The 57,671-nt window shown below is 42.7% G+C and carries 56 protein-coding genes and 2 pseudogenes; 46 read left to right on the top strand and 12 right to left on the bottom strand.

What is annotated here, in order from left to right:
• Positions 1–129 precede the first annotated feature (129 nt).
• Positions 130–2,043: a metal-transporting ATPase PfeT gene (gene pfeT / locus ACY3LV_RS16980; protein ID WP_148963751.1), complete on the top strand. Its 1,914-nt coding sequence runs from the start codon at positions 130–132 to the stop codon at positions 2,041–2,043.
• 36 nt (positions 2,044–2,079) lie between these two features.
• Here the strand turns inward: pfeT and ACY3LV_RS16975 are convergent, their stop codons facing one another.
• Positions 2,080–2,283, bottom strand: coding sequence for a hypothetical protein (locus ACY3LV_RS16975; RefSeq protein ID WP_148963750.1), 204 nt, complete (start codon positions 2,281–2,283; stop codon positions 2,080–2,082).
• 163 nt (positions 2,284–2,446) lie between these two features.
• Between ACY3LV_RS16975 and papB the strand changes: the two genes are divergently transcribed.
• Positions 2,447–3,541: a di/tri-peptidase gene (gene papB, locus ACY3LV_RS16970; protein WP_464864201.1), complete on the top strand. Its 1,095-nt coding sequence runs from the start codon at positions 2,447–2,449 to the stop codon at positions 3,539–3,541.
• Positions 3,542–3,591: 50 nt separating this feature from the next.
• Here papB and ACY3LV_RS16965 read toward each other — a convergent pair whose 3' ends face one another.
• Positions 3,592–3,717: a hypothetical protein gene (locus ACY3LV_RS16965; protein ID WP_277986990.1), complete on the bottom strand. Its 126-nt coding sequence runs from the start codon at positions 3,715–3,717 to the stop codon at positions 3,592–3,594.
• A 105-nt stretch (positions 3,718–3,822) separates the two neighbouring features.
• On the opposite strand from ACY3LV_RS16965, the gene ACY3LV_RS16960 reads away from it, so the two are divergent.
• The 7 genes from ACY3LV_RS16960 to splB all read left to right on the top strand — a co-directional run bounded on the left by ACY3LV_RS16960 (position 3,823) and on the right by splB (position 11,559).
• The gene (locus ACY3LV_RS16960; RefSeq protein ID WP_464864200.1) at positions 3,823–4,788 is read left to right on the top strand and encodes a LacI family DNA-binding transcriptional regulator; all 966 of its coding nucleotides are present in this window, start codon (positions 3,823–3,825) and stop codon (positions 4,786–4,788) included.
• Positions 4,789–4,850: 62 nt separating this feature from the next.
• The gene (gene glcT / locus ACY3LV_RS16955; RefSeq protein WP_087991008.1) at positions 4,851–5,717 is read left to right on the top strand and encodes a glucose PTS transporter transcription antiterminator GlcT; all 867 of its coding nucleotides are present in this window, start codon (positions 4,851–4,853) and stop codon (positions 5,715–5,717) included.
• Positions 5,718–5,946: 229 nt separating this feature from the next.
• Positions 5,947–8,046 carry a PTS glucose transporter subunit IIABC gene (ptsG, locus tag ACY3LV_RS16950; protein ID WP_464864199.1) on the top strand — a complete coding sequence of 700 codons (2,100 nt, stop codon included), beginning with the start codon at positions 5,947–5,949 and terminating at the stop codon, positions 8,044–8,046.
• Between the two features lie 96 nt (positions 8,047–8,142).
• On the top strand, positions 8,143–8,409 hold the full coding sequence (locus ACY3LV_RS16945; RefSeq protein WP_003218637.1) for a phosphocarrier protein HPr: 267 nt from the start codon (positions 8,143–8,145) through the stop codon (positions 8,407–8,409).
• A complete protein-coding gene (gene ptsP / locus ACY3LV_RS16940; protein ID WP_087991010.1) occupies positions 8,409–10,121 on the top strand; it encodes a phosphoenolpyruvate--protein phosphotransferase in 1,713 nt (570 codons plus the stop codon). The genes ACY3LV_RS16945 and ptsP overlap by 1 nt, the downstream gene beginning before the upstream one ends.
• A 92-nt stretch (positions 10,122–10,213) precedes the next feature.
• A complete protein-coding gene (gene splA / locus ACY3LV_RS16935) occupies positions 10,214–10,453 on the top strand; it encodes a splAB operon transcriptional regulator SplA (RefSeq protein ID WP_087991011.1) in 240 nt (79 codons plus the stop codon).
• A 77-nt stretch (positions 10,454–10,530) separates the two neighbouring features.
• Positions 10,531–11,559, top strand: coding sequence for a spore photoproduct lyase (gene splB, locus ACY3LV_RS16930; protein ID WP_087991012.1), 1,029 nt, complete (start codon positions 10,531–10,533; stop codon positions 11,557–11,559).
• A gap of 47 nt (positions 11,560–11,606) precedes the next feature.
• Here the strand turns inward: splB and ACY3LV_RS16925 are convergent.
• Positions 11,607–12,220: pseudogene (locus ACY3LV_RS16925) on the bottom strand (GNAT family N-acetyltransferase).
• Between the two features lie 158 nt (positions 12,221–12,378).
• Here ACY3LV_RS16925 and mcpC point away from each other — a divergent pair.
• Together mcpC and ACY3LV_RS16915 are read left to right on the top strand one after the other, a co-directional pair.
• Positions 12,379–14,346 carry a methyl-accepting chemotaxis protein McpC gene (mcpC, locus tag ACY3LV_RS16920; protein WP_464864198.1) on the top strand — a complete coding sequence of 656 codons (1,968 nt, stop codon included), beginning with the start codon at positions 12,379–12,381 and terminating at the stop codon, positions 14,344–14,346.
• Between the two features lie 140 nt (positions 14,347–14,486).
• Positions 14,487–15,353, top strand: a complete 867-nt coding sequence (locus ACY3LV_RS16915) for an NAD(P)-dependent oxidoreductase (RefSeq protein ID WP_148963743.1) — start codon at positions 14,487–14,489, stop codon at positions 15,351–15,353.
• A 39-nt stretch (positions 15,354–15,392) separates the two neighbouring features.
• Here the strand turns inward: ACY3LV_RS16915 and ACY3LV_RS16910 are convergent, their stop codons facing one another.
• On the bottom strand, positions 15,393–16,166 hold the full coding sequence (locus tag ACY3LV_RS16910; protein WP_333560519.1) for a CAP domain-containing protein: 774 nt from the start codon (positions 16,164–16,166) through the stop codon (positions 15,393–15,395).
• 336 nt (positions 16,167–16,502) lie between these two features.
• On the opposite strand from ACY3LV_RS16910, the gene ACY3LV_RS16905 reads away from it, so the two are divergent.
• Positions 16,503–18,623 (top strand): penicillin-binding protein 2, encoded by a 2,121-nt coding sequence (locus ACY3LV_RS16905; RefSeq protein ID WP_333560518.1) that lies wholly within the window; start codon positions 16,503–16,505, stop codon positions 18,621–18,623.
• Between the two features lie 161 nt (positions 18,624–18,784).
• Complete coding sequence (kinA, locus tag ACY3LV_RS16900) at positions 18,785–20,605, top strand: sporulation histidine kinase KinA (RefSeq protein WP_202328613.1); 1,821 nt, start codon at positions 18,785–18,787, stop codon at positions 20,603–20,605.
• A 9-nt stretch (positions 20,606–20,614) separates the two neighbouring features.
• Here kinA and ACY3LV_RS16895 read toward each other — a convergent pair whose 3' ends face one another.
• On the bottom strand, positions 20,615–21,796 hold the full coding sequence (locus ACY3LV_RS16895; protein ID WP_087991016.1) for an aminotransferase A: 1,182 nt from the start codon (positions 21,794–21,796) through the stop codon (positions 20,615–20,617).
• Positions 21,797–21,996: 200 nt separating this feature from the next.
• Positions 21,997–22,158, bottom strand: coding sequence for a hypothetical protein (locus ACY3LV_RS16890; protein WP_289347050.1), 162 nt, complete (start codon positions 22,156–22,158; stop codon positions 21,997–21,999).
• Positions 22,159–22,364: 206 nt separating this feature from the next.
• Here ACY3LV_RS16890 and cheV point away from each other — a divergent pair, with 206 nt between their 5' ends.
• Positions 22,365–23,276 (top strand): chemotaxis protein CheV, encoded by a 912-nt coding sequence (cheV, locus tag ACY3LV_RS16885; RefSeq protein ID WP_087991018.1) that lies wholly within the window; start codon positions 22,365–22,367, stop codon positions 23,274–23,276.
• Between the two features lie 42 nt (positions 23,277–23,318).
• Here the strand turns inward: cheV and ACY3LV_RS16880 are convergent, their stop codons facing one another.
• The 4 genes from ACY3LV_RS16880 to ACY3LV_RS16865 form a co-directional block, all read right to left on the bottom strand.
• The gene (locus ACY3LV_RS16880) at positions 23,319–23,783 is read right to left on the bottom strand and encodes a YkyB family protein (protein ID WP_087991019.1); all 465 of its coding nucleotides are present in this window, start codon (positions 23,781–23,783) and stop codon (positions 23,319–23,321) included.
• A 125-nt stretch (positions 23,784–23,908) separates the two neighbouring features.
• The gene (locus ACY3LV_RS16875; protein ID WP_333560517.1) at positions 23,909–25,201 is read right to left on the bottom strand and encodes an MFS transporter; all 1,293 of its coding nucleotides are present in this window, start codon (positions 25,199–25,201) and stop codon (positions 23,909–23,911) included.
• Positions 25,202–25,276: 75 nt separating this feature from the next.
• Positions 25,277–25,771: a L,D-transpeptidase family protein gene (locus ACY3LV_RS16870; protein ID WP_333560692.1), complete on the bottom strand. Its 495-nt coding sequence runs from the start codon at positions 25,769–25,771 to the stop codon at positions 25,277–25,279.
• Positions 25,772–25,827: 56 nt separating this feature from the next.
• Positions 25,828–26,688, bottom strand: a complete 861-nt coding sequence (locus ACY3LV_RS16865; RefSeq protein ID WP_464864197.1) for a metallophosphoesterase — start codon at positions 26,686–26,688, stop codon at positions 25,828–25,830.
• A 144-nt stretch (positions 26,689–26,832) separates the two neighbouring features.
• On the opposite strand from ACY3LV_RS16865, the gene fadH reads away from it, so the two are divergent.
• The 13 genes and pseudogenes from fadH to ACY3LV_RS16800 all read left to right on the top strand — a co-directional run bounded on the left by fadH (position 26,833) and on the right by ACY3LV_RS16800 (position 36,740).
• Positions 26,833–27,597, top strand: a complete 765-nt coding sequence (fadH, locus tag ACY3LV_RS16860) for a 2,4-dienoyl-CoA reductase (protein ID WP_333560515.1) — start codon at positions 26,833–26,835, stop codon at positions 27,595–27,597.
• Positions 27,598–27,660: 63 nt separating this feature from the next.
• A complete protein-coding gene (locus ACY3LV_RS16855) occupies positions 27,661–28,884 on the top strand; it encodes an EAL-associated domain-containing protein (protein ID WP_333560514.1) in 1,224 nt (407 codons plus the stop codon).
• A 788-nt stretch (positions 28,885–29,672) separates the two neighbouring features.
• On the top strand, positions 29,673–29,912 hold the full coding sequence (locus ACY3LV_RS16850) for a YkuJ family protein (RefSeq protein ID WP_003218671.1): 240 nt from the start codon (positions 29,673–29,675) through the stop codon (positions 29,910–29,912).
• A 110-nt stretch (positions 29,913–30,022) separates the two neighbouring features.
• Positions 30,023–30,541, top strand: a complete 519-nt coding sequence (locus tag ACY3LV_RS16845) for a ribonuclease H-like YkuK family protein (RefSeq protein WP_087991024.1) — start codon at positions 30,023–30,025, stop codon at positions 30,539–30,541.
• A 133-nt stretch (positions 30,542–30,674) separates the two neighbouring features.
• A complete protein-coding gene (abbA, locus tag ACY3LV_RS16840; RefSeq protein WP_010886502.1) occupies positions 30,675–30,872 on the top strand; it encodes an AbrB antirepressor AbbA in 198 nt (65 codons plus the stop codon).
• A gap of 138 nt (positions 30,873–31,010) precedes the next feature.
• A complete protein-coding gene (cbpB, locus tag ACY3LV_RS16835; protein ID WP_010328502.1) occupies positions 31,011–31,454 on the top strand; it encodes a cyclic-di-AMP-binding protein CbpB in 444 nt (147 codons plus the stop codon).
• A 146-nt stretch (positions 31,455–31,600) separates the two neighbouring features.
• Complete coding sequence (ccpC, locus tag ACY3LV_RS16830) at positions 31,601–32,482, top strand: transcriptional regulator CcpC (RefSeq protein ID WP_087991026.1); 882 nt, start codon at positions 31,601–31,603, stop codon at positions 32,480–32,482.
• 111 nt (positions 32,483–32,593) lie between these two features.
• Positions 32,594–33,070: a flavodoxin gene (locus tag ACY3LV_RS16825; RefSeq protein ID WP_148963733.1), complete on the top strand. Its 477-nt coding sequence runs from the start codon at positions 32,594–32,596 to the stop codon at positions 33,068–33,070.
• Positions 33,060–33,952: pseudogene (locus ACY3LV_RS16820) on the top strand (WD40/YVTN/BNR-like repeat-containing protein). The gene ACY3LV_RS16825 and the pseudogene ACY3LV_RS16820 overlap by 11 nt, the downstream one beginning before the upstream one ends.
• 15 nt (positions 33,953–33,967) lie before the next feature.
• On the top strand, positions 33,968–34,423 hold the full coding sequence (locus ACY3LV_RS16815) for a flavodoxin (protein WP_333560512.1): 456 nt from the start codon (positions 33,968–33,970) through the stop codon (positions 34,421–34,423).
• A 104-nt stretch (positions 34,424–34,527) separates the two neighbouring features.
• On the top strand, positions 34,528–35,238 hold the full coding sequence (gene dapD / locus ACY3LV_RS16810; protein ID WP_087991030.1) for a 2,3,4,5-tetrahydropyridine-2,6-dicarboxylate N-acetyltransferase: 711 nt from the start codon (positions 34,528–34,530) through the stop codon (positions 35,236–35,238).
• 70 nt (positions 35,239–35,308) lie between these two features.
• Positions 35,309–36,433, top strand: coding sequence for an N-acetyldiaminopimelate deacetylase (locus ACY3LV_RS16805; RefSeq protein WP_333560511.1), 1,125 nt, complete (start codon positions 35,309–35,311; stop codon positions 36,431–36,433).
• A gap of 61 nt (positions 36,434–36,494) precedes the next feature.
• Positions 36,495–36,740 carry a YkuS family protein gene (locus tag ACY3LV_RS16800; protein WP_148963729.1) on the top strand — a complete coding sequence of 82 codons (246 nt, stop codon included), beginning with the start codon at positions 36,495–36,497 and terminating at the stop codon, positions 36,738–36,740.
• Between the two features lie 237 nt (positions 36,741–36,977).
• On the opposite strand, the gene ACY3LV_RS16795 is transcribed toward ACY3LV_RS16800, so the two are convergent.
• Positions 36,978–37,781 carry a mechanosensitive ion channel family protein gene (locus tag ACY3LV_RS16795; RefSeq protein WP_148963728.1) on the bottom strand — a complete coding sequence of 268 codons (804 nt, stop codon included), beginning with the start codon at positions 37,779–37,781 and terminating at the stop codon, positions 36,978–36,980.
• A 243-nt stretch (positions 37,782–38,024) separates the two neighbouring features.
• On the opposite strand from ACY3LV_RS16795, the gene ahpA reads away from it, so the two are divergent.
• The 3 genes from ahpA (at position 38,025) to rok (ending at position 40,128) form a co-directional block, all read left to right on the top strand.
• Entirely contained in the window at positions 38,025–38,567 is a 543-nt protein-coding gene (gene ahpA, locus ACY3LV_RS16790) for a biofilm-specific peroxidase AhpA (protein ID WP_003245371.1), read from the top strand.
• A 68-nt stretch (positions 38,568–38,635) separates the two neighbouring features.
• Complete coding sequence (locus ACY3LV_RS16785; RefSeq protein WP_148963727.1) at positions 38,636–39,094, top strand: TlpA disulfide reductase family protein; 459 nt, start codon at positions 38,636–38,638, stop codon at positions 39,092–39,094.
• A 449-nt stretch (positions 39,095–39,543) separates the two neighbouring features.
• Positions 39,544–40,128 (top strand): transcriptional regulator Rok, encoded by a 585-nt coding sequence (gene rok, locus ACY3LV_RS16780; protein ID WP_333560510.1) that lies wholly within the window; start codon positions 39,544–39,546, stop codon positions 40,126–40,128.
• A gap of 42 nt (positions 40,129–40,170) precedes the next feature.
• On the opposite strand, the gene ACY3LV_RS16775 is transcribed toward rok, so the two are convergent.
• Positions 40,171–41,136 (bottom strand): sporulation protein, encoded by a 966-nt coding sequence (locus tag ACY3LV_RS16775; protein WP_333560509.1) that lies wholly within the window; start codon positions 41,134–41,136, stop codon positions 40,171–40,173.
• Between the two features lie 135 nt (positions 41,137–41,271).
• On the opposite strand from ACY3LV_RS16775, the gene ACY3LV_RS16770 reads away from it, so the two are divergent.
• From ACY3LV_RS16770 to sipT, 16 genes are all read left to right on the top strand, one after another.
• Positions 41,272–41,871 (top strand): molybdenum cofactor guanylyltransferase, encoded by a 600-nt coding sequence (locus ACY3LV_RS16770; protein WP_148963724.1) that lies wholly within the window; start codon positions 41,272–41,274, stop codon positions 41,869–41,871.
• A 50-nt stretch (positions 41,872–41,921) separates the two neighbouring features.
• Entirely contained in the window at positions 41,922–42,941 is a 1,020-nt protein-coding gene (locus tag ACY3LV_RS16765; protein ID WP_464864196.1) for a MoeB/ThiF family adenylyltransferase, read from the top strand.
• A gap of 17 nt (positions 42,942–42,958) precedes the next feature.
• A complete protein-coding gene (locus tag ACY3LV_RS16760) occupies positions 42,959–44,251 on the top strand; it encodes a molybdopterin molybdotransferase MoeA (RefSeq protein ID WP_464864195.1) in 1,293 nt (430 codons plus the stop codon).
• Entirely contained in the window at positions 44,212–44,733 is a 522-nt protein-coding gene (gene mobB, locus ACY3LV_RS16755; protein WP_333517712.1) for a molybdopterin-guanine dinucleotide biosynthesis protein B, read from the top strand. The genes ACY3LV_RS16760 and mobB overlap by 40 nt, the downstream gene beginning before the upstream one ends.
• A complete protein-coding gene (locus tag ACY3LV_RS16750; protein ID WP_289347062.1) occupies positions 44,733–45,206 on the top strand; it encodes a molybdenum cofactor biosynthesis protein MoaE in 474 nt (157 codons plus the stop codon). The genes mobB and ACY3LV_RS16750 overlap by 1 nt, the downstream gene beginning before the upstream one ends.
• Positions 45,199–45,432, top strand: a complete 234-nt coding sequence (gene moaD, locus ACY3LV_RS16745) for a molybdopterin converting factor subunit 1 (RefSeq protein ID WP_333560506.1) — start codon at positions 45,199–45,201, stop codon at positions 45,430–45,432. Before ACY3LV_RS16750 ends, moaD begins: the two co-directional genes overlap by 8 nt.
• A gap of 221 nt (positions 45,433–45,653) precedes the next feature.
• Positions 45,654–47,411, top strand: a complete 1,758-nt coding sequence (locus ACY3LV_RS16740; RefSeq protein ID WP_333560505.1) for an ABC transporter ATP-binding protein — start codon at positions 45,654–45,656, stop codon at positions 47,409–47,411.
• 9 nt (positions 47,412–47,420) lie between these two features.
• On the top strand, positions 47,421–49,235 hold the full coding sequence (locus tag ACY3LV_RS16735) for an ABC transporter ATP-binding protein (RefSeq protein ID WP_464864194.1): 1,815 nt from the start codon (positions 47,421–47,423) through the stop codon (positions 49,233–49,235).
• A gap of 115 nt (positions 49,236–49,350) precedes the next feature.
• Positions 49,351–50,046 carry a YknW family membrane protein gene (yknW, locus tag ACY3LV_RS16730; protein ID WP_333560503.1) on the top strand — a complete coding sequence of 232 codons (696 nt, stop codon included), beginning with the start codon at positions 49,351–49,353 and terminating at the stop codon, positions 50,044–50,046.
• A gap of 4 nt (positions 50,047–50,050) precedes the next feature.
• Positions 50,051–51,184, top strand: a complete 1,134-nt coding sequence (locus ACY3LV_RS16725) for an efflux RND transporter periplasmic adaptor subunit (protein WP_087992225.1) — start codon at positions 50,051–50,053, stop codon at positions 51,182–51,184.
• On the top strand, positions 51,185–51,877 hold the full coding sequence (gene yknY, locus ACY3LV_RS16720) for an ABC transporter ATP-binding protein YknY (RefSeq protein WP_087992224.1): 693 nt from the start codon (positions 51,185–51,187) through the stop codon (positions 51,875–51,877). It begins immediately after the preceding gene.
• Positions 51,874–53,067: a sporulation-delaying-protein transporter subunit SkiZ gene (gene skiZ, locus ACY3LV_RS16715; RefSeq protein WP_333560502.1), complete on the top strand. Its 1,194-nt coding sequence runs from the start codon at positions 51,874–51,876 to the stop codon at positions 53,065–53,067. Before yknY ends, skiZ begins: the two co-directional genes overlap by 4 nt.
• Positions 53,068–53,345: 278 nt before the next feature.
• Entirely contained in the window at positions 53,346–54,101 is a 756-nt protein-coding gene (locus ACY3LV_RS16710) for a DeoR/GlpR family DNA-binding transcription regulator (RefSeq protein ID WP_087992222.1), read from the top strand.
• Entirely contained in the window at positions 54,098–55,009 is a 912-nt protein-coding gene (gene pfkB, locus ACY3LV_RS16705) for a 1-phosphofructokinase (protein WP_087992221.1), read from the top strand. Before ACY3LV_RS16710 ends, pfkB begins: the two co-directional genes overlap by 4 nt.
• Positions 55,010–55,023: 14 nt before the next feature.
• The gene (locus ACY3LV_RS16700) at positions 55,024–56,931 is read left to right on the top strand and encodes a fructose-specific PTS transporter subunit EIIC (protein WP_333560501.1); all 1,908 of its coding nucleotides are present in this window, start codon (positions 55,024–55,026) and stop codon (positions 56,929–56,931) included.
• Between the two features lie 143 nt (positions 56,932–57,074).
• Positions 57,075–57,656, top strand: coding sequence for a signal peptidase I sipT (sipT, locus tag ACY3LV_RS16695; RefSeq protein WP_087992219.1), 582 nt, complete (start codon positions 57,075–57,077; stop codon positions 57,654–57,656).
• Positions 57,657–57,671 lie beyond the last annotated feature (15 nt).

Genomic DNA, 57,671 nt, shown 5'->3' with positions numbered 1-57,671 from the left:
TCGTGCGTGCTATAATAAAGGAAGACATCGAGAAATAATTGACGATAAAGCTGCCTTATGGGCGGCAATTTTGTTTTTATAAAGGAAATGAAGATGATTTACGTTCTCAATTAGAGAGGGGAATTTAATATGAATGAACAGGTTATCGCTCAACACGATCCGCACGAGCCATTAAAAACAGAACAGAGAGAAAAAAACTGGGCGCAGCATGCCGAGCTTATTGCAGCACTCGTGTCAGGCGCTCTTATTTTGGCCGGATGGCTTTTATCCGGACATCAAGTATTATCAGTAACGCTTTACTTGCTGGCTTTTGTGATCGGCGGGTTTGCTAAAGCAAAGGAAGGAATCGAAGAAACGTTCGAATCCAAAACATTGAATGTAGAACTTTTAATGATTTTCGCTGCCATTGGTTCCGCCTTGATCGGATACTGGGCAGAGGGTGCTATTTTAATATTTATTTTTTCCTTAAGCGGAGCTTTAGAAACATACACGATGAACAAAAGCAGCAGAGATTTAACTTCTTTGATGCAGCTTGAGCCAGAAGAAGCGACACTGATGGTCAATGGCGAAACCAAAAGAGTTGCGGTTTCCGACTTGCAGGCCGGTGATATGATTGTGATCAAACCTGGAGAACGAGTAGCGGCAGACGGTGTCATTGAATCGGGCTCAACAAGCCTTGATGAGTCAGCATTAACAGGTGAGTCAATGCCTGTGGAAAAAAACACCGGTGACGCTGTATTTACGGGGACTGTGAATCGCAACGGCTCCTTGACCGTCCGTGTCACAAAAGCAAATGAAGATTCGTTATTCAGAAAAATCATCAAACTGGTTGAATCTGCGCAAAGCAGTGTTTCACCCGCGCAGGCTTTCATCGAACGATTTGAAAATGCCTATGTAAAAGGTGTGCTGATTGCGGTGGGGCTCTTGTTATTCGTGCCGCACTTTGCGCTGGGGTGGAGCTGGAGTGAAACCTTCTACCGCGCAATGGTGTTTATGGTTGTCGCCTCACCTTGTGCGCTTGTCGCCTCTATTATGCCGGCGGCGCTTTCCTTGATTTCAAATGGCGCCCGCAACGGTATGCTTGTAAAAGGAAGCGTCTTTCTTGAGCAGCTGGGCTCTGTGCAAATGATCGCCTTTGACAAAACGGGCACTGTAACAAAAGGCCAGCCTGCCGTTGAAACTCTTAGAATCGCAGAAGGATTCAGCGAAACGGAGGTTCTAGAGGCCGTCTATGCCATCGAAACACAATCAAGCCATCCGCTCGCTCAAGCCATAACAGCGTACGCTGAAAGCCGCGGCGTGAATCAGACCGGCTACATATCTATAGAAGAAACATCAGGGTTTGGTGTTATGGCAGAAGTGTCGGGCGCGAAATGGAAGATCGGTAAAGCGGGTTTTATCGGCGAGGAAAAGGCAGCACAATTTATAAATCAAACAGCATCAGAAGTCATTCAAAGCGGCCAAACGGTTGTATTTGTGAAAAAGGATGATCAAATAGCGGGCTGTATCGCACTGAAAGATCAAATCAGGACTGAAGCAAAAGAGGTCATGGAAGAATTGAACCGACTAGGGATTAAAACGGCCATGCTGACAGGAGATCATGAGGACACGGCTCAAGCAATAGCGAAGGAAGCCGGAATGACAACTGTTGCGGCAGAGTGCCTGCCTGACCAAAAAGTGAATGAGATCAAACGATTAAAAGAAGAATTCGGAACGATTGCAATGGTCGGTGACGGAATCAATGATGCGCCGGCCCTTAAAGCGGCGGATATCGGCATTGCAATGGGCGGCGGGACAGATGTCGCTCTTGAGACCGCTGATATGGTCCTCATGCAAAATGATTTGAAAAAGCTTGTAAACATGTGCCGCTTGTCACGGAAAATGAACAGGATTGTCAAACAAAATATCGTGTTCTCTCTAGCTGTGATCTGCCTGCTGATTTGTGCAAACTTTTTACAGGTGATGGAATTGCCATTTGGCGTGATTGGTCATGAGGGAAGTACAATCTTGGTGATATTGAACGGGTTAAGGCTTTTAAAATAAAAACAGCAGTCCAATCGGGCTGCTGTTTTTTACGGATTAAATTTTACCTTCTTTTTTGTCTTGATCAGATCTTTTCGTAACCATGATAAGCGCAAGGATGCAGCAAAGGAAACCCGCTGCACAGCCTATGATCGAGCTGTAATAATAAAAGCCGGCCATCTTCATACCGATAAAAGGAGCCGAAATCCCCAAAACCGTTAAGAGCATGATTGCTTTTCGTCTGAAAAAATTCATCAGCAAAACGGAACAACTCCCTGCGATTGAACTCTACTGTCAGTATACAGGATGAGGGGAAGGAAATAAAATGGATCGGAAAATGAAGGCCCCGCGAAAGGCAAACACCTGTAAAACCTGTTACAATGGAAGACAGAACGATGCATTGAAATGGCAAGGAGGACAAGAAGTGAATAGAATACAACGCGTCTCTTCATGGCTGAAGGAACAGGGGCATACTGCCGCATTTATTCATACGAAAGAAAATGTTTTTTACTTAACCGGTTTTTACACAGAACCGCATGAAAGATTGATGGGTTTATTTATTTTTCAAGAAGAGGAGCCTTTCTTTGTGTGTCCCGGTATGGAAGCAGACCAGGCCCGCAACGCAGGCTGGAATCATGAAATCATTGGCTATGCGGATCACGAAAATCCGTGGGAACTGATAGAGAAAGCCTTGAAAAAGCGAAATGTCAGCATACATACACTCGCAGTAGAAAAGGATTCGATCTCACTATCACGCGCAGATCAGCTGAAGCATTCTGCCGGCGGGGCTCAGTTTGTATCAGCAGAAGAAACACTTAACCAATTTCGCCTGATTAAAGACGACAAGGAAATTCGTTTGCTGAAAGAGGCGGCGAAGCTTGCTGATTACGGTGTTGAAGTTGGCGCAGCCGCTTTGCGTGAAGGCATTAGTGAAGTGGAAGTGCTCGCTCAAATCGAGTATGAGCTGAAGAAAAAAGGAATCCAGGGCATGTCATTCTCCACAATGGTTTTATTCGGAACAAAATCAGGCCAGCCCCACGGAAACCCGGGTTCAGCCACATTGAAGAAAGGTGATTTTGTTTTATTTGATCTCGGTGTTATTCTTGACGGCTACTGCTCTGATATTACAAGAACGTTTGCATACAAGACCATCAATCCGAAGCAAGAGGAGATTTATGAGACGGTGCTTCAAGCGGAAAAAGCCGCGATGGAGGCAAGTAAACCCGGTGTCAGAATCGGCGATCTTGATTTAACTGCCCGAGGAATCATTGAAAAAGCGGGATACGGAGATTATTTTCCTCACCGGCTGGGGCACGGACTTGGGATTTCTGTCCATGAGTACCCATCAATGAGCCAAGCCAACGATACATTGCTGCAGGAAGGCATGGTCTACACGATCGAACCGGGGATTTATGTGCCTGAGATCGGCGGCGTGCGCATTGAGGATGACGTTCATGTAACAAAGGACGGAGCGGTTGCTCTGACCCAATATCCAAAGGAATTAATCATACTGCCGTAACAGGAAATAAAAAAGGACTTTGTTCTCGACATCGTCCTTTTTTGTCTGCATTAAATAAAAAAATCATCAAATGTTCGAAATGGTTTAATTTCATGTTTTTGGTCGAGAGGTTTTACAGCAAGGCAGCTGCCGCCAAGAACAGTCAGACATAACCCGATTAAAATGAAGAAACCCATGTAATCTTCTCCTTTCAGCTGAAAACATAAAATATGTCTGGTATGTTCATATCATATTGTATGAAACGCATTCCAGATCAAGGGGATTTAGAAAGAAGGGAATCTATGGCTAATATTAAAGACATTGCAGAAAAAGCCGGTGTCTCCGTTACAACGGTTTCCCGAGTCATAAACAATCATCCTTACGTCAGTGAAGACAAAAGAAATCGGGTGCTTGAGGCAATGGAAGCATTGGCGTACGCGAGAAATATTCACGCTGTGCATTTATCGAAAGGATTTTCAAACATGATTGGCGTTGTCTTGCCGACGATTAAACTCCCTTATTTTGCAGAGCTGATTGCAGGGATAGCCGACGCAGCCGCGGAATCCGGAATTCACCTCTCTTTATTCCAAACAAACTATGATGTGGAGAAAGAAATATTCACGCTGTCCCAGTTAAAGCAACGGCAGGTTGACGGGTTGATTTTTTGTTCGAAATCGCTTGCTGATGAGAAGCTTATCGAATGGGAGGGCCCGATATTGCTTTGCCAGAATTCAGATATCGGCCGTTTTCCAACCATCAGCATTCCTCACCACCAAGCATTCAGGTGCGGCTTGGACTATTTAATTACCAAAGGGCATAAAAAAATAGCAATCTGTTTGGCAAGGAAAAAGGGCATGAACAGCCATTTTCGAATCAAAGCCTATAAAGAAGCATTGGAAGAGATCGGAGAGGCCTTTCATGAAGACTGGGTGATTGAGAAAGCGATTACAATCAATGATGGAAAGGCGCTTTTTCATAAGTGGAAAAAGTGGAAGGAAAAACCGACGGCTATTTTTGTTGCCAATGATCAAGTGTCAGCAGGGCTTTTACTTGAAGCAAAGGCCCAGCGGATATCGGTACCGGATGAACTTGCCATCTTAAGCGTTGATAACCATGAAATCAGTCAATCGCTTGGTGTCACAACGATCGATATTCAAACAAAAGAAATGGGAAAGCAGGCGTTTGCCATGCTGGAAAAAAGAATTCAGGGACAGCCGATTGAGAGGAAAGTTCTCGATTACCGCCTCATCGAAAGATCGACTGTTTAGTGAAAGCATCGAAAAAAGGTTTGACGTGCATTCCGTTCGTTATGTACGATATGAGGTATTGAATGACAAAGGAGCTGAGGATCGTGAATGGGTCCTTTACAGTGAAAAAGGTACTGAATAATAACGTATTAATTGCTTCTCATCATAAATACAGCGAAGTCGTTTTAATCGGAAAAGGTATTGGTTTCGGAAAAAAACAAGATGATGTCATTGAAGATAAAGGCTACGAAAAAATGTTCATTTTAAAGGACGAGAAGGAACAAAAACAGTTTAAAAAGCTCCTTGACTATGTTGATGAAAAGCTCGTTGATATTTCAAACGATGTCATCTATCACATCAGCAACAGGACGAACCACTCATTAAATGAACATATTCACATTGCGCTGACAGATCATATCGCATTTGCGATCAAAAGACAGCAGCAGGGCTTTGATATGAAAAATCCATTTTTAATGGAGACTCAGTCACTATATCCTGATGAATACCAAATAGCCAAAGAAGTCATAGAAATGATCAATGAAAAAGCGGGAATCTGTCTTCCTGAGGGGGAGATCGGTTTTATCGCCCTGCATATCCATTCGGCCCTGACAAACCGTCCGCTGTCCGAAGTCAATCAGCACTCGCAGCTGATGGCGCAGCTTGTCGAGGTGATTGAAGACTCATTTCAAATGAAAGTAAACAAGGAAAGTGTTCACTATTTGCGGCTGATCCGGCATATCAGATTTACTATAGAAAGAATTAAAAAAGAAGAACCGACTAAAGAACCAGAAAAATTAATGTTGTTATTGAAAAATGAATATCCACTATGCTACAATACAGCTTGGAAATTGATTAAAATCTTGCAGCAAACATTGAAGAAACCAGTTCATGAGGCGGAAGCGGTTTATCTGACGCTTCATCTGTACCGATTAACCAATAAAATTTCATAAATTCAGTTTATCCTTATAACGTGTTACTGATCCGATCAGGCATGAGTGATTGAGGGGAAAAAACGGGAAGTCTATTCTCGTTCTTTTGTGCACCCGATTTTGCTCATGCCCTTTTTGTTGTGTAAAAGGGCAAATGTAAACGGTTAAACTGGGAGACTTACGCCTGTGAATTCGTTGTCATGATTTTTAGCTGTAAGGTCAGACTAGTAAAAAGAGGAGGTCAATTCTTATGTTTAAAGCATTATTCGGCGTTCTTCAAAAAATCGGGCGTGCGCTTATGCTTCCAGTTGCGATCCTTCCGGCTGCGGGTATCTTACTTGCGATCGGAAATGCGATGCAAAATAAGGACATGATTGAAGTCCTGCATTTCTTGAGCAATGACAATGTTCAGCTCGTAGCAGGTGTTATGGAAAGCGCTGGACAAATTGTTTTTGATAATCTTCCGCTTCTATTCGCAGTAGGTGTAGCCATCGGGCTTGCCAACGGTGATGGAGTTGCAGGGATTGCTGCAATTATCGGTTATCTGGTGATGAACGTATCCATGAGTGCGGTTCTTGTTGCAAACGGAACCATTCCTTCCGATTCAATCGAAAGAGCCAAGTTCTTCACGGAAAACCATCCTGCATACGTAAACATGCTTGGTATACCTACCTTGGCGACAGGCGTGTTCGGCGGTATTATCGTCGGTGTGTTAGCGGCATTATTGTTCAACAGATTTTACACAATTGAACTTCCGCAATATCTTGGTTTCTTTGCGGGTAAACGTTTCGTTCCAATTGTTACGTCAATTTCTGCACTGATTCTGGGTCTTATTATGTTAGTGATCTGGCCTCCGATCCAGCATGGATTGAATTCCTTTTCAACAGGATTAGTGGAAGCGAATCCAACCCTTGCTGCATTTATCTTCGGGGTGATCGAACGCTCACTTATTCCATTCGGTTTGCATCACATTTTCTATTCGCCGTTCTGGTATGAATTCTTCAGCTATAAGAGTGCTGCAGGAGAAATCATCCGCGGGGATCAGCGTATCTTTATGGCGCAGATTAAAGACGGCGTACAGTTAACAGCAGGTACGTTCATGACAGGTAAATATCCATTTATGATGTTCGGTCTGCCTGCTGCGGCGCTTGCGATATATCATGAAGCAAAACCGAAAAACAAAAAACTTGTTGCAGGTATTATGGGTTCAGCGGCCTTGACATCCTTCTTAACAGGAATCACAGAGCCATTGGAATTCTCATTCCTATTCGTTGCCCCTATCTTGTTTGCAATTCACTGTGTGTTCGCGGGACTTTCATTCATGGTCATGCAGCTGTTGAATGTTAAGATTGGTATGACATTCTCCGGCGGTTTAATTGACTACTTCCTATTCGGTATTTTGCCGAACCGGACGGCATGGTGGCTTGTCATTCCTGTCGGCTTAGCGATTGCGGTCATTTACTACTTCGGGTTCCGATTTGCCATCCGCAAATTTAATCTTAAAACACCTGGACGCGAGGATGCTGCGGCTGAAACTGCATCAACTGGGAAAACAGGTGAAGCTGGAGATCTTCCTTATGAGATCCTGCAGGCAATGGGTGACCAGGAAAACATCAAACACCTTGATGCTTGTATCACTCGTCTGCGTGTGACTGTAAACGATCAGAAAAAGGTTGATAAAGACCGTCTGAAACAGCTTGGCGCTTCCGGCGTGCTGGAAGTCGGCAACAACATTCAGGCTATTTTCGGCCCTCGTTCTGACAGTTTAAAAACACAAATGCAAGACATCATTGCGGGACGTAAGCCAAGACCTGAACCGACAACATCTGCTCAAGAAGAAGTAAGTCAGCAGGTTGAGGAAGTCATTGCAGAACCGCTGCAAAATGAAATCGGCGAGGAAGTTTTCGTATCTCCGATTGCCGGAGAAATTCACCCGATTACTGATGTTCCTGACCAAGTCTTCTCAGGAAAAATGATGGGTGACGGTTTTGCGGTTCTCCCTTCAGAAGGTATAGTCGTATCACCGGTTCGAGGAAAAATTCTAAATGTGTTCCCGACGAAACATGCGATCGGCCTGCAATCCGACGGCGGAAGAGAAATTTTGATCCACTTTGGTATTGATACTGTCAGCCTGAAGGGCGAAGGATTTACGTCTTTCGTATCAGAAGGAGACCGCGTGGAGCCTGGACAGAAACTTCTTGAAGTTGATCTGGAAGCAGTCAAACCAAATGTACCGTCTCTTATGACACCGATTGTGTTTACGAACCTTGCTGAAGGAGAAACAGTCAGCATTAAGGCAAGCGGCTCAGTCAACAGAGAACAAGAAGAAATTGTGAAGATTGAAAAATAAGGTGTTAGTACGCTGTGCTTGTCAGATGACAAGTACGGCTGTATGATATAATATTGTGAAGTAATATAGCTTTAAGTTAAAAGGAGAATGATAAAAATGGCACAAAAAACATTTAAAGTAACTGCAGATTCTGGAATCCACGCTCGTCCTGCGACAGTTCTTGTACAAACTGCAAGCAAATACGACGCTGACGTGAATTTAGAATATAACGGCAAAACAGTAAACCTTAAATCTATCATGGGTGTTATGTCTCTAGGGATCGCTAAAGGCGCTGAGATCACAATCTCTGCTACTGGCGCTGACGAAAATGATGCTCTTAACGCTTTAGAAGAAACAATGAAAAGCGAAGGACTCGGCGAGTAATGCAAGAATTAAAAGGGATTGGCGCTTCAGCCGGCATCGCGATTGCAAAAGCGTACCGGCTTGAAGAGCCAGATTTAACGGTTGAAAAGAAAAACATCTCTGATTCTGAAGCGGAAGTAAGCCGTTTTGATGAAGCGATTGCACGTTCAAAAGAAGAGCTCGAAAAAATCAAAGAGCACGCTCTGAAAGAACTTGGTCAGGATAAAGCTGACATTTTTTCTGCTCACCTTTTAGTTCTCAGTGACCCTGAGCTTCTAAACCCTGTGAAAGAGAAAATCAGCACTGATTCAGTGAACGCTGAATTCGCTTTAAAAGAAACGTCTTCTATGTTCGTTACTATGTTTGAATCAATGGACAACGAATATATGAAAGAGCGTGCGGCTGATATCCGCGACGTAACAAAACGCGTAACCGGCCACCTGCTTGGCGTCGAAATTCCAAACCCGAGCATGATCTCAGAAGAGGTTATTATTATAGCTGAAGACTTAACACCGTCTGACACAGCTCAATTAAACCGTGAGTTCGTAAAAGGATTCACAACTGATATCGGCGGACGCACATCTCACTCTGCCATCATGGCGCGTTCTCTTGAGATTCCTGCAGTTGTTGGTACGAAAGCGGCTACAGGCACGATCCAAAACGGCGTAACTGTTATCGTTGACGGTATTAATGGCGATGTCATTATCGACCCATCTGCGGAAACTGTAAAAGAGTATGAGGAAAAACATAATGCTTATTTGGCTCAAAAAGCTGAATGGGCGAAGCTTGTCAATGAACCGACTGTCTCAAAAGACGGACATCATGTAGAGCTTGCAGCGAACATCGGTACTCCTGATGATGTGAAAGGCGTTCTTGAAAATGGCGGGGAAGCAGTGGGCCTTTACCGTACAGAATTCCTTTACATGGGAAGAGATCAGCTGCCTACAGAAGATGAGCAGTTTGATGCATATAAAACGGTTCTTGAGCGTATGGAAGGAAAATCAGTTGTCGTGCGGACACTTGATATTGGCGGAGACAAAGAGCTTCCTTACCTGCATCTTCCTAAAGAAATGAACCCGTTCTTGGGATACAGAGCGATTCGTCTTTGCCTTGAAGAGCAAGAAATCTTCAGAACACAGCTTCGCGCGCTGCTTCGTGCAAGTACATACGGAAACCTGAAAATCATGTTCCCTATGATTGCGACAGTTAACGAATTTAAAGAAGCAAAAGCGATCCTTCTTGAAGAGAAAGAAAAGCTTGTCAAAGCGGGACAGACTGTATCTGACGATATTGAAGTCGGTATGATGGTTGAAATTCCGTCAACTGCAGTCATCGCTGATCAGTTTGCTAAAGAAGTTGATTTCTTCAGTATTGGAACAAACGATTTGATTCAATACACAATGGCTGCTGACCGTATGAATGAGCGTGTATCTTATCTGTATCAGCCATACAACCCTGCAATCCTTCGCTTGATTACACTCGTAATTGAAGCGGCACACAAAGAAGGAAAATGGGTTGGCATGTGCGGAGAAATGGCTGGAGACGAAATTGCGATCCCGATCCTTCTCGGCTTAGGCTTAGATGAGTTCTCAATGAGCGCAACTTCTATCCTTCCGGCAAGAACACAAATCAGCAAATTGTCTAAACAAGAAGCTGAGTCATTCAAAGAGAAAATTTTATCTATGAGCACGACAGAAGAAGTTGTTGCGTTCGTAAAAGAAACATTCAAGTAATGTATACAAAAACCAGACGGCCTTCGGCCTGTCTGGTTTTTTTCATAAGCAAGGGTATAGAAGGGCACAATAACATGGCGAGGAGGGATAGTATGTCAAACCAATTTAACGCAGGAGATACAGTGTACGTGATCTACAGAAATCCGCACGCCGCCAATGTTGCCCATATTAAGGAAGCTGAAATTATGCACCATCCATACCATGAAGGTGAGCTTTCCCTGTTTATTTTTGAAACTTATCATCCGTTTGCAGAGGATGATGCTGTGTTTGCAAGCTATGAAGAAGCGAAATCACTTTACAAAGAACTATTTGATATCGATCCATACGAGTAACAAGGAAATCATTACAACTCATATCCTTTCCGTCTTATGAGAAAAGTAACGGTAGTAAAGGAAAAGGATGTGGCATTATGCAGAACCCATTTGTTCCGCAGCTTGTGTATATTGAACCGAGAGCGCTGGAATATCCGCTGGCTCAAGAATTACAGGATAAATTTGAGAACATGGGCATTGAAATCAGAGAAACGACATCCCACAATCAGGTGCGTAATATTCCAGGGAAAAATCATCTTCAGCAATATCGCAACGCGAAATCAACTTTAGTCATCGGTGTCAGAAAAACATTAAAGTTTGACTCTTCCAAACCCTCGGCTGAATACGCCATTCCGTTTGCCACAGGCTGTATGGGGCATTGCCATTACTGCTACCTGCAAACAACCATGGGGTCAAAGCCGTATATCAGAACCTATGTAAACGTTGAAGAGATATTAGACCAGGCTGATAAGTATATGAAGGAGCGCGCGCCAGAGTTCACAAGGTTTGAAGCCTCATGTACGTCAGACATAGTAGGAATTGATCATCTGACACACTCGCTGAAGCACGCCATTGAACATTTTGGACAAAGTGAGCTCGGAAAACTGAGATTTGTAACGAAATTTCATCATGTCGATCACCTATTAGACGCAAAGCATAACGGGAAAACGAGATTCAGATTCAGTATTAATGCCGACTATGTGATTAAAAACTTTGAGCCGGGAACCTCACCTCTTGATAAACGGATAGAAGCCGCAGTAAAAGTTGCAAAAGCAGGATATCCGCTAGGCTTTATTGTTGCACCGATTTATATTCATGAAGGCTGGGAAGAAGGATACAGACATTTGTTTGAAAAACTTGATGCTGCTTTGCCGCAGGATGTCAGACATGATATTACGTTTGAATTAATTCAGCACCGTTTTACAAAGCCGGCCAAACGAGTGATTGAGAAGAATTATCCAAAGACAAAGCTCGAATTAGATGAAGAAAAGCGGCGTTATAAATGGGGTCGTTACGGAATCGGGAAATATATTTATCAGAAAGATGAAGAGCATGATCTTCGGGAAAAGCTTGAATCCTATATTGATACTTATTTCCCTAATGCGAAAATCGAATATTTCACTTAAACGGGCTGTGATGATGAACAGCTCGCTTTTTTATAAAAAGGATTTTTTCATTTCATTAAAACGCCGAAATTCAATGATTCTTTATCCTCTAAATAATTGCAGACTAGACGAATCGGTGAACGCCGGGGGAGAAGGGACAGCATAGGGCCTTTTTTTCCTGCATTCATCACATCTTCAACGTATCGTACAGCGCTGATCTCGTGTGCGTATTTATGATAAAAAGGAATACGCCCGCCGCCTAGAAGGCGCTCGAGCCGTTTGTCAACAGTCAGCTCATACATCGTGTTCATCAGCCATTTTCCGATTCCAAGCTTCCGATACTGAGGAGAAACTGAAATATCCACTACATATAAAGGATTTCCATGAGGATCATGATTTTTAATTGATCCGCTGTCTGTCGCGCGCCCATGTATGGTCAGAAGATTCAGGCTCAAAATGTACGATAAGGGCGGTCATAGAACCGACAATTCAGCCATTGACCAGCGCGCATAAAGCGCCCTCCGGAAAGGCTTTGATGTGGTGTCAAGCTGTTCCTCTGACCACAACAATTCTTCAGAAAACGGAGGAGGAAAACAATCTTTTTGAAGAGAAATCAGCCCTTTTATGTCAGTCTCCGAATAGTTTCTGATGGAAGAGCCTCAAATTTTCTGCCGTTGTGCACGTACTGTGTTTTCGTATGATCATCACCCTCCTTATGTTGTTTTCATCATATTGAGGGCTGAATTTTCAGTAAATACATTTCAATGTTCATATAATTTATTTTTTGATTATTCATCTTTCAAACAAAAGGGCCGATATAGAAATTAGGAGGGGATTGGTTTGTTTAAAAAACTTCATATAAAGATTGCTGTTTTTGTTTCGATCATGTTAATTGTCACAGTTGTTCTTTTAGTGCTGTCTTCTTATCTGACGCTGAAACCGATGATTACAGAGGATGGGAAAAATACAACTCAAAACGTGACGCAGTCACTTGAACAAAATATTGAATTGCAATTAAAGAGTTATGCCATATCGTTATCGAGATTGGCTAATGGGGAATTAACTCGTACATTTGTAACAAAACCAAGTAAAGAAGCTTCTCGGCTGTTTAACGATGATATTAAACAAATCAAAGATAACGATGATTATGTTGCGATGGCTTACATAGGCACCGCAAAAAAAGAAATGTTTACATATCCGAAAGCTGATTTTGCTGATGATTATGATCCGACATCGAGACCATGGTATAAGCTTGCAGCTGAAACCCCGGACCAAGTCGTTTGGACGGAACCTTATCAAGATGTCGTGACAGGAGATATGATTGTCACAGCATCGAAAGCGGTTCTTGACGGGCAAAAAGTGATGGGGGTTGCCAGCTACGATTTGAAACTCTCTGCCATCCAGAGCATGGTCAATAAACAAAAGGTGCCCTACAAGGGATTTGCCTTTTTAGCTGATGCGAGCGGCAATCTTTTAGCACATCCGTCAAACCAAGGAAAAAACATATCAAAGGATCAAACACTGAAAACCATTGCATCTGAGAAAAAAGGGATACAGGATGAAAATGGGAAAATGATTGTGTACCAAACGATTGGTGAAACGGGCTGGAAAGTCGGAACGCAATTTGATACCGATAAATTAATGTGGATTTCCGATAAAATGAATCAGGCGAATCTTTGGATATCATTGATAGCGCTTGTCGCTACGATCATTCTCAGCTACTTCCTGGCCAAAACGATAACCGGTCCGATACAGCAGCTGATCGCAAAAACGAAGGCAGTTTCCGAAGGCGATTTAACCGTTCATGCTGAATCAAAATCCAAGGATGAAGTCGGGATTTTAACAAGAGATTTTAATCAGATGGTTGGAAATATGAAGGATATGGTTGAACAAGTGAGACTATCTTCAGGGAAAGTATCTGATACCTCTGAGCAGTTAACAGTTGTCTCTGCGGAAACAAATGAAACAAGCGGTCAAATTGCAAAAGCGATTGAAGAAGTAGCCGCAGGGGCATCAGAACAGGCTTCTGAAGTAGAGACTATTAACGAAAAATCAGAAAGTCTGTCAACTAAAATCAGACAAATTGCTGCGGAGGCAGGCGGAATGAAAGAACGCTCAAAATCGTCTGAGAATGCAAGCTATAAAGGACTTGACGCGCTCGGCCAGCTGCTGATGAAGTCAAACGAAGCCAACACGGAAACGAAAAAGGTTGAAACGATGCTGCTTGATTTAGAAAATCAAACAAAGAATATCGAAGAAGTCGTTACAGCTATTTCAAATATTTCTGATCAAACGAACTTGCTTGCTTTAAATGCCAGCATTGAGGCAGCCAGAGCCGGAGAAAGCGGACGCGGCTTTGCCGTCGTAGCTGAAGAAGTGAGAAAGCTTGCCGAGCAATCAGCGCTTTCTACAAAGCATATCAGCGAGACTGTGAAGCTTATCCAGGTTGAGACGAAAGAGGCCTCTCACGCAATGGTTGAGGCAAGCAGAATGAATGATGAACAAAACAGTGCCATTCATGAGACTGGAGAGGTATTAAACACGATTACCGTGGAAATGCAGTCACTGGTTCAAGGCATTGATCACATTTACGAAGAAATTCAAAGAATGAGTGAAGAGCAGCTCGCGATTTCTGAAGCGATTCAAAGTATTTCAGCCATATCACAGGAATCGGCAGCTGCAGCAGAGGAAGTCAATGCATCAACTGATGAACAGCTGATCACCCTTGATAAAGTCAAACACTCAACGGAAACATTAAAGCATGCAAGCCAAGAGCTAATGAGCACAATTACGAAATTCACATTGTAATCCAATTAAATCCCCAAAAACTTGGGGATTTTTTTATTTTAAGAGTTACTATAAGATAAATAGATATGGTAGTCTAGAAAATGAAGGAAATATGATAAATTTTAACTAAAATCAAAACGAAACATCTGGGAGGAATGACCTTGAAAAAAACAATTGGTTTTATCGGTCTTGGAGTGATGGGAAAAAGCATGGCATCACATATTCTGAATGACGGCCATCCTGTATTGGTGTACACCCGGACAAAAGAAAAAGCAGACAGCATACTGCAAAAAGGCGCAGTATGGAAAGAAACAGTCAAAGATCTTTCAAAAGAAGCGGATGTTATCATCACAATGGTCGGCTACCCTAGTGATGTTGAAGAAGTGTATTTTGGAAGCAACGGAATTATTGAAAATGCAAAAGAAGGCGCGTATCTCATTGATATGACCACATCTAAACCTTCGCTTGCGAAGAAGATTGCTGAAGCAGCCAAAGAAAAAGCATTGTTCGCTTTAGATGCCCCTGTTTCCGGCGGAGATATCGGTGCACAAAACGGAACACTCGCGATTATGGTTGGCGGAGAAAAAGATGCATTTGAAGTCTGCATGCCGATTTTCTCTTTAATGGGAGAAAATATTCAATATCAAGGACCGGCTGGAAGCGGACAGCATACCAAAATGTGTAATCAGATTGCAATCGCAGCCGGCATGATCGGTGTGGCGGAAGCGATGGCATATGCTCAAAAATCAGGCCTGCAGCCGGAAAATGTCCTGAAAAGCATCACAACGGGCGCAGCCGGAAGCTGGTCATTGTCAAATCTTGCTCCCCGTATGCTGCAAGACAACTTTGAACCGGGTTTTTATGTGAAGCATTTTATTAAAGATATGGGAATTGCGTTGGAGGAAGCGGAATTAATGGGAGAAGAAATGCCAGGCTTGTCCCTTGCGAAATCCTTATATGACAAGCTCGCTGCACAAGGCGAAGAAAACAGCGGGACTCAAAGTATATATAAGCTTTGGGTGAAATGAAAAAAGATTGCCTGTACGGTACAGGCAATCTTTTTTGTATTATTTTCCGATAAATTGCTGTGTCCAGATGCTTCCGGACTCAACGTAACCGACACCAATATGAGTAAAGTTAGCGTTTAGAATGTTTTTTCTGTGTCCTTCACTGTTCATCCAAGCTTTTACTACATCTTCTGGTGTTTTTTGACCCTTAGCGATGTTTTCACCTGCTGTTTTATAGCTGATACCGAAAGATTTCATCATATCAAACGGTGAGCCGTAAGTCGGGCTTTGGTGATCAAAATAGTTCTTGTCTTTCATATCTTGAGATTTTGCGCGTGCAGATTTGCTTAACGTTTCATCAATTTGAAGCGGCTTTAAGCCTTGTTTTTGTCTTTCTGCATTTGTAAGCTCAACAACTTTTTTCTCATACGCGCTTACAGATGAAGGCGCAGATGTTGTTTTGTTTGTTTTTTCAGCAGCAGCAGGTGCTTTAGCAGCAGTGTTTTTTTCAGCAGCTGCCTTTTCTGTAGTTTTTTGCGCAGGTTTTGCAGTCTCTGTCTTTTGAACATCCTGAATGTTCATGTTAGATTGCTTCGCATGTTTTTGAAGAAGCTGCTTAAGCTCTTTTTCATTTGCAGCGTTTAATGTTTTGATATTTGTTTTAATATGAAGTTTTTTGACTATATCGTTAAGGGACATGTTTTGCACTGTGTTCCCCATTTTCACCTTTACCACATGCTGGCAGGAGAGTTCTTTCGCTGATGCTTGCTGTACGCCCCCGAATGTGAATAATCCAACCGCAGCGGCAGCAGATAAAATAAATGCTTTCTTCATTAGTTCATAACCTCCTAGAGTTGTTTGTTGCTACAAAAAAATCATAACATAGCTTTTTTGTCATAAAGTATCCATCACTTCCCTTTGACAAAGAGAGATTGTCATTTTTGTAACCAATGTGTGCTGAATCCTTGAAAAGAAGGGAATCAGCTGCAAATCATGTTTTATCACACTGTTACATGTCTTCCTTTTTTTTGAATCGTTAGTTAAATTTAAATATGCTTTTATATTGACAGCTTTTTTTATCCCTTTTTGCTGTAACAACTATTACAAAGGTGTTACAATTAATCTCAGTATATGTAAATATATTGAATGATTTGAGAGGGGTAACCAGAAGTGACTGAAATAGGACGTGAACCAAAGAAAAAGAGCAAAGGAAACAGAGCCATCAGAATGAACCTTTTTTTCCTTGCTGTCTTTCTTCTATTCACTGCATTAATCTTTAAGCTTGGCGTTGTTCAAATTGTTGAAGGCGAACAGCATGAAGAAGACGCTGAGATAGCAAATGCAAAAACAGCGTATTATCCCGCACCTCGAGGGAAGATGTATGACAGAAATCAGAAAGTTGCTGTCGATAACCAGAGCGTGCCTGAAATTGTGTATGTTTCAACATCGAGCACAAAAACAGAGGATAAAATCAAAACAGCGAAGAAGCTTGCTGCTTTCATTCATATTGATACCGAATTTTTGAAGGATAGAGATTTGCGTGATTACTGGATCGCATCCCATCCGAAAAAAGCTGCCGCTCTGCTTAAGGAATCTGAAAGCAATCTGAAAGGGGCCCAGGCTTACAAGCTCCAAATTGAGCGTGTTTCGGATGAAGATTTGAAGGCTATTCAGCGAAATGACGAAGAAATGAAAATCGCTGCGATATATACAAGGTTTTCAAGCGGTAATGCTTACGAACCTCAAATCGTAAAGGCGATGAACCCAAATGAAAGCAACAGCAATGGAAAAAACGGAACGCTGCTTGATGAGAAGAAAAGCTCCAGCCAAAGACCAAAAAATGACTTAACATATGATGAAATTTCAATTGTTTCTGAGCATTTAGAAGAGCTTCCGGGAATTGACATCGTAAACGATTGGACACGAAAATATCCTTATGACAAAACCCTCTATTCCGTTTTCGGAGGCGTCACAACACCTGAACAGGGCCTGCTGAGCGACCGGAAAGATTTCTACTTAACAAGAGGCTATGCGAATAATGACAGAGTGGGGAAAAGTTATTTAGAGTATCAATATGAAGACTACTTAAATTCCCATAAAGAAAAAGTGCAATACGTAGAAGACAATAAAGGAAATGTCGTCAGCCAAAAAACCATTGATAAAGGCAGCAGGGGATACGATCTTCGGCTTTCTTTCGATATGGAGCTCCAGGCAAAGATAGAAAAGATTATTGAAGAAGAAGTGAGAAACAGCCGTGCACGCGGAAACTATATGCTTGACAGAGCCTTTGTTGTGATGATGGACCCGAATAACGGCGATATTTTGTCGTTGGCAGGAAAAAAGATAGATTTAGAAACAAATAAAACGCAAGATTATGCGATAGGTGCATTTACGACCCAATATGAAATGGGTTCAGCAGTAAAGGGCGCCACCGTTCTTGCCGGCTATCAGGACGGGATTCCGCATTATAAATATTTTGTTGATACACCTCTGTATTTTGCAGGTAACAACAGACCGAAAAAATCCTATACCAACATGGGAACGATCAATGAATTAACCGCTTTACAAAAAAGCTCAAATGTATATATGTTTAATGTCGCCATGCACATTGCAGGTGTAACATATAAGCCGCATGGACCTCTGCCCGCTGATCAGAAGGATTTGAATAAAATGAGAAATTATTATAGCCAGTTTGGCCTGGGCGTAAAGACAGGTATTGATCTGCCGCAGGAATCAGCCGGTATGCAAACCACGCCTGAAACTGTAGGGGGGTTAATTTTAGACTTGGCAATCGGTCAATACGATACATACACACCGCTTCAAATGGCGCAGTATATCTCAGTAATCGCCAATGGAGGCTATCGTGTTCAGCCTAGAATCGTTACAAGTATTCATGAGCCAGGCAAAAAAGACCAGCTTGGCAAGGCGATTGAACATAGAAAAGCTAAAGTACTAAATAAGATCAACAATTCAGAGAGTGATTTGAAGCAAGTGCAAACAGGTATGAAATTAGTCACTTCTTCAGGGACAGCTAAAAATACGTTTACAGAAGACGTATCAGGGAAAACGGGAACAGCCGAAACATTTTACTACGGCACGAACCGTAATTGGTGGGGGAAAAGCACATATAACCTAACTTTTGTAGGCTATTACCCGTCGAAAAATCCAAAAGTGGCTTTCAGTGTTGTTGTACCTTCTGTAGCAAACGACCACGACCCAATTAACAAACTCATTGCCAAAAGAGCTATTCACGCTTACGCAGAGCTCGAAAAGAAACACAATAAAAAGTAAAAAGAGGGTGCACATCTGAAAGATTGTGCGCCCTTTCATTTATTCAAAAATTGACGTTCACTATAAGAATAGAAGGAGAATACTCATTTTCTAGCGAATCATACTAGGTAAAAGTCAATCTGTATATGTGAAATAAGATGATCATGCAAAGGAGGGATTCTGTGGAACAGGATACGCAGCATGTTAAACCATTTCAAACAAAAACCGATATTCATGCAGTCTTGGCCTCTAATGGACGCATCATTTATATATCTGCCAACTCCAAACTGCATTTGGGCTATCTCCAAGGAGAGATGATCGGATCATTCCTCAAAACGTTCCTGCATGAGGAAGACCAATTTTTAGTTGAAAGCTATTTTTATAATGAACATCACCTGATGCCGTGTACCTTTCGTTTTATAAAAAAAGACCATACAATTGTGTGGGTGGAGGCTGCGGTAGAAATTGTTACGACAAGAGCTGAGCGGACAGAACGGGAAATCATTTTGAAAATGAAAGTTCTTGAAGAAGAAACAGGCCATCAATCCCTAAACTGCGAAAAACATGAAATCGAGCCTGCAAGCCCGGAATCGACTACATATATAACGGATGATTATGAGCGGTTAGTTGAAAATCTCCCGAGTCCGCTATGCATCAGTGTCAAAGGCAAGATCGTCTATGCAAACAGCGCAATGCTTTCAATGCTCGGAGCGAAAAGCAAGGATGCTATTATTGGCAAATGGTCCTATGAATTTATTGAAGAAGAATATCACGATATCGTGAAAAACAGGATTATACGAATGCAAAAAGGAATGGAAGTCGGAATGATTGAACAGACGTGGAAAAGGCTTGATGGCACACCTGTTCATTTAGAAGTGAAAGCGTCCCCGACCGTCTACAAAAACCAGCAGGCTGAACTGCTGCTGCTGATCGACATCTCTTCAAGAAAAAAATTCCAAACTATCCTGCAAAAAAGCCGTGAACGATATCAGCTGCTCATTCAAAATTCAATCGATACCATTGCGGTGATTCATAATGGAAAATGGGTGTTTATGAATGAGTCGGGAATTTCACTGTTTGAAGCGGCTACCTATGAGGATTTAATTGGCAAAAACATATATGATCAGCTGCACCCTTGCGATCATGAGGACGTAAAAGAGAGAATTCAAAACATCGCCGAGCAAAAAACAGAATCAGAAATTGTCAAGCAATCCTGGTTCACCTTCCAGAACAGGGTCATTTATACGGAGATGGTCTGCATTCCGACGACCTTTTTTGGTGAAGCGGCTGTCCAAGTCATTCTTCGGGACATTTCTGAGAGAAAACAAACAGAAGAATTGATGCTGCAATCGGAAAAATTATCAATCGCAGGGCAGCTCGCGGCGGGAATCGCCCATGAGATCCGCAACCCGCTGACAGCGATCAAAGGATTTTTGCAGCTGATGAAACCGACAATGGAAGAAAATGAACATTACTTTGATATTGTGTTTTCTGAACTCAGCCGCATTGAATTAATACTCAGTGAGCTTCTCATGCTGGCGAAACCCCAGCAAAATGCCGTTAAAGAATATTTGAACCTGAAAAAATTAATTGGTGAGGTCTCGGCCCTGCTGGAAACGCAGGCAAATTTGAATGGCATTTTTATCAGAACCAGCTATGAAAGAGACAGCATTTATATCAACGGGGATCAGAATCAATTAAAGCAGGTATTCATTAATTTAATTAAAAATGCGGTTGAATCAATGCCTGACGGGGGAACAGTAGACATTATCATAACTGAGGATGAGCATTCTGTTCATGTCACTGTCAAAGATGAAGGGGAAGGCATACCGGAAAAGGTGCTGAACCGAATTGGAGAACCATTTTTAACGACAAAAGAAAAAGGCACGGGGCTTGGACTGATGGTTACATATAATATCATTGAAAATCATCAGGGAGTCATCCATGTAGACAGCCAGCCGGAAAAAGGCACAGCGTTTAAAATTTCATTTCCAAAAAAATAAAACAACGGCTTAAACGCCGTTGTTTATCGTCTGCATGGATTCCCGTTTTTTTAATACAAATATTTCTAAGCGGTCCAGCCCTTCTCTTAGCGTGTCCAGCGAGTATGCGAAAGACAGTCTCACATATCCTTCACCATACTTTGAGAATGAGCTGCCCGGCACGAGTGCCACACCAGCATCCTCCAAAAGAGCCATACTAAAATCAAATGAAGACATTCCAAATGATTTAATAGAAGGGAAGATATAAAACGCGCCTGACGGTTTGACAACGTCAAGTCCCATGGAAACAAGGCGGTCATACACATAGTCCAGACGTTTTTTGTATTGTTCCCTCATAATCAGGGCGTCGTCAAAACCGTTTGTCACAGCTTCAAGCGCGGCTTTTTGAGAAATCGATGACGCACATGACACATTGTATTGATGAACCTTTAAAATGTGCTTTGCGATGTTTTTCGGCGCGAATAAAAATCCAATTCTCCAGCCAGTCATGCTGTGTGATTTTGACAAGCCGTTAATGACAATCGTTTGATCCCGCAAATGCGTAGCAATGGAGTAATGCGGTCTGTCATATGTTAATTCACTGTATATTTCATCAGACAATACGAAGACATTTCTGCCTTTTAAAAGGGCGGCGATGCTTTTCAGCTCTTCATCAGATAAAGTCACACCGGTAGGATTTGACGGATAAGGAAGCACGACACACTTGGTGTTAGGAGTCAGAGCATCTTCAATCAGGCGGGCAGTAAGCTTAAAGCCGTGTGACCTGGTATCAACAATAACAGGCTTAGCGCCGCACAAATTGATAATAGGTTCATAGCCTGGATAAATCGGGCCCGGCATAATCACTTCATCACCGGGCGATAAAATCGTCCGGAATGCAGCATCAATGGCTTGACTTGCGCCTGTTGTGATGATGATTTCAGATTCAGCATCATAGTTGAAATCCGCTTTTTTCTTCATATAAATCTGTACTGCTTGTCTCAGCTCAAGATAGCCGGCGTTCGGAGTATATGACGTCACGTTTTCATCAATGGCTTTTTTTGCGGCAGCTTTCACATGATGCGGCGTAAAAAAATCAGGCTGGCCGATTGTAAGTGAAATGACATCTTCGTGTTGAGCTACAAGATTTGAGAATTTGCGTATTCCTGAAATTTCAATCTCTCTTGCTTTCGGATTCAGCAAATGTTCCATAATTCATCACCTTAACAAATATAATGAGTTTATCCTATTTTACCACTAGCTGACCATTTGTCATCTTTTTAGCCGATATATTTCGATTGTATGCACCTTTTTTCTAAACATACCTTTCTTTACAGAAAAAAGAAGACAACCAGCGCTTTGATTGTCTTTATTGTATCATGTTCTATTATTGTTTATATGTGCCGATTTCATTAATAACCATAATCAAAATGAAGGTCTTTGTGCCAAATCATATACGGGGGATGCTCTTCTTGAAGGTCAGCTGATTCTTTCTTCATATCCAGGTAAGTCTCTTCACTGATATCTTCTAAAACAGTCATTTCATTTACTTTAAATATTACTAAGGTACCCATTATTTACACCCTTCTTTGGAAAAATCCTTGACTATTTTATCACTGCTAGTTGGAAAGTCAATGGTTATTAGGAAAAAAGTTTCTTTTTTTAAGAAACGCGGCAAGACGCTATACGAATCCGATTTTGAAGAGCCATGCCATTCACTTTTTACAATTTACGCCGATATATACAGTACAATACTGAATGCGAATAGCGAGGGATTGAAGTGTCGTTACAACAATACGAGATTTTATTGGATTCTGGTACAAATGAATTAGAAATTGTGAAGTTTGGCGTGGGCGATAATGCTTTCGGAATTAACGTCATGAAGGTAAGGGAAATTATTCAGCCAGTCGAGGTGACAACAGTGCCTCACTCCCATCAGCATGTAGAAGGCATGATTAAGATCAGAGGAGAAATTCTCCCTGTGATCAGCCTCTTCTCATTTTTTGGAGTTGAGCCTGATGGATCAAAAGACGAGAAATATATCGTGACTGAATTTAATAAACGGAAAATTGTTTTCCATGTCGGCTCTGTTTCTCAAATTCACAGAGTATCCTGGGAAGCAATTGAAAAGCCGACATCGTTAAATCAAGGAATGGAGCGGCACCTTACCGGAATTATTAAGCTCGAAGACTTGATGATCTTTTTGCCTGACTATGAAAAAATTATTTATGACATTGAATCAGACTCAGGTGTGGATACGTACAATATGCATACCGAGGGCTTTGATCAAAGAAGAGCTGATAAAAAGCTTATCATTGTAGAGGACTCACCGCTTTTGATGCGTCTTTTGCAGGATGAGTTAAAAGAAGCAGGGTACAACAATGTTTCTTCGTTTGAAAACGGAAAAGAGGCTTATGAGTACATTATGAACCTTGCTGAAAACGAAACGGATTTATCAGAACAGATTGATATGATCATCACTGATATTGAAATGCCAAAAATGGACGGACACAGGCTCACAAAGCTGTTGAAGGAAAATCCGAAAAGCTCAGAAGTCCCGGTTATGATTTTCTCATCGTTAATTACCGATGATTTGCGTCACCGCGGAGAAGTCGTTGGCGCAGATGAGCAAATCAGCAAGCCTGAGATCAGTGATTTGATTAAAAAAGTGGATACGTATGTTATCGAATAAATAAAAACAGCCGATGCCCGAAGGGGCACGGCTGTTTTTATTTTAAAAGTAACTCTCGCCGAGTTTTTTAAAGACGGGTTTATGATAAGCTGGCTGCTGGCGATTTGTCACAAGCGGCTTTTCTTTCATGCCGACATATTCTTGCAATAGGTGTTTCGCCTTTGTTAAAGACATTTGAGCTTTAGGATTTCGGTACGATTGATTAAGTGTACCTAAATGCGGAAGATGTTCGAAGTCTTCTTTAGTTGGAGGCATGTGAAAATAGTAGTCTCCGATTGAGATAAGCACGTCCGATTGCTGTTGGCTGAACCTTGGATTTTTTGAAAAATGAAGCCCTATTTTCTTTCCTTTACCTTCTTTGACAAGCTTTTGCAAAGCCCGTTTTTTCAGCAGATATAGGTATTTAGGGTTGGGGGCGGTTTTTGCATGGCGGTTCACTGTGTAAACTGCTTTTGAAAGATTTTCTACGGTTGGCTGCAGATCTTTCGTATATGCATGGTCGTCCATTATTTCTCTCCTTTGCTCTTATCAAGTTCTATATGATTAGATTATACTTTTTTAAAGTTGAAATGCAAATATTGATTGTAAAAATGCGCTTTTTTCTGAGAAAAAAAACGCATTTATAACCTATATTATACAGATCTTGCTTTCTTTTTGGGCTGCTCTTGAAATGCTTCTTGAACATTCACTTCCACAGCCTGTGCACTGTATTTTGGCAGTGCTACAAAATAAAAAATAAAAACAATCAAGGTGATAACGCCCATGCCGTAATAAAGATAATCAATGTTTGAAACGAACTTAGGGAATAACAGCGCAACTAAGCCGAGTGTCAGAGACTGTGCAAACATCATAAAAGGGTCCTGCAAGCCGCTTACACGTCCCATCAGCTTAGGGTGAACAATCTTTGGCATCCAGCCTCCGATAGCAATGTTGACCGGTCCGATGCACATTCCCAGGGCAAAGGATGCCGCGTAATAGACCCATAAAACATTTGTATAGCCGAGGACGAAAATCAACAAACCTGCAATGAAAATCGGTATCGACATTAAAAAGTGCGGCTTCACTTTTCTAGAGATGATCGTGCCGATTACACTTCCCGCCAGCAGCCCAACCCCGAGTGCGATCGTAAATACAGACGTGTGCCACTCATAACGGTCAGGCGCCAATCCGTATTTCATTGTAAACATTGGTAATACGGCGAATCCTCCGTTGACAAATCCAAAAATGAAGAAACCGAAAATCAGAGATGCCAGCAGTTTGTTTTTTGAAATATAGAGAATGCCTTCCCTAAAATCATTTATTGAATCTTTAACAGAAGCTTTTCTCCAGCTGAATGCACCGTTTGGCTGCCGGGCTTCTTTCGGAATTCGGCAGCTGCGGATCAGGAGCCCGGAAATGATAAAGCTGACAAAATCGAGAATAATGGCGCCTTCAATGCCGATTGTGTTGTACATAAAAGCACCTATTCCGACTCCGAACACCATAAAAATACTAAAAAGCATCTGATTAAGCCCAGCAGCTTTCGCATAATGCTCCTTCGGCAAAATGGCTTGTACTAAACTGTTTTCTGCCGGAAAGAAAAACTTCGTTACAGCGCTTCTGACAAATAAAATACAGAAAACAAGAGGAATATTGCCGGTAAATAAAGTGAAAAAAAGGACGACAGTCAGGCCTGCTCTAATCCAATCGCAGTTTTCCGCTACCTTTTTTCTGTCAAACCGGTCTGCGACGACTCCCACGATCAGAAATACAAATACGGTCGGGAGAGAATACATCAGCTCTGCCAAGGTCGTATATGAAGGCTGACTGCTGAAGCGGTCCAGCAAGAAAAAAGCAAATGCCATGTTGCCTACTGTCGTGCCCATTTGAGAAGCGAGTGCTGCGAAAAATAGACGAACAAAATTACGATTTTTAAATATATCCATAAAAACGCTCCTTACCCTAAAGGTCCCACTTTATCATATTATAAACCGCCTGTTTTTGAAACAAATAAGAAAACATTACCGGTTAATGGTGACTCTTGTTCCGTTTGGCACAATTGAAGCGAGTTCGATCACGTCTTTGTTATGCATGCGAATACAGCCTTTAGAAACAGCCTTGCCAATCGAAGCGGGATTATTCGTCCCGTGTATTCCATAGTGCTGTTTTGAAAGGCTTAGCCAATAAGCGCCAAATGGGCCGCCGGGCTTGCGCTGGCGGTTAATAATGTAAAACTCGCCAGTAGGCGTTTGCGTTAGTATTTTACCAACGGCGATGGGATAGGTTTTCATGATTTGATTATTCTGGAACAGCGTAAGGGTCTTCGCTCCGATTGAGACTGCAATATGATACGGAATCGTATTAGGGTCCGGCAGGCCGGGTATGACAATGGACTGTCCCGCAGTGATCCCTGCCTGCAGTGACGGATTAGCCTGTATTAATGCAGCGGTGCTGATTCTGAAATCAGCTGCGATGCTGTTCAGTGTATCACCTTGCTTCACCTGGTACGTAAGCAGTTTCCTCATCCTCCTTTTTTACTTATAAGTATTGATGAGGAGTCCATCCTGCTACATTAATTTATGCTTTTTAAGGTAAAGACAGTGATTTCAGGTTTGGCTAGAAACCGCAAAGGCAGTCTGGTCATCCCAAGGCCGCGGTTTACGTAAATATGAGTGCTGCCTGTTTGATACATTCCTTCTGTGTAGACCTTTCCATATGGAGGCGTAATAATCGGTCCGTAAAAAGGCAGCTGAATCTGGCCGCCGTGTGTATGCCCAGAAAGCTGAAGATTCACCGGATACCCTGTTGTTTTCAAGGCTGCATCTGGTTCATGGACGAGCAGAATGGAAAATAGTCTGTCACTTAGTCTTGAGAGGATGCCTTCATAATCTGGGTTTCCGAGCATTAAATCATCAAGCGATGCAATCTCGATTTCGCTGCCATCTGCAAGCGACAATGTTTGATAGCCATTGCGGTATACAGTAAAACCGCCGGCCGTCATCAGGCTCTTGTAAACGGCAGTTCCATAGCCTCCGTGATCATGATTGCCGTAAATACAAAACTTGCCAAAGGGCGCATGTAGTTTTCTCAATAATGGAATGACTGCCTGGTGTTGCTGGTACGTATCAGGATTATCGATGATATCACCGGTAAAAACAATGAGATCAGGTTTACATTCATTAATTGACAGGATAACAGTCTTTAAATCTTCTAGAGTAAAAGAATCACTTAAGTGTGTATCACTGAACTGCACGATTTTAAAACCGTCAAATCCGTGCGGGATGAGAGAGTTTTTTATTGTGTGTTCGGTTGTCTCAATCATATGCGGCTCCAGATATCTGGCATAGCCGTAACCTCCGCAGGCCGTTAAAGCCCCGGCAGCAAGAGCACCGAACATTCCTTTCAAAAATTGCCTTCTGGATATCTTTTTCATTTCAAACCAACCTTTAATAGAGTTTTTCTATTATATCATCTGTATCTTGAAAAAATCTCATGTGAGCATGTACTGACAGAGGCAGGCATATAATGATAGAATAATATTGAATGAATACTCATTCATAACAGAGGGGGGAGAAACATGGAAAAAAAGACGGTTATTATTACCGGCGGGTCAAGCGGCATGGGAAAGGCGATGGCAAAAAAACAGGCTGAATTAGGCTGGTATGTCATGGTGACAGGACGGAACCAGGAAGCACTAGAGGATACGAAAAGAGAAATTGAGACCTTTGAGGGGCAAGTCGCCTGTTTTCAAATGGATGTCCGTTCTGATTCAGCCGCTTCAGACATGATGACAGAAGCAATAAAAGCCTTTGGACGGCTTGATGCGCTGATTAACAATGCGGCCGGAAATTTTATTTGCCCGGCAGAAAAGCTGACACCAAATGGATGGAAAGCCGTTATTGAGATTGTTTTAAACGGCACATTCTTTTGCAGCCAAGCTGCAGCCAGACATTGGATCGAACAGCAACAGAAGGGTGTCATTTTAAATATGGCCGCCACATACGCTTGGGGAGCGGGAGCGGGGGTCGTTCATTCCGCTGCAGCCAAAGCAGGGGTATTGTCACTGACAAGGACGCTGGCCGTGGAGTGGGGGAGCCAATACGGAATCCGCACAAACGCGATAGCCCCCGGCCCTATTGAACGAACAGGCGGTGCGGAGAAACTATTTGAATCGGAAAAAGCGATGACCCGTACCATGAACAGTGTACCGCTCGGCCGGCTGGGCACACCGGAGGAAATCGCCGCTTTGGCTGCGTTTTTGCTTTCTGACGAAGCATCTTATATAAACGGGGATTGTATCACAATGGATGGAGGACAATGGCTGAATCCTTATCCGTTTTAAAGCATATTAATCTTTGGATTCAATGTGGTATAATCAGACAAAGATAGAGAAGCAGGTGATAACATGTTGGATCCACTTGATATTTTAACGAACATTGATGATGTCCTTCCATATTACCAGGCGATTTTCAGTGCCGAGGAACAGAAGATCATCGGATATGAGGTGCTTGGACGAATTCTGGCAGATTCAGAAATCCAAAGTCTCGGACCCTTCTTTTTAGACGCTGGGATACCCGAAGAATATAAATTAGAGGTTGATAACAGAATTATCCGCCAAGCTCTTGACTGCTTTTTAGAGGCCGATTCTGATCTGCTGATTTTTATGAATCAGGATGCCAATCTGCTGATGCTTGATCATGGTGAAAGCTTTCTGGAGCTTCTGAAAGAGTATGAAGCAAAGGGGATCGAACTTCATCGTTTTGTGCTTGAAATTACGGAGCACAATTTTGAAGGGGATATTGAACAGCTCTACCATATGCTTGCCTACTATCGTACATACGGAATTAAAATCGCAGTTGATAACATTGGGAAAGAAAGCAGTAACCTGGACAGAATCGCACTGCTTTCACCAGATCTGTTAAAAATCGATTTGCAGGCGCTTAAAGTATCACAGCCGTCACCGTCATATGAGCATGTGCTGTACAGTATATCTTTATTAGCGAGAAAAATCGGTGCGGCGCTGCTGTTTGAAGACATTGAAGCGAACTTCCAGCTTCAGTACGCTTGGAGAAACGGAGGCCGTTATTTTCAGGGGTATTACTTGTTGTCTCCATCTGAAAAGTTTCTAGAGAGAGATGTGTTGAAGCGAAGACTTAAGACTGAATTTCACCAATTTATTACACATGAGAAAAAGAAGCTTGAAACCGTCCATGAGCACTCTGAACAGTTTTACAAACGAGTGCATCAAGCTGTGATATCTTTAAGAAAAAACAATCTGTCTTCTGATGATGACTTTATTAAAAAGCTGGCGGAAGAGCTGACAGATTGCAGCTTTAGAATTTACATGTGTGATGAAGAAGGCGATCAGCTGACGGGAAATGTGTTCAAACAAGATGGAGAATGGATTTACCAGCCGGAATACGCGGAAAAGAATTGGAGCTGGCGTCCTTATTTTTTGGAGAACATTATGAGAATGAGAAATCTCAGAAAAGGGTTTTTCAGTGATCTGTACAGTGATTTGGAAACAGGTGAAATGATCAGGACGTTTTCGTATCCGATGGATCATCAGATGTATTTATTTATAGACTTGCCCTATTCTTATTTATATGAGCAGGATGGGTTGATTTAAGCGGCTGAAAGGCCGTTTTTTTTTATTAAATTGAAAAAAATATGTAAAAACGATTGACATTGATACTGATAATCATTATCATTTGTTTATAGAGAGAACCTACTCTCTGTTCCCCAACCCCTCTATCAGATCAAGATCCGAAAAAGCTTGGCGCTACCCCCGCCAAGTTTTTTTATTTACCAGAGCATAAGACAATCCACTGAAGCAATAAATCTTACTAGTGGAAAACGTTGAACGCCGGAGGAACAGAAATGGTAATTAGGAGCTGTGGGCTGTTGCTTTGATTTTCCCACGCCCCAATGCGGAAGCGGCCGTGCAAGGCCTATTAGGCAGCGAATTTCGCCGTGATGCCCACTCTGAATCATTCCATGTTCCAGTCGTTTAACTTTCGAAGCTAGAAGACATGAAAAACTGTTTTACGATCTCGTATCTCCAGTATGACGGTCCAGGAGTTTAACCTAGAGGGACTCGAAAAGGGCGGGCCGATTTCAGATTTCAGAGAACGCCGGAGGAATTTGCATCAGGAATATCAAAAGAAAATGTTTAGGAAGTTGCAAATAGGCTTTTTGATTCTGCGGGTATATCAAAAAAATCATAATTGTGTGCATGACATTCAAAAAAAAGCCTCAAACTAATTAAAAATCGTTTTTTCACTTTTTTTCTTTTCTTAAATTCAGCAGGGAAAATGCCATCCTGTCCGACTTTATGGTATGATGCTCAATAGAACTTGTATTATAATAAATACTTGTTGATTTGAAGTTGCTTTTTGAAAGGAGTCTTTTTTTAGAATGTCACAATTAATGGGTATCATCACACGGCTGCAAAGTCTGCAAGAAACAGCGGAAGCGGCTAACGAGCCAATGCAGCGTTATTTCGAAGTAAATGGTGAGAAAATATGCAGTGTTAAATATTTCGAAAAAAATCAAACGTTTGAGCTGACGGTTTTCCAAAAAGGTGAAAAACCTAACACATATCCGTTTGATAATATCGACATGGTTTCCATCGAAATCTTTGAACTTCTTCAGTAAGATTCCTGAAATAGGGGGAACCAGCTCCCGCTTCTGCAAAAAGTAATCGCAATAAACGATAAGGAACATACTTGTTTCATGGTTGTAAATCCTTGAAAAGGAGTGTCAGCATGGCTGATTCTTTTCTGTTTTATAATCTTTCAGAAGCACAGATGACCTTTCAAGATGTGATGGAGCGGCTTAAAGCCTTTATTCGAAAGGACCCCCGTTCCTCCTATGTGTTATCTATTGGAACTGATTCACAGGTTTACCGCGATTACACAAAGTTTATTACCGCATTACATTTGCATCGTACAGGCAAGGGAGCTTGGGGCTGCTTGAAAAATCATACAGTCGACAGACCCATACATAGCCTTCGGGAGAAGATTTCGTTAGAAACGGCGTACAGCCAAGAAACGGCCGCTTATATTCTTGATGGACACTTAATGGATATTACCGATCTGCTCCTGCCCTTTACCGGTGAGGGAGCGGATCTTACCTTTGAGGTTCACTTGGATATTGGGAAAAAAGGGCTTACAAAAGAACTGATTCAAGAAATGACAGGACGCATCACTTCCATGGGGATTGAGGCAAAAATTAAACCGGATTCATACACTGCCTTCAGCTATGCAAATCGTTTCACAAAATAATTCCGGCTGAAAAGCCAAGGGAATTGTCGAATTATGCGGTTGACGTTTGTTTTCTGATTACTTATTCTAGCGGTAGAGCTGAAAGTAAGTTGTCTTGCTTTCAGAGGTATTCAGTATAAAACAGGGGGCCTGATTGCGAATGAGTCTTATCGGTGAACGATTTACAGAAGAAGAACAAAAACTTCTGCTGAATATCCTGATCAACCATGAGTATGCTATCGAGCTTTTAAGCAGTGAGATCAACGATATAGAGACAGGAACCAAAAACGTTGACGGAACCACCTACAAAAAACTTGTAACACTATACGACCGATTTCGATTTGAAAATTAATGGAGCACTCTATAATTGATACTCGTATAAAGAGTATCTTTTTTATTGAAAGGAAACTTTTCGACAAATATTGATAAAGTTTATATTATTGTAGTATAGGGAATGTATTGTTGATGAAAATGAAAAGGGGTCGAAAACATGATAAGCTTACAATCAGACCAGCTTCTTGAGGCAACAGTCGGACAATTTATGATTGAGGCGGACAAAGTAGCGCACGTTCAAGTCGGCAACAACCTTGAGCACGCGTTATTAGTGTTGACAAAAACCGGATACACAGCCATCCCGGTTCTTGATGCTTCCTATCGTTTACATGGTTTAATCGGTACAAATATGATTATGAACAGCATTTTTGGGCTTGAGCGAATTGAGTTTGAAAAGCTTGACCAGATTACAGTTGAGGAAGTTATGCTGACAGATATTCCGCGCCTCCATATAAATGATCCGATTATGAAGGGATTCAGCATGGTCATTAATAACGGATTTGTCTGTGTTGAAAATGACGAACAGGTGTTTGAAGGGATTTTTACGAGAAGAGTGGTATTAAAGGAGTTAAATAAACACATACGGTCATTGAATAAGTAGGCTTTGCAGCCTATTTTCATTATATTGGCAGAGCAACAAAGAAAGCGCATACATATTTTAAACCGGAAAAGGACTTGAATCAGCCCCAGAGAATTCATTAGAATGGGAGATAAGAAAAACTTATTGATCATAAAAAGGAGGACGACATGCAGCTTCAAGAGCTTCATATGCTCGTAGTTTTAGCTGAGGAGTTAAATATGAGAAAGGCGGCGGATCGGCTTTTTGTATCTCAGCCGGCTTTATCTCAGCGTTTACAAACGATTGAAAAGGCGTGGGGCACAAAAATCTTTTTACGATCTCAAAAAGGATTAACGGTAACCCCAGCCGGTGAGAAAATCATTCAGTTTGCGAATGATGCAACGTTAGAGCAGGAAAGAATAAGAGAAAATATTGATGAGCTCGAAGGTGAAATTCACGGCACATTGAAGCTTGCTGTCGCCTCAATAATCGGCCAGCATTGGCTCCCTAAAGTCCTGAAGACGTATGTGGAAAAGTACCCGAATGCAAAGGTCTCGCTCATTACCGGCTGGAGCAGCGAAATGCTGAAAAGTTTATATGAGGATCAGGTTCATATCGGCATTATAAGAGGGAACCCTGAGTGGAAGGGCCGTAAAGATTACTTAATGACAGATCACCTGTATTTAGTGGACACTGAAATTTCCTGCATCGAAGATATTGCCCATACAGAACGGCCGTTTATCCAGTTTAAAAGCGACAGCACTTATTTTCAGGAAATTCAGCACTGGTGGCATCAAAAATTTAAAACGTCGCCAAAACAGACGATATTGGTTGATCAGATTGAAACGTGCAAACAGATGGCGCTGCATGGAATCGGTTATGCCATTTTGCCGTCAGTTACTCTTCAAAACGAAGATAAAGTCAATAAAATGCCTCTGTTAGACACAAAAGAGCATCCGATTGGACGGGATACATGGCTATTAGGCTATGAACCTGCCTTTGAGCTGAAGCAAGTTCAAGCTTTTGTTCAAGTCATAAAGGATATGCTGGATCAGGAAAATCCATTTTAAAAGACAGCGATATGCTGTCTTTTTTAATTTGTGTATTGACAATGAAAATCATTATCATTTAAAGTGATATATATGATATTGAAAATCATTATCAATTGATGAGGTGATAACATGGCTAAAGCCTTGATTACATATGCCAGTATGTCAGGAAATACAGAAGACATTGCGGCTGTTATAAGAGATACATTTCAGGAATATGAGTTGGACATTGACTGCATCGAGATAGATGATGCGGATGTATCTGCTCTGACATCCTATGATTACGTGCTGATTGGCACTTATACATGGGGAGACGGCGATTTGCCTTACGAAGCGGAGGACTTTTTTGAAGAGGTCAAACAGCTTCAGCTTAATGGCTTAAAAACAGCCTGCTTCGGATCTGGCGATTATTCTTATCCAAAGTTTTGTGAGGCGGTTAATTTGTTTAGTGCCATGCTGCAAGAGGCGGGGGCTGCTGTTTATCAGGAAACTTTGAAAGTCGAACTGGCGCCTGAAACAGAGGAAGATGTGGAAAGCTGCCGAGCGTTTGCGAGAGGTTTTCTTGCATGGGCAGATTATTTGAACAAGGAAAAAATCTATGTTTCATAAAGGAGCGACTGCTGTCACGGCATCGGTATTTTCTGGTTATTTTGTGGCGGTACAAAGAGAAGGCATTTTTCATTATTCTTTGGAGCAGGGCTGGAGAAAGCTTTTTCGTTTGAAAAGCAAAATACATTGCATCAGTTACATAGGGCCTTACTTATTTGGCGTCGGTGAAAAGGGCACGGTGATTCGCTCGTCTGACGAAGGGAAAACCTGGACGATATCGAGTTTTCCGACAAATGCAGCAGTGTGGGCGATTACCGGACGAAACGACGGGTTTGTCTGCGCTCACGGCAAGCATTGCATTTATGTATCGGATGATTTTGGGGTTTCGTGGCGCGTAGCCAAACCTTTTGCAGAATTTGATCACCCGCCTGTTATTCGTTCATTGTGTCTGCGCGGCGGCAGTCTTTTCATCGGCACGCAAATACACGAATATCTTGGAGGCATTTGGGCTTACGATTTTAAACGTGACACTGTCCAAATCGTTAAAAAGAAGAAACCCGGATGACGGCATCCATGCTCGTGTTCAATGAAAATTGGCTGGTGGCGGCGATGGGGTCTGTGAAAGGAAAGCACGGTGCTGTCACTGTACGGAATATGTTGACTGACGAAGAATTCACTATACAATCCAGCATGATTAGAAAAGAAGAATCATTCCTTGATATTTCAGAGGATGATGGAATTATATATGTTACAACAACGCAAGACGAAAATGGTTATTCGAGAATTTACCAGGCTGATCTCGGAGCCAGGTCGTTGAAATGGTTCGATACCGTTAAGGGGCATGGATGGAGAGTGGCCAATCGGAAAGAGAATTTCTTTTGTGCAGGCTTGTATGAATGTAAATTTGTCCAGCCGTACGAAGTTTCAGCAATGATTCATTAGAGGAGGAAAATAGAATTGGGGAAGATTTTGCTCGTTTATGCAACAATGTCAGGCAACACTGAAGCAATGGCAGATTTGATTGAGAAGGGGCTTCAAGAAGTGGAAGCGGAAGCAGACCGTTTCGAAGCGATGGATATTGATGATGCACAGGTGTTTAACGATTATGATCATATCATTATGGGAACCTATACGTGGGGAGACGGAGATCTGCCTGATGAATTTTTAGACCTTGCTGATGACATGGATGAGATTGATTTTTCCGGCAAAACATGCGCTGTATTCGGTTCCGGTGATACAGCATATGAATTTTTCTGCGGAGCAGTTGATACGCTCGAAGCAAAAATAAAAGAATGCGGAGGCGAAATTGTGCTGCCTTCAGTTAAAATCGAAAATAATCCAGAAGGTGAAGAAGAGGAAGAATTAATGGAGTTCGGGAGACAATTCGCAAAGAAAAGCGGATGCGCTGTCTAATCGCCCAATGGGAACTGCTAAAGCGGCTGTTCCTTTTTTTCTTGTTTTTGCATCTTTCCTTTGATACAGTAATGAGGTAGAAAATCAGGAGGAGGACTTTACATATGAAAATGATGGACGCAAATGAAATTATTTCATTTATTCAAAATAGTACAAAATCTACACCTGTAAAGGTTTACGTGAAGGGTGAGCTGGAAGGAATCAATTTCGGCGAATCTGCGAAAGCTTTTATCAACGGAAACACTGGTGTCGTTTTCGGTGAATGGAGCGAAATCCAAACAGCAATTGAAGAAAATCAAAGCAAAATCGAAGACTATGTGGTTGAAAATGACCGCCGCAATTCTGCGATTCCAATGCTTGACCTTAAAAATATCAAAGCGCGTATCGAGCCAGGCGCGATTATCCGTGACCAAGTTGAAATCGGTGATAATGCAGTCATCATGATGGGTGCCTCTATCAATATCGGTTCAGTCATCGGCGAAGGTACAATGATTGATATGAACGTTGTCCTTGGCGGACGAGCTACTGTCGGTAAAAACTGCCATATCGGAGCGGGTTCTGTACTTGCGGGCGTTATTGAGCCGCCATCCGCTCAACCGGTTGTTATTGAAGACGATGTTGTGATCGGCGCAAATGCTGTTGTTCTTGAAGGCGTAACAGTAGGTAAAGGAGCCGTTGTTGCTGCGGGCGCGATCGTCGTAAACGATGTTGAGCCATATACTGTCGTTGCGGGAACACCTGCTAAAAAAATCAAAGACATTGATGAGAAAACAAAAGGCAAAACTGAAATCAAACAGGAATTACGCCAGCTGTAATAAATCGTTTGATGAAAAAAGGCGTGGATGATATATCCACGCCTTATTCTTATAGGCAGGAGGAATGAAAATGAAGAAAGAGGAGCTCATTGCAATCCGCAGAGATCTGCACCGTATACCGGAGCTTGGATTTCAGGAGTTCAAAACCCAGCAGTATTTATTAAATGTATTAAAACAATATCCGCAAGACAGAATTGAAATTGAGAAATGGCGAACAGGGCTTTTTGTAAAGGTGAACGGGACAGCGCCGGAAAAAATGCTGGCATATAGAGCGGATATCGATGCGCTTTCCATTGAAGAGCAGACCGGTCTTCCATACGCATCAGAGCATCACGGCAACATGCACGCCTGCGGCCACGATTTGCATATGACGATTGCACTCGGCATTATTGACCATTTTATTTACCACCCGGTAAAACATGATTTGCTCTTTCTGTTTCAGCCGGCAGAGGAAGGACCTGGCGGCGCGGAACCAATGCTTGAGAGTGATGTATTAAAAAAGTGGCAGCCTGATATCATCACCGCACTGCATATTGCTCCAGAGCTGCCCGTGGGCACGATCGCGACAAAAAGCGGACTCCTTTTTGCCAATACATCAGAGCTTGTCATCGATCTGGAAGGAAAAGGGGGACATGCGGCCTATCCGCACTTAGCCGAAGATATGGTTGTAGCGGCAAGCACACTCGTCACACAGCTGCAAACGATCGTCTCTAGAAACACAGATCCGCTGGACAGCGCGGTTATTACGGTGGGTACCATTACAGGAGGCTCAGCACAAAATATCATTGCGGAAACAGCTCACTTGGAAGGCACGATCCGCACGCTTTCTGAAGAATCGATGAAACAGGTAAAAGAACGGATTGAAGATATAGTGAAAGGAATCGAAATCGGATTCCGCTGCAAAGGAAAAGTGACATATCCGTCTGTGTATCACCAAGTTTACAATACGAGCGGACTGACAGAAGAATTTATGTCTTTTGTTGCTGAACATGAACTGGCAACAGTAATCGAAGCAAAAGAAGCAATGACTGGAGAGGATTTTGGCTACATGCTGAAAAAATATCCAGGCTTCATGTTCTGGCTCGGTGCCGATTCTGAACACGGGCTTCATCACGCGAAGCTGAATCCTGATGAAAATGCGATAGAAACAGCAGTTAACGTCATGACAGGTTATTTTTCTGTTTATGCCAATTAAGTACAAATGAAAGAATAAAATTCCAAGAAATGAGCACTCTAGTAAGCGGAGGTGTTCAATAATGGCAAAAAAAATTGGAATTGAACAATCGTTATCAGATGTAGAAGCCGCATTAAAAGAAAAAGGATATGACGTTGTAATGATGAAAAGCCCTTCCGATGCAAAGGGCTGTGACTGCTGTGTCGTAACAGGCCTTGATCATAATGTGCAAGGAATAGCCGATACGGTAACACAAGCACCTGTCATTACAGCTTCCGGGATGACTGCTGAAGAAATTTGCAGCGAAGTTGAAAGCAGAATTCAGTAAATGAAAAACCGAAGCGAAAAGCTTCGGTTCCAGATTGTTGACAAAATGCTAAAATGGTTTTCATTTTAGCATTTTGTCATCTTTTCAGCGTGATTGAAAATCTTTGAAGTCTAGGAAGGACGAGCATTGGAGCACAGCGAATGTAGGAATTCGTGAGCACCAACGCGCAGGACTGACAACGAATGCGAGGGTTTGTCGACACGCTGAAACCGAAGCAAAAAGCTTCGGTTCTTTTATTTACTCTGTTTCTTTAGGAAAAGCGCGGTCAAGAGCGGTTTTTATTTCCTTTCGAAGCACTCGCTCGACTCGCCACTGCTCCATATTTTCTGTTTTGGCAATGACTCTGATCACAATTTCGGAAGTACCCAGTTCTTGAATCCCAATGACATTAGGTCCTTCTTTTATTTGCGGAAGAGCGGCTGCCGTTTCATCGCATACTTGCTGTAAAATGTGAATCGTTTCATCAATGTTTCTTTCAACCGGCACTTTAATATCAACCAGTGCCTGCATGATTCCCCGGGAATGATTGCTTACGTTTGTAATGTTTCTATTTGGGATGTAATGCAGTGTTCCGTCAAAGCTGCGGATTTGAGTTGTTCTTAAGCCAACCTGTTCGACAATCCCGTCAAAGGTGGAAACCGTAATATAATCTCCGACATCCAATTGTTTTTCAAGCAGAATAAAAAAACCTGTCACAATGTCGCTGACAAGCCCTTGAGCGCCAAATCCGACAGCTAGGCCGACAATTCCTGCTCCCGCTAAAAGAGCGCTTGGATTGTAATGAAACAAATCCAGAACCATGACGAAGAATATAAAAATCAATATGTAAGAAAATATGTTAAGAGTCAGACTTTGGAGCGTATATGCACGTCCTTTAGACAAGCTGTTCTGCTCCTCGAATTTTGCAAACAGATGCTTAATAATTTTCATGCTAAATGATCGAACAATAAAGTAGAGAAAGATCATAATGACGAGTTTAACGAGCAGAACACTGGCATTTGTAATAAGTCCCGCCCAATCGTATTTTTTAATAAAATCCATGTTGGAGCTCCTTTTCTGAAGTGATTGCTGCGTATTGAGATTTGTTACCCCATGTTTGACCATGTTAAACTGTTTATTCAAAAATGTCCCAGCCAAAGATATCTATAATTTGTTAAAAATTGACTCGGAAAATCTGCTCCTTTATAATGGGCATTGTGATGTTATTAACGAAATATGGGTAAACACCCTTTATTATCATGTGATTCCGGCTTTTAAGCCAAACTATAAATTGGAGGGATACATATGGCAGAGCGTATGGTAGGTAAACAAGCTCCTCGTTTTGAAATGGAAGCAGTCCTTGCAAGTAAAGAATTTGGCAAAGTAAGTCTTGAGGAAAACATGAAAAACGACAAATGGACAGTGCTGTTCTTCTATCCAATGGACTTCACTTTCGTTTGTCCGACGGAAATTACAGCAATGTCTGACCGCTATGATGAATTTGAAGATCTTGATGCCGAAGTAATCGGAGTTTCAACTGATACTATCCATACTCATTTGGCGTGGATTAATACGGACCGTAAAGAAAATGGTCTTGGCCAGCTGAAATATCCGCTTGCTGCTGATACTAACCACGAGGTATCCCGTGAATATGGCGTTTTAATTGAAGAAGAAGGGGTGGCTCTGCGCGGATTGTTTATTATCAATCCTGAAGGGGAGCTCCAATATCAAACTGTTTTCCATAACAACATTGGCCGGGACGTTGATGAAACGCTTCGTGTTCTACAAGCGCTGCAAACTGGCGGACTCTGTCCGGCCAACTGGAAACCGGGCCAAAAAACACTTTAATTCTTTCTAAGAAGGAAAAAAGGTCTAACATATTCGTTAGGCCTTTTGTTTAATAGGAGGGTAAAGCAATGAAATTACGTCAGCCAATGCCTGAATTGACTGGGGAAAAAGCTTGGTTCAATGGTGAAGTAACAAGAGAGCAATTGATCGGAGATAAGCCGACGCTTATTCATTTCTGGTCCATCAGCTGCCATCTATGCAAAGAAGCGATGCCGCAAGTGAATGTATTTCGTGATCAATATCAAGATAAACTGAACGTTGTAGCTGTGCATATGCCTCGTTCCGAGGATGACCTTGACCTCGGCAAAATTAAAGAAATAGCTGATGAACATGATATCACTCAGCCGATTTTTGTCGACAGTGATCATGCTTTAACTGAGGCATTTGAAAATGATTATGTGCCTGCATACTATGTGTTTGATAAAGCAGGACAGCTCCGTCACTTTCAAGCTGGCGGGAGCGGGATGAAAATGCTTGAAAAACGTGTGAACCGCGTTCTGTCTGAAACAGAACAGGATTCTGAATAATTCTTCATAAAAAACCTGATCTCATCAGGTTTTTTTATTTGTACAAGAAAGTAATCGAAAAGGTAAGAAGATTATTTTTCCAAATTTGGGTATAGTGAAAGATGATTTATTGGATTGATACGCTAAAAAAACAGCTGATTTTTTATGTTTTTCCACAATTTTAGATAAATTTCATATGCCATAACTCGAAAATTGTAGATAATACACTAAATTTCATTAAAGAAGTAAGTAAAATATATATTTTCAACATTATACCAAATGAACTTGAAAGGCGATTAACCCCTTGAGAATAAAGAACTCTTTTGAAAAGTTAATATTTTTCAGAAAATAAGGAATTTTTCATAGAGTAAATATAATAGTAAAATGCTAAAATAATAGTTGATAAAATTACTTTTGTAATCTAATATCTTAATTAAAGATGTTAATTTTGATAGGGGGTACATTGAGGAATGTTTAATGAAAGAGAAGCTTTGCGCTTGCGGTTAGAACAATTAAATGAAGCTGAAGTGAAAGTCATTCGTGAATATCAAATCGAACGTGATAAAATATACGCAAAATTAAGAGAGCTGGACAGAAATGGAAGCCCTTCCGAAATCAAAAAGGATTTTCGTTCTGAAAAAAAACCTGACTCTTTGCCGGTTCTCGCTGAGCTTGCGGCTCAGGAAATCAGAAGCTATCAGCCGCACTCACAGCAGCAGTCTGTTCAGCCTCAGCTTCAATCTGCTTCCTCTCTTCCTGCCGGTATACCAGACGGAACAACACGAAGAAGAAGAGGAACGGCAAGACCCGGATCAAAAGCAGCTAAGCTGCGCGAAGCTGCCATTAAAACTTTAAAACGCCACAACGCGGCGATTAAGAGCTCCGAGCTTCAAAAAGAGATTGAAAAAGAAAGCGGTCTTGAAATCCCTAATATGACAACATTCATGCAAAGCTTAATTAAAATGTATCCGGAAGTGAAAAAGCCGTATCGCGGCCAGTACATTTTAGAAGGCGAAATCGAATCAGCTGAATCTGCAGAATCAGCAAATGGATAAACATACAGAAAAACTGCTTGGCGTAGGGCGCAAGCAGTTTTTTTATTGGTTTTTTTTCTGTGAAGATTTAGTTTCTCTTTCAAGATTAAGCTTATAGACCCATTTTTGATAAGGCTTTTCCTCAACAGCTCTGCTTTTCAGTTCTTCGATTGTATGGCTCATGGCCTGGTCTGATGATTGGGCGCGGGCGAGCTGTTTTTGAAGCGCATGTATCTGTTTGGTGACATCTTCAAGTATAGTATCTACATGATTTGGCTGCTCGTAGACCGCTGGAGCTTCTTCTTCTGTTTTTTCTTTTTGTTTCGTGCCGCCATCAATATCGGCAAAATGAGAAGCAATCCAGGCATCACTTTCATCAAGCTGCCGTTTATACGATATAATAGTTTCGTGAAATAATTTTTCTTTTGTTTTTTCTATTTCGAGCAGCCTTTCTTTCGTTTCTATGATTCGATCTTTCATATGATCGACTTCTATTTTAATATGTTTTAGCTGATATTCTTTTTCTGCCATTTGCTCTTTTAGACGGCCGTTTTCGGTTTTCATCTTTTCGGTTTGCTGTTTTGCCTGAAGCAATGCGTTCTGTTCCTGCTCAATAGAGGCCTGAAGATGGCTGAGTCGTTTTTGCAGATTTTTATTTTCTTCTTCCATTTTAATTTTAGCAATATGAAGTTTATGTTTTTCTTCGATTTCAGCTTTGCGTTTATAGGTTTCAGCAGAAAGGAGCTCTTGCAACGCAACGATTTTATCAAGTAGTTCAGCTCTTATTTGATGCAGGGTTTGGCTGGTGTGGAAGGCGTGTTTTTCTTTCGTTGACATTTGTGTTAATTCGGCAGACAGCTGCTGAAGTTTTTCTTTCATATCGTTATTTTCTTTGAGCAGTTTGTTATTTTTCTGATGGAAGTAGGTTGCTTCAAGTTCGGAAATAAGCTTATGGCATCTTGAAAGCTCTGATTTTAAATAAAGGTTCTCCTGAGACACGTCATGGAAAAAAGGACCTGATCTTTTCATTCGAACCATCTCCCTCATGATGTTAACACTACAATATGCAAATACTGAACAGCTATTCCTCTTTAATAAACAGACAAGCAGTGGCGTTGGGACCTTGCTTTTGCTATGCTTTTAACGAAATAGGGGTGAGATGATATGGAGCATATAAACGTACTGCTGGCAGGAGGAGCCTCACGGCGCTTTGGAGAACCGAAGGCGTTTGTGAAATGGAGGGGCAAGATGTTATACGAATGGGCTAAAAATGCGCTTGGAGAACATGCGGTTATCATCAGCCGTCCTGAGTTTATTGATAGATTTCAAGAAAACGGTGAAAATGAAGTGTATCAAGATGCTGAGCCATTTCAAGGCATGGGGCCATTGGCTGGTATATATACCTCTTTTAAAAAGACAGACGGCGAACTTTATACTGTTCTTTCCTGTGACACGCCGCTGATCCAAAGAAGGACGATGCTGGAGCTCGAGCGTCTGATGACTCCCGGTACAGACGCGGTCGTCCCGATTTCAGACGGACGGGAGCAGCCGTTGATTGCAATTTACCATAAACGAATCATGCCCATTCTATATGATCAGCTTTCTGAGAAGAGATTAAGAATATCAGATTTGTTAGGCCGAATTTCGGTTTGTTACGTACAGGCTGAAGAAATTGGAGCAAACCCGGCGGAGTTTATCAACGTGAATACACGTGATGATTTCAGCTGTTTGGAAGAAAAAACGAACTCCTTTAAGCGGGACTGATGGGGCAAAAACATGTTAAGATGACATAAAAGATAAGGAGAACAGGTTTGATGGAGGAGCGTTATTCGCGGCAAATTAGATTTAAGCAAATAGGGGAAGAGGGTCAGAAAAGACTGGCAGACAGCCATGTGCTGGTTGTCGGTGCAGGAGCGCTCGGGACTGCAGGAGCTGAAGGGCTTTCGAGAGCGGGGGTCGGTGCCATTACAATCATTGACCGTGACTATGTGGAGTGGAGCAATCTGCAAAGGCAGCAGCTTTATACAGAAAGCGACGCCAAGCTCCGCATGCCGAAAGCCATGGCTGCCAAAGCGCATCTATCAGCGATTAACAGCGGAATACATATTGAGGCATATGCTACCGAAGGAACAGCCGAAACGCTCGGACCGCTGATTGAAAAAGCAGATGTCGTCATCGACGCGACAGATAATTTTGAAACCCGCATGCTGATAAACGACCTTGCCCAGAAAACAAAGACACCGTGGGTCTATGGCGCTTGTGTAAGCAGCCAAGGGATGTTCATGACGATCGTTCCGGGAGAAACCCCATGTCTGTCTTGTTTGTTTGAACAAATTCCTGTCGGCGGGGCGACGTGTGATACTGCCGGCATTATTCCGCCCGCTGTGCATATCGTTTCGGCCTATCAGCAGGCTGAGGCTTTAAAACTGTTAACAGGGCAAACAAAAGCGATACAGCATGGGTTTGTGACGTTCGATGTTTGGAACAACTCACACATGAAGATTAACGTTAATCATGTGCGCCGTGAGGATTGCCCGTCTTGCGGAGCACAAGCCGTTTATCCTTATCTCCAAGACTTGAACACACCAAAAGCCGCTGTACTGTGCGGCCGTGATACAGTCCAGGTAAGGTCGGAGTCATTAAAAAGAATTCCGAAACAGGAGCTCATCGAGCGGCTTAAAACAATCGGCAAGGTCGAGGCCAATGCGTTTTTAATGCATATTTTTTATGAGGACTTCAGAATCGTCATTTTCAATGACGGACGGGCACTGGTGCATGGAACAAATGATGTGAAAGAAGCCAATTCCGTGTTGGCAAGAGTAATTGGATTGTAACAACAGGAGGGGTCAGAATGCTGGAGAAAAGAACACCAATTCCGGTAGACGAGGCAGTTCGGCGTGTCAGCCATTTTCAAAAACAAGGGGAAACAGAATGGGTGGCGCTTGAAGACAGCCTTCATCGATTTTTAGCTGAAGATGTAACAGCGGATCACCACGTACCCGCATTTGACCGTTCGCCATACGACGGTTTTGCTGTCAGAGCGTGCGATACGGCTGGAGCTTCACGTGAGAATCCCGTTCGGTTTGAGGTCATTGACCATATTGGAGCGGGGGCTGTATCTGGAAAAGAACTTGGCCCGTTTCAGGCCGTGCGGATTATGACTGGCGCGCAAATTCCCGAGGGAGCAGATGCTGTCGTCATGATTGAGCTGACTCAAACCTTTGAAGAGAATGGGAAGGCGTTTATGTCTTTAAAACGTCGCTTTCAGCCGGGAGACAATATTTCAAAAACAGGTGAAGACGCCCAAAAAGGGAGCGTTTTATTGAGAAAAGGCACCAGAGTGACACCAGGAGTGACTGCGCTTTTAGCAACCTTCGGATACGCATCTGTGCCTGTCGTGAGAAAGCCTGTTGTCGGGATTATTGCAACCGGCACCGAATTGCTGAATGTCAGTGATCCGCTGGAGCCGGGAAAAATTCGCAACAGCAATGCCAGCATGGTGTATGCGCAAGTAATTGAAGCAGGCGCATCACCGCTTTATCTAGGGAAAATTTCTGATGATCTGGATAAAAGCTTTGCCGCGGTCGAAGAAGCGATGAAAAAGGTTGATTTTCTGATCACAACTGGCGGTGTGTCAGTGGGTGATTTTGACTTTTTGCCTGCGATCTATGAAAAACTCGGAGCGGACGTGCTCTTTAATAAAGTTGCCATGCGCCCGGGCAGCGTGACAACGGTGGCGCATGCAAACGATATGCTGCTGTTTGGCCTGTCAGGTAATCCGTCAGCATGTTATGTCGGCTTTGAACTGTTTGTCAAACCAATGATCCAGACATGGCTGCTCAATGAAAAAACGCATTCGATTTGTGCGGAAGCGGTTTTGACCAAGGATTTCCCAAAGCCGAACCCATTTACCCGATTTGTTCGTGCTTTCGTGTACCATCAGGAAGGAAAGCTGTTGGCGGAACCCGTCGGATTGGATAAGTCCAGCTCCGTCACGTCACTTGCAGAAGCAAATGCGTTTATTATCCTGCCGGGCGGCACGAGAGGATATGAATCAGGCAGAACGGTTCAAGCGCTGCTCATCAGAGAAGAGAATGGAAGTGAATGGCCTTGGTCCGCCCTTTCCCAATCGTCCAAGTCGTAGGATTTCAGAACAGCGGGAAAACAACGTTTATCGAGCGTGTTCTGGAAAAAGCCTCAGAACAGGGGCTCAATTTAGGCTGCTTGAAGCATCACGGTCACGGAGGTGAACCGCAAACGTTCACTAAAGGGAAAGACACTGATCGTTACCAAGCGGCAGGTGCTGGTGTGACAGCAGTAGAAGGTGCTGGTGTGTTGCAGCTGACAGCCCGCCGCAAATGGGATTTGCCGCGCCTGATCGAGTTATATCGGTTTCTCGAAATAGACTGCCTTCTGATTGAAGGCTTTAAAAAAGCCCCTTATCCTAAAGTGGTTTTACTAAACGAAAAGGAAGATCTAGAAGCACTGCAGGCAGTTAATACAATCGCCATCATCTATAGAAAAAAAGAGCATATAACGGAGCGTCATGGATTACCCGTTTTTCATGCGGATGATCCGGTTGCCGTGGATTTTGTGCTTTCACAGCTGAAGGGGGAATCTGCGTAATGGAACGGTTTGAGGTCACAAAAACACCCATTATTACGGAAGACATCATCAAAAAAGTGGAGAAACGGGAAGCTGGGGCAATTACCACATTTATTGGTACGGTTCGGGAATGGACCAACGGAAAAAGAACGGTTCGGCTTGAATATGAGGCATATGAACCGATGGCTGTGCAAATGCTGGCTCAAATCGGAACTGAAATCGAAGAAAAATGGGAAGGTGCTTCAGCTGCGATCACACATCGTATAGGTGTGCTGGATATCGGTGAAGCGGCGGTTGTCATCGCTGTATCCTCTCCCCATCGAAAAGCTGCTTATGAGGCCAATGAATATGCGATCGAACGAATCAAACAGATTGTGCCGATTTGGAAAAAAGAAATTTGGGAAGATGGTGAGCAATGGATCGGCGACCAGCTTGAAACAACAGCTTATCCGAACGGAAAACCAGATTTAAGCGAGGGAGAGCGGCATGATTAAAATTCTTTTATTTGCAGGGCTTGCGGAACAGGCCGGCACACAAGCATTGGAAATAGATATGGAACAAGCAACGACAGACGAAATAAAAGCGAGTTTAAAAGAACAATACGGCCTCGAATCCATTGATACAGCTATGATTGCCGTTAATGAAAGCTATGTAAAAGAAAATACCTCCGTATCTTCAGGGGACACGGTAGCCATCATTCCGCCTGTCAGCGGGGGATGAGACCGGACGGCATTCAGCCGTCCGGTTTTTCTGTATTTCATTCGCATATTCCCAAGCACCCCCAGCATACAATGATTTTCTGTAAGCGTTTATTTTACATAAGTAACTCCCTATAAAGTAGGAGACTCACCCCATCATTAGACTGAATTTTAAAAAAACAATAGAAATTTATTTCGGGTATCGATATAGTAAAGATGATAATAAATGGAAAGGTGCTGGATATGGAGATATTTAAAAGATTAAAAATGTTTTATTGGCCTTACAGAAAGGTGTTTATGTGGTCGCTTCTGGCCATGCTTTTGATGACTGTGATTACTGTCGTTTACCCGATTATCCTGCAAATCACGATTGATGAAATCGTGCTGGGGAGGCAGTATCAGCTTGCAGCATGGGTCAGCTTAGGTTTTATTGCGGTAATGGCCCTGAAAGGAACCGCCACTTTTTTTCATCAATATTTAGGAGATATGTTCGGCATCAAATCCGTTTATCGGCTGAGAAATGGCCTGTATGAAAAACTGCAGAGGCTTTCTTTTTCTTACTATGATAACGCGAAAACAGGTGATTTGATGTCCAGATTGACAGCTGACGTTGAGGGGCTTCGTTTTTTCTTATCATACGGTCTCGCTGAACTCATTCGATTCGGTCTGCTGGTCGCCATCAGCCTTTCGGTCATGTTTTACTATTCTGTTCCTCTTACGCTTGTAACAATCGCTGTTCTGCCATTTCTCGCTGTTGCGGTATATCAGTTCGACAAAAGAGTCCATCCCGCCTTCAGAAGAATTCGCAAATCGTTTGCGAAACTCAACACAAAAGTCCAGGAAAATATCAGCGGCATCAATACGGTTAAATCTCTATCAAGAGAAGATTTTCAGATCAGCACATTCAATAAGGCCAATGCGGAATACAGGACACAGTATTTACAAACATCATCCATCTGGTCTGCGTATTTCCCTTTAATGGAGTTCATCGGTAATGTTTGTATTGTGGCTCTCCTCTCCTACGGCGGCTACTTGGTCATGCAGAACCAGCTCAATCCCGGTGAGCTTGTCGCTTTTTTCAGCCTTGTCAATTATATGATGTGGCCGATTATGAACTTAGGCTTTGTCATCAATATGTTCTCTCAAGCAAAAGCGTCAGGTGAACGCCTGCTGGAAATTCTCGAAAAAGAAGAAGACATCACAGACCATGCCCACGCTTTGCATAAACAAAAATTAACAGGAGATGTCCTATTCAAAAATGTTTCTCTTGCATACGGTAAAGAACAAACAAACGCGCTATGCAATGTCAGTTTTGAGGCAAACAGCGGGAAGGTAATCGGACTATTGGGCCCTACAGGTTCAGGCAAAAGCTCAGTTACACAGCTCCTCACCAGATTTTACAGTCCTGTTGGCGGAATGATTACGATTGATCATAAACCTATCACTGATTACTCGTTAAAAACCCTTCGCTCCAATATCGGGGTCGTTCTTCAAGAATCTTTTCTGTTTTCATCTACAATTCGATCAAACATTTCGTACGGGAGGCCGAATGCATCAATGGAAGACATCATCGAAGCGGCAAAAAGGGCGCAGGCACACGACTTTATTATGGAGCTTCCTGATGGATATGACACTATGCTGGGAGAGAGGGGAATGGGGCTTTCCGGCGGACAGAAACAGCGTATCGCCATTGCGAGAGCCATTTGTTTGAACCCGGGCATTTTAATATTGGATGACGCCACAAGCGCAGTAGATATGCAAACTGAGCACAGCATACAGCTTGCTTTAAAAGAAGTCATGAAAAACCGCACAACCTTTATCATCGCTCACCGCATTTCTTCACTGAAACACGCCGATGAAATTCTCGTTTTTGATAAAGGGAGCATTTGTGAAAGGGGAACACATCATGAGCTTCTCGAAAAAGGCGGCTACTATCAAAAGATATACGATTTGCAATACCGTGATGCCAAAATGATCAATGAGCCGCATCAGGTCGGATAGGGAGGACTTATGAAACAAGCAAAAAAACAAGGGATTTTGGAGCGTTTCTATTATTCTTCAGATGAAATCATTGAAAAGCCGTTTAACTGGGCTCAAATGTGGCGGCTGCTGGGCTATGTCAAACCATATCGAAAAACCATTTTGCCGCTTTCTTTTCTCACCGTTTTGATTGGGACTGCTGTGAAGCTTGTGATCCCCATTCTGATCGGCGTGTATGTTCTCGATCAAGCCATTGCAGAGAAAAACTCGGAGCTGCTGATCCAGCTCATTTTCATCATTAGCGGTTTATACGTCCTTAATTATGCCGCCAATGTGTTCAGAATCAGATGGATGAATCAGCTTGGCCAGCATGTGATTTACGACTTGCGCCAGCATTTGTTTACTCATGTGCAGCGCTTATCCCATCGATTTTTTGATCAGCGGTCGGCTGGATCTATTTTGGTCAGGATTATGAATGATATTAACTCTCTTCAGGAGCTCTTTACAAGCGGAGTCATCAACTTATTGACCGACTTGCTGCTTCTGGCCGGCGTTATGATCATTTTGTTTACGCTGAGTCCTGAGCTGACCATAGCCATTATGGTGACACTGCCGATTATGTTTTTTATTTCAACAAGTCTCAGAAAAAAAATACGCCGCTCCTGGCAAAAGGTGCGTCTAAAGCAATCAAAGCTGAACTCTCATTTGAACGAAAGCATTCAGGGCATCCGTGTCACACAAGCATTTACGCAGGAAGAAGAAAATATGGCGTATTTTGACGGCGTCAATCAGGAGAACTATCAATCATGGCAGGAAGCCACAAGAAAAAACGCCATGTTCCGTCCGCTGGTAGAAATGACGAATGCGATTGGAACGGGTGTTTTGATTTGGTATGGCGCCACACTCATCATGAATGAAACCATCACGATTGGCGTCTTCGTTTCTTTTGCCTTCTATCTCGGCATGTTTTGGGAACCTATTTCGAGACTGGGCCAGGTCTATAACCAGCTGTTAATGGGAATGGCGTCATCTGAGCGGATTTTTGAGTTTCTGGACGAACAGCCAAATGTCAAAGAGAAGCGGGACGCGATTCATAAGCAAAAAATAAATGGGGAGATCAGCTTCGAAGAGGTTGAATTTTCGTATGATGAAAAACGAAAAGCCCTCCGCGCTGTTTCCTTCTCTATTCCGGCAGGCTCGACGCTTGCGCTTGTCGGGCATACGGGGAGCGGGAAAACGACGATCGCCAATTTAATCAGCCGTTTTTATGATGCCGCGGGAGGCAGCATAAAAATAGACGGTGTTCCGATTCAGGATCTTTCCCTTGCCAGTTTGCGCTCTCAAATCAGCATTGTGCTGCAAGATACATTTATTTTCTCCGGGACTATCATGGAAAATATTCGTTTCGGCCGGCCGGGTGCTTCAGACGAAGAAGTGATGAAAGCAGCCCAAGCGGTCGGAGCGGATGAGTTTATCTCTGGTTTAAGAGAAGGGTACGAAACAGAGGTGGAGGAAAGGGGCAGCGTACTGTCTGCCGGACAGCGCCAGCTCATTTCCTTTGCAAGAGCATTGCTCGCCGATCCAGCTATTATCATCCTCGACGAAGCAACGGCAAGTATTGATACAGAGACGGAGGTGAAAATTCAACAGGCTTTAAAAACCCTGCTGAAAGGGCGTACAGCAGTGATGATCGCCCACAGATTATCCACGATCCGCGATGCCGACCGCATCATTGTGCTTGATCACGGCAAGAAAATGGAAGAAGGAAACCATGAGCAACTGCTTGCTAAAGGGGGCATTTATGCCGGGCTTGTAAAAACGCAATACAGCGAAGCGATAGAATAAGAGCAAAAGCCTTCAGTTATATATTGAAGGCTTTTGGAAATTTATTAGAAAAAACATGAAACTTTTCGCTATCACTCTCGTACTATCTGTTAGACATTCTCAAGGAGGTTTTGAAATGGAAACAAATGTAGAAAAAAACAGCACAACGGCGACTGAAAAGCCGTCACTTTTCGGAGTGATCACAAATCCGTCCGTTCAATTTGAAAGAATAAGAGAAAGACCGGCTGTATGGGGACCGCTATTTATTGTTGCAGCCATTATCATCGTCGGTGCCGTGCTGCAATCACTCGGTACGGATTATAGTGAGCTTATGAAAAGCAGTGACACTCAAGGGTTAACAGCTGAACAAATTGAAACCGTCGCTACAATAACCAAATTTGGAGGAATGGCAGGCGCGATTTTCGGCGGTATCGCAGCGTTATTTATTGCCCCTCTTATTTATTGGCTCTGTGTAAAAATATCAGGCGGAGTTACGACATACAAAAAAATGCTTTCTCTCGGTCTGTTTGTCTCTTTGATTAGCAGTCTTGGATTATTGGTTAACGGAATCGTTGCTTTTACGACTGACACGAATTCGCTTTACAGCATGACATCATTGGCGGGGATTATTCCGTCTGACGGGGCTTTCGCCAGCGTGTTAAATACTTTTGAGATATTTAGCATATGGAGCTATGTATTATTAGCAATCGGCCTTCACAAAACAGGCGGCATCTCAAAAAAAGCAGGATGGATTTCAGTGATTGTTCTTTTCGGAATTTTAGTTGCATTTTCGTTCTTTTCAGGTTTAATCAATTCTGCGGCGGGTGCATAAACTCATGAAAAAAGTATGGATCGGAATTGGAATCGCCATTTTAGTCGCTCTTTTTATTGGAATCAATATATACCGGTCTGCTGCCCCTACAAGCGGCAGCGCCGGCCAAAAGATACAGGCGGGAAGCCTTGAAGAAAAAGAAATCTCGTCAACGGTTATGGTTCCCGGTACACTTCAATTTTCAAATGAACAGTATGTCTTTTATGAAGCGGATAAAGGGACATTAGAAGACATTAAAGTGAAGGAAGGCGACAAAGTGAAAAAGGGCACGCCTTTAGTCACCTATACAAATGAGCAGCTGAGCCTGGAAAAAGAACAGAACCAGTTAACGGCTGAATCCAACCAGCTTCAAATTGACCAAATTCAAGAAAAGATAAATGCGTTAGATCATAAAGAAAAAGAACTGGCAAAACAGGTTGGAAAGAAAGAAGCAAAAAAACAAATTGAATCTGAGCGTACGGAGCTTCAAATGCAGAAAAAAACGACTGAGATCGATTTAAAACAAACCGAGCTCCAGCGGCAGTCACTTGCCAATCGGGTGTCAGATCTTGAAGTGAAAAGCGAAATCGAAGGTACGGTTATTAGTGTCAACCAAGAAGCGGCATCCAAAAAATCAGATATTCAAGAGCCTGTCATACATATCGGCAACCCAAAAGACCTTGTCGTCTCAGGGAAATTGTCTGAATACGATACACTGAAAATCAAAAAAGGCCAGAAGGTCACACTCACTTCAGATGTTATTCAGGATAAAACATGGAAAGGCACAGTTTCCGCAGTCGGACTTGTTCCGGATCAGCAGGAAAGCGCTGCGGTACAAGGAACAGAACAAGCGGTTCAATATCCGCTTCAAGTGAAAATAAAAGGGGATCTTCCAGAAGGAAAGCCCGGCTTTAAATTTATCATGAATATTGAAACAGATAAGCGGAAAGCAAATACGCTTCCTTCAAAGGCAGTCAAAAAAGAAGATGATCAATATTATGTGTATACAGTAAAAGACGGAAAAGCAAAACGAGCTGATGTCAAAATCGGTGAAGTAACAGATGATCTGACAGAGATTAAAGAGGGGATTTCTCAAGAGGATCAAGTCATTTTGAATCCCTCTGATCAGGTGACCGATGGAACGGAAGTGAAAGCATAAATGATTCAGCTTTCTAATGTGAGAAAAAGCTATCAGATCGGCAGGGAAACGTTTGATGTTCTCCATTCTATTGATTTGGACATTCATCAAGGGGAATATGTCTCGATTATGGGGCCGTCAGGTTCAGGGAAATCGACAATCATGAATATTATCGGCTGTCTTGACCGGCCGACTTCCGGTACGTATAAATTGGACGGCGAAGATATTTCTTCATATAAAGATAAAGAACTGGCGGCAGTCCGTAACCGGTCCATCGGTTTTGTATTTCAGCAATTCCAGCTTCTTCCGCGGCTGAACGCCAAAAAAAATGTCGAGCTGCCGATGATTTATTCCGGTATAGGCAAAAAAGAACGTCAAGAGCGGGCTGAGAGAGCGTTGAAAAAGGTCGGGTTAACCGATCGAATGCTCCACATGCCCAACGAGCTCTCGGGCGGGCAGAAGCAGCGGGTAGCCATTGCGAGGGCAATCGTGAATGAGCCAAAATTGATTTTAGCTGATGAACCGACCGGCGCGCTGGATACGAAAACAAGCGCGGCGATTATGGAGCAATTTACAGCATTAAATGCCGAGGGAACAACAATCGTTCTTGTTACTCACGAGCCGGAAGTCGCAGATTGCACCAATCGAATCGTCATGGTGCGTGACGGAAACATTGTTCCTGCCAGCTCCGGACAAAGGAGCGTGGGAGAATGAGCCTGTTAGAGAACATCAGAATGGCTTTAAGCTCAGTCCTTGCCCATAAAATGCGTTCGATCTTAACGATGCTCGGCATTATCATTGGTGTAGGCTCTGTCATCGTCGTGGTTGCGGTAGGACAGGGCGGCGAGCAAATGCTGAAACAGTCGATCAGCGGCCCGGGAAATGCCGTGGAGCTGTACTATATGCCAAGCGATGAGGAGCTTGCAAGCAATCCGAACGCCTTAGCCGAATCTACTTTTACAGAAAATGATATAAAAGGTTTAAAAGAGATAGAGGGCATCAAACAAGTCGTTGCCTCGACTTCTGAAAGTATGACAGCGCGTTATCATGAGGAAGAAACTGATGTCACCATTAACGGAATAAACGATGGATACATGAATGTCAATTCTTTAAAAATCGAAAACGGCAAAACCTTTACCGATCATGATTTTTTTGCGGGGAAAAGAGCCGGAGTGATCTCTCAAAAGATGGCTGAAGAACTGTTTGATAAAACATCCCCTCTCGGAGAAGTTGTCTGGATCAACGGACAGCCTGTTGAAATCATCGGCGTGCTGAAAAAAGAAACAGGCTTGCTTTCTTTCGGTTTAAGTGAAATGTATGTGCCATTTAATATGATGAAATCTTCTTTTGGCACAAGTGATTTCAGTAACGTATCATTGCAAGTCGAATCAGCAGACGACATAAAAACAGCTGGAAAAGAAGCGGCACAGCTTGTAAATGACAATCATGGCACAGAAGATTCATATCAAGTGATGAACATGGAAGAGATAGCGGCCGGAATTGGCAAAGTAACGGCGATTATGACGACGATTATCGGCTCGATTGCAGGCATCTCTCTTTTGGTCGGCGGAATCGGTGTCATGAATATTATGCTCGTATCAGTCACAGAACGGACGCGGGAAATCGGAATCAGAAAATCACTCGGTGCGACGAGAGGACAGATTCTGACTCAGTTTTTAATTGAATCAGTCGTATTGACGCTGATCGGAGGACTGATTGGAATTGGAATCGGATATGGAGGGGCCTCTCTTGTTTCTGCCATTGCGGGCTGGCCATCACTCATATCCTGGCAGGTTGTAGGCGGGGGCGTGCTGTTCAGTATGCTCATTGGCGTTATTTTTGGCATGCTTCCCGCAAATAAAGCCGCAAAGCTTGATCCGATTGAAGCGCTGCGTTACGAGTAGCCTCATGCAACATGCATGAGGTTTTTTTATGTTTCGTTTTTCTACTATGAATATAAAAGACTTTTTTCATTAAAATAAGAAGAAAATGTCGTACAATTGTCCTTATTTTTGTCGAATTTACAGTTTACAAACCCTATAGACATACGTTAATATGGATAAACGTGAAAGATTTTGATAGTTATTGAATGAATTTGAATGATTCTAGTTGCCTAAATTGAAAAAAGCGTTTACAATGAAATTGTATTCAAAATGAATACGTTTTCATTAGGAGGTGAAGCATGCTAACTCCTGAACGGCATCAATTGATTATTGATCAAATCGAAAAGCATGATGTGGTAAAAATTCAAGAGCTTATAAATCTTACAAACGCTTCTGAATCAACTATCAGAAGAGATTTATCAACACTTGAAGAACGCGGTTTTTTAAAGCGTGTTCATGGGGGAGCAGCCAAGCTTTCCGATATCAGACTTGAACCCGATATGCTTGAAAAATCATCCAAAAACCTTCACGATAAATTGAAAATTGCTGAAAAAGCAGTTTCTCTTTTAGAAGAAGGAGATTGCATTTACCTTGATGCAGGCACGACGACTTTGCACATGATTGATTTTATGGATAAAAGCAAAGATATTGTCGTAGTCACAAACGGGGTGATGCATGTCGATGCATTAATAAGGAAAGAAATTTCTTTTTACCTGCTTGGAGGATACGTAAAGCACAGAACGGGCGCGATTATTGGAGGCGCTTCACTGATTGCCATGGATCAGTACAGATTCGACAAGAGTTTTCTGGGGACAAACGGTGTCCATACAGAGGCTGGATTCACAACGCCGGACCCTGATGAGGCTCTTTTAAAACAGAAAGCTGTCAAACAGGCAAAACACGCTTATGTCTTAGCAGACCCTTCGAAATTCGGAGAAATTTCTTTTTCGGCATTCGCCGGAATAGGCGACGCAACAATCATTACGACTGGCGCTGAAGAGCTTACATTCGATAATTACCAAGAAAAAACTGTCGTAAAGGTAGTGAAACCATGATTTACACTGTAACACTTAATCCATCTGTCGATTATATTGTTCACGTTGAAGATTTTACTGTAGGAGGCCTGAACCGTTCCTCATACGATACAAAGTATCCAGGGGGCAAGGGCATCAACGTATCGAGACTGCTGAAAAGACACCATGTACCGTCTAAAGCGCTCGGATTCGTCGGCGGATTTACCGGAGAATATATCAAAACATTTTTGCGGGAAGAAAACCTGGAAACAGCCTTTTCTGAAGTGAAAGAAGATACCCGTATCAATGTAAAGCTGAAAACGGGTGATGAAACTGAAATTAACGGTCAGGGACCGACAATTTCAGATGAAGATTTCAAAACCTTTTTAGAACAGTTCCAGTCTTTACAAGAAGGAGATATCGTCGTCCTTGCAGGAAGCATTCCATCTTCACTGCCCCACGACACTTACGAAAAAATCGCAGAGGCCTGCACACAGCAGAACGCGCGAGTTGTTCTGGATATCTCAGGCGAGGCGCTTATGAAAGCAACAGAAATGAAACCGTTTTTGATGAAGCCAAACCATCATGAGCTTGGAGAAATGTTCGGCACAACAATTACATCTGTTGAAGAAGCTGTTCCTTATGGGAAAAAGCTTGTAGAACAAGGGGCTGAACATGTAATCGTATCCATGGCCGGAGACGGAGCGCTTCTATTTACGAAGGAAGCTGTTTATTTTGCAAACGTGCCAAAGGGGAAATTGGTCAACTCAGTCGGAGCGGGAGATTCCGTCGTTGCAGGTTTTCTTGCCGGTATTTCCAAACAGCTGCCGCTTGAAGAAGCATTCCGTTTAGGTGTTACATCAGGCAGTGCTACCGCGTTCTCTGAAGAACTTGGAACAGAAGAATTTGTCCAGCAGCTTCTTCCTGAAGTTAAGGTCACACGTCTATAGAGGAGGAAATAAAAGTGAAAATAACTGAGCTTTTAACGAAGCATACAATAAAGCTTAATATTGAGAGCAAAGAAAAAGAAAATGTTATTGACGAAATGGTCACTGTTCTTGATAAAGCTGGAAAATTAAATGACCGACAAGCCTACAAAGAAGCCATTTTAAATCGCGAGAGCCAAAGCTCGACGGGAATTGGTGAAGGAATCGCTATCCCGCATGCGAAAACAGCAAGCGTTATCAACCCGGCGATCGCGTTCGGGCGTTCAAAAGACGGTGTCGATTATGAATCATTAGACGGCCAGCCGGCTCATTTGGTGTTCATGATAGCGGCGACTGAAGGCGCAAACAACACTCACCTTGAAGCATTGTCAAGACTTTCAACGCTGTTAATGCGTGAAGAAATTCGCAAGCAGCTCCTTGAAGCTGAGTCAGAAGATGCTATTATCGACATTATTAATCAGCACGATAAAGATGATGACGAAGAGGAAGAAGAAGAAGAAGCGGCACCTGCACCTGCCGGAAAAGGGAAAATCCTAGCGGTTACTGCATGTCCGACAGGTATTGCACACACATTCATGGCTGCGGATGCCCTTAAAGAAAAAGCGAAAGAGCTTGGTGTGGAAATTAAGGTCGAAACAAATGGTTCAAGCGGTATTAAGCACAAGCTGACTGCCCAAGAAATTGAAGATGCACCTGCCATCATTGTCGCAGCGGACAAGCAGGTTGAAATGGAACGATTTAAAGGTAAGCGCGTGCTTCAAGTACCTGTTACAGCTGGTATCAGACGCCCGCAAGAGCTTATCGAAAAAGCGAAAAATCAAGACGCGCCGGTTTACCAAGGCAGCGGCGGCGGTTCTTCAGCTTCAAACGATGAAGATGAAGCGAGAGGCAAGTCTGGCGGCAGCATCGGAAGCATGTTTTATAAGCATCTGATGAGCGGTGTCAGCAACATGCTTCCGTTCGTAGTCGGCGGTGGTATCCTCGTTGCGATTTCATTCTTCTGGGGTATTAATTCTTCCAATCCGGATGATCCTACTTACAACACGTTCGCTGCCGCTCTTAAGTTTATCGGCGGTGACAATGCATTAGGATTAATTGTGGCTGTTCTTGCCGGTTTCATTGCAATGAGTATTGCAGACCGTCCTGGTTTTGCGCCTGGTATGATCGGCGGATTTATGGCAACTCAAGCAAATGCTGGATTCTTAGGCGGATTAATTGCCGGATTCCTGGCTGGTTATATCGTTGTTCTTTTGAAAAAAGCATTCGTCTTTATTCCTCAGTCACTTGACGGACTGAAACCAGTGTTAATCTATCCGCTGTTTGGTATTTTCTTAACTGGTATTATCATGCGTTTCGTTGTGAATACACCGGTAGCGGCATTTATGGATTTCTTAACAAATTGGCTTGAAAGCCTTGGGACTGGCAACCTTGTATTAATGGGTATTATTTTGGGCGGTATGATGGCGATCGATATGGGCGGTCCGCTTAATAAAGCAGCCTTTACGTTCGGTATCGCGATGATCGATGCAGGCAATTATGCGCCTCACGCAGCGATCATGGCCGGCGGTATGGTTCCTCCGCTTGGTATCGCACTTGCAACAACCATTTTCAGAAACAAATTCACTCAGCGTGACCGTGAAGCTGGTATTACATGCTACTTCATGGGGGCTGCTTTCGTAACAGAGGGAGCGATCCCGTTTGCTGCGGCTGATCCGCTTCGCGTGATTCCAGCTGCTGTCGCTGGTGCAGCTGTTGCCGGAGGATTAACTGAATTCTTCCGTGTAACGCTTCCGGCACCTCACGGAGGAGTATTCGTAGCCTTCATTACAAACCATCCGCTGCTTTACCTATTAAGTATCGTGATCGGTGCTGTCGTGATGGCAATTATCCTCGGTATTCTTAAAAAACCTGTTACAGAGAAATAAGAAAAAAGCGTCCTTCATTCGAAAGGGCGCTTTTTCTTTATCCTGCTGGCGGGAGCGCGGTTAAGTTATGTATTTTATTATCATTTATGATAAAGTAAAAGAAGGGAAACAACTGACACAGCAACCGTCTAGGAGGAAACACTTTGACCGAGGAAAAAAACACGAAAACTGAAAAAACGGCGAAGAAAAAAACCAATACGTATTTGGAATGGGGAAAAGCGATTGTCATCGCTGTCCTGCTGGCTCTCTTGATCCGTCACTTTTTGTTTGAACCTTATTTAGTCGAAGGTTCATCTATGGATCCCACATTACATGACGGCGAAAGGCTGTTTGTGAATAAAACAGTCAACTATATCGGCGAGCTGGAGCGCGGAGATATCGTTATTATCAACGGTGAGACGTCGAAAATCCATTACGTAAAAAGATTGATCGGAAAGCCTGGAGAAACCGTTCAAATGAAGGATGACACGCTTTATATAAACGGAAAAAAAGCAGCTGAGCCTTACTTGTCTAAAAACAAAAAAGAAGCAGAAAAACTTGGTGTGAGTCTGACTGGCGATTTTGGACCGGTTAAGGTTCCCAAAGGCAAATATTTTGTCATGGGAGATAACCGGCTGAATTCAATGGACAGCCGAAACGGGCTCGGACTGATTGCCGAAGACCGGATTGTCGGCACATCGAAGTTTGTCTTTTTCCCGTTTAACGAAATGCGTCAAACAAAATAAAAACGCCTTGCTGGC

This window comes from Bacillus sp. 11C, from assembly GCF_055486375.1.
The sequence above is the reverse complement of the archived record's forward strand: the minus strand, read 5'-3'. Positions and strand labels throughout refer to the sequence as shown.

Coding starts and splice junctions, on each gene's coding strand:
- ACY3LV_RS16825 (WP_148963733.1), top strand. CDS start 32,594: ATGGCTAAAGCCTTGATTACATATGCCAGTATGTCAGGAAATACAGAA.
- skiZ (WP_333560502.1), top strand. CDS start 51,874: ATGAGCCTGTTAGAGAACATCAGAATGGCTTTAAGCTCAGTCCTTGCC.
- cbpB (WP_010328502.1), top strand. CDS start 31,011: ATGATAAGCTTACAATCAGACCAGCTTCTTGAGGCAACAGTCGGACAA.
- dapD (WP_087991030.1), top strand. CDS start 34,528: ATGAAAATGATGGACGCAAATGAAATTATTTCATTTATTCAAAATAGT.
- ACY3LV_RS16710 (WP_087992222.1), top strand. CDS start 53,346: ATGCTAACTCCTGAACGGCATCAATTGATTATTGATCAAATCGAAAAG.
- rok (WP_333560510.1), top strand. CDS start 39,544: ATGTTTAATGAAAGAGAAGCTTTGCGCTTGCGGTTAGAACAATTAAAT.
- ACY3LV_RS16875 (WP_333560517.1), bottom strand. CDS start 25,201: ATGGATATATTTAAAAATCGTAATTTTGTTCGTCTATTTTTCGCAGCA.
- glcT (WP_087991008.1), top strand. CDS start 4,851: ATGACAAAGGAGCTGAGGATCGTGAATGGGTCCTTTACAGTGAAAAAG.
- ACY3LV_RS16855 (WP_333560514.1), top strand. CDS start 27,661: ATGTTGGATCCACTTGATATTTTAACGAACATTGATGATGTCCTTCCA.
- ACY3LV_RS16765 (WP_464864196.1), top strand. CDS start 41,922: ATGGAGGAGCGTTATTCGCGGCAAATTAGATTTAAGCAAATAGGGGAA.
- ACY3LV_RS16890 (WP_289347050.1), bottom strand. CDS start 22,158: ATGGGTACCTTAGTAATATTTAAAGTAAATGAAATGACTGTTTTAGAA.
- ACY3LV_RS16750 (WP_289347062.1), top strand. CDS start 44,733: ATGGAACGGTTTGAGGTCACAAAAACACCCATTATTACGGAAGACATC.
- ACY3LV_RS16735 (WP_464864194.1), top strand. CDS start 47,421: ATGAAACAAGCAAAAAAACAAGGGATTTTGGAGCGTTTCTATTATTCT.
- ccpC (WP_087991026.1), top strand. CDS start 31,601: ATGCAGCTTCAAGAGCTTCATATGCTCGTAGTTTTAGCTGAGGAGTTA.
- ACY3LV_RS16805 (WP_333560511.1), top strand. CDS start 35,309: ATGAAGAAAGAGGAGCTCATTGCAATCCGCAGAGATCTGCACCGTATA.
- moaD (WP_333560506.1), top strand. CDS start 45,199: ATGATTAAAATTCTTTTATTTGCAGGGCTTGCGGAACAGGCCGGCACA.
- fadH (WP_333560515.1), top strand. CDS start 26,833: ATGGAAAAAAAGACGGTTATTATTACCGGCGGGTCAAGCGGCATGGGA.
- yknW (WP_333560503.1), top strand. CDS start 49,351: ATGGAAACAAATGTAGAAAAAAACAGCACAACGGCGACTGAAAAGCCG.
- ACY3LV_RS16785 (WP_148963727.1), top strand. CDS start 38,636: ATGAAATTACGTCAGCCAATGCCTGAATTGACTGGGGAAAAAGCTTGG.
- ACY3LV_RS16910 (WP_333560519.1), bottom strand. CDS start 16,166: ATGAAGAAAGCATTTATTTTATCTGCTGCCGCTGCGGTTGGATTATTC.
- ACY3LV_RS16725 (WP_087992225.1), top strand. CDS start 50,051: ATGAAAAAAGTATGGATCGGAATTGGAATCGCCATTTTAGTCGCTCTT.
- splA (WP_087991011.1), top strand. CDS start 10,214: ATGTCAAACCAATTTAACGCAGGAGATACAGTGTACGTGATCTACAGA.
- ptsP (WP_087991010.1), top strand. CDS start 8,409: ATGCAAGAATTAAAAGGGATTGGCGCTTCAGCCGGCATCGCGATTGCA.
- ACY3LV_RS16945 (WP_003218637.1), top strand. CDS start 8,143: ATGGCACAAAAAACATTTAAAGTAACTGCAGATTCTGGAATCCACGCT.
- ACY3LV_RS16850 (WP_003218671.1), top strand. CDS start 29,673: ATGTCACAATTAATGGGTATCATCACACGGCTGCAAAGTCTGCAAGAA.
- pfeT (WP_148963751.1), top strand. CDS start 130: ATGAATGAACAGGTTATCGCTCAACACGATCCGCACGAGCCATTAAAA.
- ACY3LV_RS16895 (WP_087991016.1), bottom strand. CDS start 21,796: ATGGAACATTTGCTGAATCCGAAAGCAAGAGAGATTGAAATTTCAGGA.
- ACY3LV_RS16880 (WP_087991019.1), bottom strand. CDS start 23,783: ATGGACGACCATGCATATACGAAAGATCTGCAGCCAACCGTAGAAAAT.
- ahpA (WP_003245371.1), top strand. CDS start 38,025: ATGGCAGAGCGTATGGTAGGTAAACAAGCTCCTCGTTTTGAAATGGAA.
- ACY3LV_RS16845 (WP_087991024.1), top strand. CDS start 30,023: ATGGCTGATTCTTTTCTGTTTTATAATCTTTCAGAAGCACAGATGACC.
- ACY3LV_RS16800 (WP_148963729.1), top strand. CDS start 36,495: ATGGCAAAAAAAATTGGAATTGAACAATCGTTATCAGATGTAGAAGCC.
- ACY3LV_RS16770 (WP_148963724.1), top strand. CDS start 41,272: ATGGAGCATATAAACGTACTGCTGGCAGGAGGAGCCTCACGGCGCTTT.
- pfkB (WP_087992221.1), top strand. CDS start 54,098: ATGATTTACACTGTAACACTTAATCCATCTGTCGATTATATTGTTCAC.
- mobB (WP_333517712.1), top strand. CDS start 44,212: ATGGCCTTGGTCCGCCCTTTCCCAATCGTCCAAGTCGTAGGATTTCAG.
- ACY3LV_RS16865 (WP_464864197.1), bottom strand. CDS start 26,688: ATGAAAAAGATATCCAGAAGGCAATTTTTGAAAGGAATGTTCGGTGCT.
- ACY3LV_RS16795 (WP_148963728.1), bottom strand. CDS start 37,781: ATGGATTTTATTAAAAAATACGATTGGGCGGGACTTATTACAAATGCC.
- splB (WP_087991012.1), top strand. CDS start 10,531: ATGCAGAACCCATTTGTTCCGCAGCTTGTGTATATTGAACCGAGAGCG.
- ACY3LV_RS16775 (WP_333560509.1), bottom strand. CDS start 41,136: ATGAAAAGATCAGGTCCTTTTTTCCATGACGTGTCTCAGGAGAACCTT.
- yknY (WP_087992224.1), top strand. CDS start 51,185: ATGATTCAGCTTTCTAATGTGAGAAAAAGCTATCAGATCGGCAGGGAA.
- ptsG (WP_464864199.1), top strand. CDS start 5,947: ATGTTTAAAGCATTATTCGGCGTTCTTCAAAAAATCGGGCGTGCGCTT.
- ACY3LV_RS16760 (WP_464864195.1), top strand. CDS start 42,959: ATGCTGGAGAAAAGAACACCAATTCCGGTAGACGAGGCAGTTCGGCGT.
- ACY3LV_RS16960 (WP_464864200.1), top strand. CDS start 3,823: ATGGCTAATATTAAAGACATTGCAGAAAAAGCCGGTGTCTCCGTTACA.
- ACY3LV_RS16740 (WP_333560505.1), top strand. CDS start 45,654: ATGGAGATATTTAAAAGATTAAAAATGTTTTATTGGCCTTACAGAAAG.
- ACY3LV_RS16965 (WP_277986990.1), bottom strand. CDS start 3,717: ATGGGTTTCTTCATTTTAATCGGGTTATGTCTGACTGTTCTTGGCGGC.